At 69.7% G+C, this 52110-nt stretch carries 48 protein-coding genes and 1 tRNA gene; 24 read left to right on the top strand and 25 right to left on the bottom strand.

Going from position 1 to position 52110, the window contains the following annotated elements; all coding sequences use genetic code 11:
• Positions 1-34: 34 nt before the first annotated feature.
• On the bottom strand, positions 35-769 hold the full coding sequence (locus ACFWE2_RS04085; protein WP_377222935.1) for an SDR family NAD(P)-dependent oxidoreductase: 735 nt from the start codon (positions 767-769) through the stop codon (positions 35-37).
• A gap of 92 nt (positions 770-861) precedes the next feature.
• Here ACFWE2_RS04085 and ACFWE2_RS04080 point away from each other — a divergent pair, with 92 nt between their 5' ends.
• Positions 862-1500, top strand: a complete 639-nt coding sequence (locus ACFWE2_RS04080; RefSeq protein WP_377222934.1) for a TetR/AcrR family transcriptional regulator — start codon at positions 862-864, stop codon at positions 1498-1500.
• A gap of 165 nt (positions 1501-1665) precedes the next feature.
• Here ACFWE2_RS04080 and ACFWE2_RS04075 read toward each other — a convergent pair whose 3' ends face one another.
• The 4 genes from ACFWE2_RS04075 to ACFWE2_RS04060 are packed head-to-tail and all read right to left on the bottom strand — an operon-like array spanning position 1666 to position 6488.
• The gene (locus ACFWE2_RS04075) at positions 1666-3309 is read right to left on the bottom strand and encodes a beta-xylosidase (protein WP_377222933.1); all 1644 of its coding nucleotides are present in this window, start codon (positions 3307-3309) and stop codon (positions 1666-1668) included.
• Positions 3310-3354: 45 nt separating this feature from the next.
• Positions 3355-4278 (bottom strand): carbohydrate ABC transporter permease, encoded by a 924-nt coding sequence (locus ACFWE2_RS04070; protein WP_377222932.1) that lies wholly within the window; start codon positions 4276-4278, stop codon positions 3355-3357.
• A 16-nt stretch (positions 4279-4294) separates the two neighbouring features.
• Positions 4295-5170, bottom strand: coding sequence for a carbohydrate ABC transporter permease (locus ACFWE2_RS04065; RefSeq protein ID WP_377222931.1), 876 nt, complete (start codon positions 5168-5170; stop codon positions 4295-4297).
• Entirely contained in the window at positions 5163-6488 is a 1326-nt protein-coding gene (locus tag ACFWE2_RS04060; RefSeq protein ID WP_377222930.1) for an ABC transporter substrate-binding protein, read from the bottom strand. Before ACFWE2_RS04060 ends, ACFWE2_RS04065 begins: the two co-directional genes overlap by 8 nt.
• 180 nt (positions 6489-6668) lie before the next feature.
• Between ACFWE2_RS04060 and ACFWE2_RS04055 the strand changes: the two genes are divergently transcribed.
• Positions 6669-7724, top strand: coding sequence for a LacI family DNA-binding transcriptional regulator (locus ACFWE2_RS04055; RefSeq protein WP_377222929.1), 1056 nt, complete (start codon positions 6669-6671; stop codon positions 7722-7724).
• Positions 7725-7747: 23 nt separating this feature from the next.
• On the opposite strand, the gene ACFWE2_RS04050 is transcribed toward ACFWE2_RS04055, so the two are convergent.
• On the bottom strand, positions 7748-8692 hold the full coding sequence (locus ACFWE2_RS04050; protein WP_377222928.1) for an expansin EXLX1 family cellulose-binding protein: 945 nt from the start codon (positions 8690-8692) through the stop codon (positions 7748-7750).
• A 243-nt stretch (positions 8693-8935) separates the two neighbouring features.
• Here ACFWE2_RS04050 and ACFWE2_RS04045 point away from each other — a divergent pair, with 243 nt between their 5' ends.
• Positions 8936-9874, top strand: coding sequence for a cold-shock protein (locus ACFWE2_RS04045; RefSeq protein WP_377222927.1), 939 nt, complete (start codon positions 8936-8938; stop codon positions 9872-9874).
• A gap of 173 nt (positions 9875-10047) precedes the next feature.
• A complete protein-coding gene (locus tag ACFWE2_RS04040) occupies positions 10048-10707 on the top strand; it encodes a LysE family translocator (RefSeq protein WP_377222926.1) in 660 nt (219 codons plus the stop codon).
• Between the two features lie 56 nt (positions 10708-10763).
• Here the strand turns inward: ACFWE2_RS04040 and ACFWE2_RS04035 are convergent, their stop codons facing one another.
• On the bottom strand, positions 10764-11108 hold the full coding sequence (locus ACFWE2_RS04035) for a hypothetical protein (protein ID WP_377222925.1): 345 nt from the start codon (positions 11106-11108) through the stop codon (positions 10764-10766).
• Positions 11109-11302: 194 nt separating this feature from the next.
• Here ACFWE2_RS04035 and ACFWE2_RS04030 point away from each other — a divergent pair, with 194 nt between their 5' ends.
• The 3 genes from ACFWE2_RS04030 (at position 11303) to ACFWE2_RS04020 (ending at position 14117) form a co-directional block, all read left to right on the top strand.
• A complete protein-coding gene (locus ACFWE2_RS04030) occupies positions 11303-12154 on the top strand; it encodes an arylamine N-acetyltransferase (RefSeq protein WP_377222924.1) in 852 nt (283 codons plus the stop codon).
• A gap of 209 nt (positions 12155-12363) precedes the next feature.
• Positions 12364-12978, top strand: coding sequence for an RNA polymerase sigma factor (locus ACFWE2_RS04025; RefSeq protein WP_377222923.1), 615 nt, complete (start codon positions 12364-12366; stop codon positions 12976-12978).
• Positions 12975-14117, top strand: coding sequence for a CU044_5270 family protein (locus ACFWE2_RS04020; protein WP_377222922.1), 1143 nt, complete (start codon positions 12975-12977; stop codon positions 14115-14117). Before ACFWE2_RS04025 ends, ACFWE2_RS04020 begins: the two co-directional genes overlap by 4 nt.
• 49 nt (positions 14118-14166) lie before the next feature.
• Here the strand turns inward: ACFWE2_RS04020 and ACFWE2_RS04015 are convergent, their stop codons facing one another.
• Positions 14167-14637 carry a DUF6326 family protein gene (locus ACFWE2_RS04015; protein ID WP_377222921.1) on the bottom strand — a complete coding sequence of 157 codons (471 nt, stop codon included), beginning with the start codon at positions 14635-14637 and terminating at the stop codon, positions 14167-14169.
• A 160-nt stretch (positions 14638-14797) separates the two neighbouring features.
• On the opposite strand from ACFWE2_RS04015, the gene ACFWE2_RS04010 reads away from it, so the two are divergent.
• Positions 14798-15937 (top strand): sensor histidine kinase, encoded by a 1140-nt coding sequence (locus tag ACFWE2_RS04010; protein ID WP_377222920.1) that lies wholly within the window; start codon positions 14798-14800, stop codon positions 15935-15937.
• Entirely contained in the window at positions 15934-16590 is a 657-nt protein-coding gene (locus tag ACFWE2_RS04005) for a response regulator (protein WP_377222919.1), read from the top strand. Before ACFWE2_RS04010 ends, ACFWE2_RS04005 begins: the two co-directional genes overlap by 4 nt.
• A 49-nt stretch (positions 16591-16639) precedes the next feature.
• Here the strand turns inward: ACFWE2_RS04005 and ACFWE2_RS04000 are convergent, their stop codons facing one another.
• From ACFWE2_RS04000 to ACFWE2_RS03980, 5 genes are all read right to left on the bottom strand, one after another.
• On the bottom strand, positions 16640-17314 hold the full coding sequence (locus tag ACFWE2_RS04000; RefSeq protein ID WP_377222918.1) for a response regulator: 675 nt from the start codon (positions 17312-17314) through the stop codon (positions 16640-16642).
• Positions 17311-18687, bottom strand: coding sequence for a sensor histidine kinase (locus ACFWE2_RS03995; RefSeq protein ID WP_377222917.1), 1377 nt, complete (start codon positions 18685-18687; stop codon positions 17311-17313). The genes ACFWE2_RS04000 and ACFWE2_RS03995 overlap by 4 nt, the downstream gene beginning before the upstream one ends.
• Positions 18688-18888: 201 nt before the next feature.
• Positions 18889-20139, bottom strand: coding sequence for an FAD-dependent monooxygenase (locus tag ACFWE2_RS03990; RefSeq protein WP_377222916.1), 1251 nt, complete (start codon positions 20137-20139; stop codon positions 18889-18891).
• Complete coding sequence (locus ACFWE2_RS03985) at positions 20136-21554, bottom strand: MFS transporter (protein ID WP_377222915.1); 1419 nt, start codon at positions 21552-21554, stop codon at positions 20136-20138. Before ACFWE2_RS03985 ends, ACFWE2_RS03990 begins: the two co-directional genes overlap by 4 nt.
• 386 nt (positions 21555-21940) lie before the next feature.
• Positions 21941-22966, bottom strand: coding sequence for a LacI family DNA-binding transcriptional regulator (locus ACFWE2_RS03980; protein ID WP_377222914.1), 1026 nt, complete (start codon positions 22964-22966; stop codon positions 21941-21943).
• 98 nt (positions 22967-23064) lie between these two features.
• Here ACFWE2_RS03980 and ACFWE2_RS03975 point away from each other — a divergent pair, with 98 nt between their 5' ends.
• The 7 genes from ACFWE2_RS03975 (at position 23065) to ACFWE2_RS03945 (ending at position 32070) form a co-directional block, all read left to right on the top strand.
• Positions 23065-23964, top strand: coding sequence for a carbohydrate ABC transporter permease (locus ACFWE2_RS03975; RefSeq protein WP_377222913.1), 900 nt, complete (start codon positions 23065-23067; stop codon positions 23962-23964).
• Positions 23961-24854, top strand: coding sequence for a carbohydrate ABC transporter permease (locus ACFWE2_RS03970; RefSeq protein WP_377222912.1), 894 nt, complete (start codon positions 23961-23963; stop codon positions 24852-24854). Before ACFWE2_RS03975 ends, ACFWE2_RS03970 begins: the two co-directional genes overlap by 4 nt.
• A gap of 60 nt (positions 24855-24914) precedes the next feature.
• Positions 24915-26225 (top strand): ABC transporter substrate-binding protein, encoded by a 1311-nt coding sequence (locus ACFWE2_RS03965; RefSeq protein WP_377222911.1) that lies wholly within the window; start codon positions 24915-24917, stop codon positions 26223-26225.
• 148 nt (positions 26226-26373) lie between these two features.
• The gene (locus ACFWE2_RS03960) at positions 26374-27885 is read left to right on the top strand and encodes an alpha-N-arabinofuranosidase (protein ID WP_377222910.1); all 1512 of its coding nucleotides are present in this window, start codon (positions 26374-26376) and stop codon (positions 27883-27885) included.
• Positions 27886-28058: 173 nt separating this feature from the next.
• Complete coding sequence (locus tag ACFWE2_RS03955; RefSeq protein WP_377222909.1) at positions 28059-30293, top strand: alpha/beta hydrolase-fold protein; 2235 nt, start codon at positions 28059-28061, stop codon at positions 30291-30293.
• Between the two features lie 252 nt (positions 30294-30545).
• Positions 30546-30619 (top strand) — tRNA-Pro (locus ACFWE2_RS03950).
• A 437-nt stretch (positions 30620-31056) separates the two neighbouring features.
• Positions 31057-32070: a tyrosine-type recombinase/integrase gene (locus ACFWE2_RS03945; RefSeq protein ID WP_377222908.1), complete on the top strand. Its 1014-nt coding sequence runs from the start codon at positions 31057-31059 to the stop codon at positions 32068-32070.
• 258 nt (positions 32071-32328) lie between these two features.
• Here the strand turns inward: ACFWE2_RS03945 and ACFWE2_RS03940 are convergent, their stop codons facing one another.
• The 3 genes from ACFWE2_RS03940 to ACFWE2_RS03930 all read right to left on the bottom strand — a co-directional run bounded on the left by ACFWE2_RS03940 (position 32329) and on the right by ACFWE2_RS03930 (position 37499).
• Entirely contained in the window at positions 32329-35508 is a 3180-nt protein-coding gene (locus ACFWE2_RS03940) for a DEAD/DEAH box helicase (RefSeq protein ID WP_377222907.1), read from the bottom strand.
• 224 nt (positions 35509-35732) lie between these two features.
• The gene (locus tag ACFWE2_RS03935; RefSeq protein WP_377222906.1) at positions 35733-36701 is read right to left on the bottom strand and encodes an endonuclease/exonuclease/phosphatase family protein; all 969 of its coding nucleotides are present in this window, start codon (positions 36699-36701) and stop codon (positions 35733-35735) included.
• A 114-nt stretch (positions 36702-36815) separates the two neighbouring features.
• Positions 36816-37499 carry a DsbA family protein gene (locus tag ACFWE2_RS03930; protein WP_377222905.1) on the bottom strand — a complete coding sequence of 228 codons (684 nt, stop codon included), beginning with the start codon at positions 37497-37499 and terminating at the stop codon, positions 36816-36818.
• Positions 37500-37602: 103 nt separating this feature from the next.
• Here ACFWE2_RS03930 and ACFWE2_RS03925 point away from each other — a divergent pair, with 103 nt between their 5' ends.
• Complete coding sequence (locus tag ACFWE2_RS03925) at positions 37603-38025, top strand: winged helix-turn-helix transcriptional regulator (protein WP_377222904.1); 423 nt, start codon at positions 37603-37605, stop codon at positions 38023-38025.
• Positions 38026-38332: 307 nt separating this feature from the next.
• Here ACFWE2_RS03925 and ACFWE2_RS03920 read toward each other — a convergent pair whose 3' ends face one another.
• The 3 genes from ACFWE2_RS03920 to ACFWE2_RS03910 are packed head-to-tail and all read right to left on the bottom strand — an operon-like array spanning position 38333 to position 40118.
• Positions 38333-38857 carry a MarR family winged helix-turn-helix transcriptional regulator gene (locus ACFWE2_RS03920; protein ID WP_377222903.1) on the bottom strand — a complete coding sequence of 175 codons (525 nt, stop codon included), beginning with the start codon at positions 38855-38857 and terminating at the stop codon, positions 38333-38335.
• Positions 38854-39834, bottom strand: a complete 981-nt coding sequence (locus ACFWE2_RS03915) for an NADPH:quinone reductase (RefSeq protein ID WP_377222902.1) — start codon at positions 39832-39834, stop codon at positions 38854-38856. The genes ACFWE2_RS03920 and ACFWE2_RS03915 overlap by 4 nt, the downstream gene beginning before the upstream one ends.
• Positions 39831-40118 carry an antibiotic biosynthesis monooxygenase gene (locus ACFWE2_RS03910; protein WP_377222901.1) on the bottom strand — a complete coding sequence of 96 codons (288 nt, stop codon included), beginning with the start codon at positions 40116-40118 and terminating at the stop codon, positions 39831-39833. Before ACFWE2_RS03910 ends, ACFWE2_RS03915 begins: the two co-directional genes overlap by 4 nt.
• 624 nt (positions 40119-40742) lie before the next feature.
• Here ACFWE2_RS03910 and ACFWE2_RS03905 point away from each other — a divergent pair.
• Both ACFWE2_RS03905 and ACFWE2_RS03900 read left to right on the top strand, forming a co-directional pair.
• Positions 40743-41756, top strand: coding sequence for a transporter (locus ACFWE2_RS03905; RefSeq protein ID WP_377222900.1), 1014 nt, complete (start codon positions 40743-40745; stop codon positions 41754-41756).
• A gap of 45 nt (positions 41757-41801) precedes the next feature.
• Positions 41802-42020, top strand: coding sequence for a hypothetical protein (locus ACFWE2_RS03900; protein ID WP_377222899.1), 219 nt, complete (start codon positions 41802-41804; stop codon positions 42018-42020).
• A 97-nt stretch (positions 42021-42117) separates the two neighbouring features.
• Here ACFWE2_RS03900 and ACFWE2_RS03895 read toward each other — a convergent pair whose 3' ends face one another.
• From ACFWE2_RS03895 to ACFWE2_RS03875, 5 genes are all read right to left on the bottom strand, one after another.
• On the bottom strand, positions 42118-42606 hold the full coding sequence (locus tag ACFWE2_RS03895) for a MarR family winged helix-turn-helix transcriptional regulator (protein WP_377222898.1): 489 nt from the start codon (positions 42604-42606) through the stop codon (positions 42118-42120).
• 217 nt (positions 42607-42823) lie between these two features.
• Positions 42824-44068, bottom strand: a complete 1245-nt coding sequence (locus ACFWE2_RS03890; RefSeq protein WP_377222897.1) for an alpha/beta hydrolase family protein — start codon at positions 44066-44068, stop codon at positions 42824-42826.
• 51 nt (positions 44069-44119) lie between these two features.
• Positions 44120-45088 carry an NmrA/HSCARG family protein gene (locus ACFWE2_RS03885; RefSeq protein ID WP_377222896.1) on the bottom strand — a complete coding sequence of 323 codons (969 nt, stop codon included), beginning with the start codon at positions 45086-45088 and terminating at the stop codon, positions 44120-44122.
• A gap of 421 nt (positions 45089-45509) precedes the next feature.
• Positions 45510-45686: a hypothetical protein gene (locus tag ACFWE2_RS03880; RefSeq protein ID WP_377222895.1), complete on the bottom strand. Its 177-nt coding sequence runs from the start codon at positions 45684-45686 to the stop codon at positions 45510-45512.
• A 234-nt stretch (positions 45687-45920) separates the two neighbouring features.
• Entirely contained in the window at positions 45921-46376 is a 456-nt protein-coding gene (locus tag ACFWE2_RS03875; RefSeq protein ID WP_377222894.1) for a hypothetical protein, read from the bottom strand.
• 164 nt (positions 46377-46540) lie between these two features.
• Here ACFWE2_RS03875 and ACFWE2_RS03870 point away from each other — a divergent pair, with 164 nt between their 5' ends.
• The 3 genes from ACFWE2_RS03870 to ACFWE2_RS03860 all read left to right on the top strand — a co-directional run bounded on the left by ACFWE2_RS03870 (position 46541) and on the right by ACFWE2_RS03860 (position 49352).
• Positions 46541-47230, top strand: a complete 690-nt coding sequence (locus ACFWE2_RS03870) for a helix-turn-helix domain-containing protein (RefSeq protein WP_377222893.1) — start codon at positions 46541-46543, stop codon at positions 47228-47230.
• Positions 47231-47312: 82 nt separating this feature from the next.
• Positions 47313-48056, top strand: coding sequence for an alpha/beta fold hydrolase (locus ACFWE2_RS03865; RefSeq protein ID WP_377222892.1), 744 nt, complete (start codon positions 47313-47315; stop codon positions 48054-48056).
• 105 nt (positions 48057-48161) lie between these two features.
• The gene (locus ACFWE2_RS03860; protein ID WP_377222891.1) at positions 48162-49352 is read left to right on the top strand and encodes a hypothetical protein; all 1191 of its coding nucleotides are present in this window, start codon (positions 48162-48164) and stop codon (positions 49350-49352) included.
• A 54-nt stretch (positions 49353-49406) separates the two neighbouring features.
• Here ACFWE2_RS03860 and ACFWE2_RS03855 read toward each other — a convergent pair whose 3' ends face one another.
• Positions 49407-50045 carry a maleylpyruvate isomerase family mycothiol-dependent enzyme gene (locus ACFWE2_RS03855; protein ID WP_377222890.1) on the bottom strand — a complete coding sequence of 213 codons (639 nt, stop codon included), beginning with the start codon at positions 50043-50045 and terminating at the stop codon, positions 49407-49409.
• A gap of 410 nt (positions 50046-50455) precedes the next feature.
• Here ACFWE2_RS03855 and ACFWE2_RS03850 point away from each other — a divergent pair, with 410 nt between their 5' ends.
• Both ACFWE2_RS03850 and ACFWE2_RS03845 read left to right on the top strand, forming a co-directional pair.
• The gene (locus tag ACFWE2_RS03850) at positions 50456-51061 is read left to right on the top strand and encodes a TetR/AcrR family transcriptional regulator (protein ID WP_377222889.1); all 606 of its coding nucleotides are present in this window, start codon (positions 50456-50458) and stop codon (positions 51059-51061) included.
• Positions 51058-52083 carry an NAD-dependent epimerase/dehydratase family protein gene (locus tag ACFWE2_RS03845; protein ID WP_377222888.1) on the top strand — a complete coding sequence of 342 codons (1026 nt, stop codon included), beginning with the start codon at positions 51058-51060 and terminating at the stop codon, positions 52081-52083. The genes ACFWE2_RS03850 and ACFWE2_RS03845 overlap by 4 nt, the downstream gene beginning before the upstream one ends.
• Positions 52084-52110 lie beyond the last annotated feature (27 nt).

Below are 52110 nucleotides of genomic sequence, written 5' to 3'. Positions count from 1 at the left end.
GTCCGGCGCCCGCCGGCGCCGGACCGAGCGCGGCTCAGGCCGCCCCGCCGAGCGCAGCCGGGTCCAGCGCCCGGGGCGGCCCGGCCAGCGCGGCCTTCGCGTCCACCGCGAACCCGTGCACCACCTCGACCTCCCCCGACTCCAGCCCGTCCAGGCCGCGGGCGACGACGTGCGCCGGGTCGTCGAGCGCACCCTCGGGCAGGTCGTAACCATGCGCCGCGGCGAACTCCCGCATCGGCTCGGTGTCGATCATCCCCGGAACCAGTCCGGTGACGAGCGTGCCCTGGCCGGCGAGCTCCAGCCGGACGCCGTTGGTCAGGCTCCACTGCGCGGCCTTCGCGGCGGCGTACGCGGTGTTGCCGTCGACCGTCTGCCAGGCCGCCCCGGACAGGACGTTCAGCACGGCGCCACCACCGTTGCGGGCGAGCACCGGGGCGAACGCCCGGATCATCGCGAGCGTGCCGAAGTAGCTCGACTCCATCGCGAGCCGGATCGACTCCAGGTCACCGGTCACGAGGTTGCCGCCCGCCATGAACGCGGCGTTGTTGACGAGCACGTCCACGTCCCCCGCCGCGGCAGCGGCCGCGGTGACCGACGCCGGGTCGGTGATGTCCAGGCGGAGCACCTCCGCCCCCGGCACGTCGACGAGCTCCGGACGGCGCGCGGTCGCGTACACCTTCGCCCCGCGCCGGAGCAGCTCGACCGCGAACTGCCGTCCCAGGCCGCGGTTGCTTCCGGTGACCAGTGCCGTGGCGCCCTGTAGTTCCATGCGTCCTCCTCGTAAGATGACCACTCGGTCATGTTGGCCCACCGACCGTAGCCACAACATGACCGAGCGGTCAACTTGGTAGGATCGACGGCGTGACCCCCGCCGACGCCGTGATCACCGGCACCGCGATCACCGATGCCGCCCGTCCCCTGCGCGCCGACGCGGCCCGCAACCGCGAGGCGCTGCTGAACGCGGCCGAGGAGGAGTTCGCCGCGCGGGGCCTCGACGCCTCGATCGCCGACATCGCGCGGCGCGCAGGCGTGGCGAAGGGCACCGTGTTCCGCCATTTCGCGACCAAGGAGGCGCTCGCCACGGCGATCGCCGCGCGCCATGCGGAAGAGCTGACGGCGCTCGCCCGGCGGCTGCGCGCCGCACCCGACCCGGAGGCCGCGCTCCTGGAGTTCCTGACCGAGGCGGCGGGCCGCCTGCAGCGCCGCCGGGTGGCCGTGCTCATGACGGTCCCGGCCCCCGGTTCCGAGCTGGCACGCCTGCAGCGCCAGGTGCACGACGAGGTCGTCCTGCTGGTCGACAGGGCGCGTGATGCCGGCGCCGTCCGGCCGGACATCACAGGGACGGACGTGTTCCTGCTGATGTGCGCGCCGGTGCACACCGTCGACTACCTCGCCGACCCGCCCCCGGAGCTCTGGCGGCGGTACGTCGGCGTCCTCTTCGACGGCCTCCGGCCCGACGGCGCCCACCCCCTGGCCCATCCGGCACCGAGCTGGCCGTGACCGGCCGGCCCGGCCGGCCCCGGCCGTCGTCGGGCCCGGTCCCACCCAGCCGCAGCACTCTGCCGAAGTAGAGCGCCTGTCCGGACCCACGCTCTACTTCGCCGATCGGTGGTCGGCGAAGTAGAGGGTGCGTCCGAACAGGCGCTCTACTTCGGCAGCAGGGGTCTAGCTGGTGGCCTGGGTGATCGACAGGACCGCCCAGGGCGGGAGGTCGACGTCGATGTCCAGGACACCGGCCTCGGAGACCGTCAGCGTCGTCGTGCGCAGGGCGTCGGCGACCTCGCGCAGCTCCGTCGTCTGGGCCGGAGTCAGGTTGAGCGGTTCGCCCATCTGGTGCCAGGCCTCCGCGACGTTGCCGTGCTCCCAGTCGACCGACTCGACGCGGAAGACCGTGCCGGGGGCGAGGCCCTCGACGGTATGGCGGATCCTGCGGCTCGGCCCGACGTCGGCGAGCCTGCGCGTGGCCTCGTAGGTCGCCTCGGAGCCGACGGCCCTGGTACCCATGTCGTCGGGGTAGTTGAGGAAGACAGCGGAGAGCTCACCAGTCGTCGTGTCCCGCGTGATCACCCCGTGCGGGGTGGACGCCAGCACCGTGTCACCGAGCCGGGACAGCATGGAGAAGGCGTGGAACGTCGGCTTGTGCAGGCCCTGCTCGTTGACCAGGCCGAACCCGCCGTGGAACGGGCCGATGCCGGCTCCGCCCTCCTCGAAGACGTCGGTGAAGGTCCAGTAGGCGATCGAGTCGGCCAGGGCGGCGCACCGCAGGTAGGCCCGGGTGATGTAGGTGGCGGCGAACACCGTGTCGTGGATGGTGTCGCGGCTCGACGGCGAGCTCGACCACTCGGTGATGTGCAGCTCGGCGTCAGGGAACGGGCTGCCCGCGATGAGCTTGCGGAGCGCGACCAGGTCGTCGTACGTCGCATCCACGTGACGCCGGATGTGGCGCGCCTGCCCGGAGGCGCCGAACGCCACGTCGGTCGGGTAAAGGTGGGTGGACAGGAAGTCCACCGGGACGTCGCGGCGGGCGCACCAGTCGATGAACTCCTCGATCCACACGGGACGCCAGTCGAGCGCGTCGACGTCGTCCGCCTCCGCCGCCGCCTGCTCGAGCGAACGGTCCTCCCACTCCCCCTTGTAACGGTCGTCGGGCACGAACACGCTTGTCGACGGCCCGCCCACCTTGAGCTCCCCGTCGACCGCCTTGATCGCGAGCGCCGTGGCCTCGTACAGCTCGAAGTACTGCGTCCGGGTGCCGGTCCAGAAGTAGGGCACCAGGTTCGGTTCGTTCCACACCTCGAACCGCCACTGGCGCACCTCGTCCAGGCCGTACCGCTCGATCCAGTGCGTCACCGTCGAGCTGACCAGCCAGGTCCAGCGCGCCATGTCGTTGGGCGGGCTGCAGTGCGCCTTCCACCAGAACAGCGTCTCGGTCTCGGTGGCCAGCTCGCGGGGCATGAAGCCGAGCTCGACGAACGGGCGCGCGCCCGTCTCGAGGATGAAGTCGAACACCTTGTCGACGTAGGCGAAGGTCAGCACCGGCTCGTCGAGCGGGGTCTGGGGGCCGAAGCCCCCGCCGTCGCTGGCGCGGTAGACGAACATGTCGTCGTGGAACAGCCCGTGGAAGCGCACGAACCGCGCCCCGAGCTCCGTGACGGCCTCGCGGAAGTGTCCCTGCCAGTCCGCTCGGAGCGCCTCGTTCGCGCGGCCGGCGCCGACGCACTCGTTCCAGACGTGCCGCAGCGGTGCCTCGGTCGGCGCTGCTCCGTCGATCGTCAGTGCCGTCGATCCTGTCAGTTCCGGCAGGGTCATCTCGGTCTCCACCACGCTCTCTTTGTTCTCTCTCATGGATCGGGGTCAGCCCTTGACGGCGCCGAGGCTCAGGCCGGACTGCCAGAAGCGCTGCAGGCAGATGAACGCCACGATCAGCGGGATGATCGTGAGCAGCGACGACGTCAGGACGAGGTTCTGCAGCAGCTCGCCGTTGCCCGCCGTGGAGGCGAGCTTGTTCCACTGGTTGATGCCGACGGTCAGCGGGTACCAGTCGGGGTCCTTGAGCATGATCAGCGGCAGGAAGTAGTTGTTCCAGATCGACACGAACGAGAAGAGCAGCACCGTCACCGTCGCCGGGACGAGCATCGGAAGGGCGATCTGCCAGAACGTCCGGAACTCGCCCGCGCCGTCGATCTTGGCCGCCTCCAGCAGGCCGGTGGGTACGGCCTCCGCCGCGAACACCCACATGAGGTAGAGCCCGAAGGGGTTGAGGAACGACGGGATCAGCACGGCCCACGGGGTGTTCGTCAGGCCGAGCTGCGCGAAGAGCAGGAACTGCGGGATGGCCAGCGCGATGCCGGGGACCGAGATGGCGCCCAGCACGACGAACAGGAAGACCCGCTTGCCCGTGAACTCCAGCTTCGCGAGCGCGTAGCCGCCGAGTGCCGCGAGGAACGTCGAGACCACTGCCCCGGCGACCACGTACAGGAGGGTGTTGAGCAACCAGCGCCCGAAGATGCCGCCGTCGTAGGTGAAGACCTCGGCGATGTTGTCGAACAGCGCGAACCGCGTGCCGAACGAGAAGCCGAAGCTGGTGACGAAGTCCTCCTGGGACTTCGTGGAGTTGATGGCCAGCCAGACCAGCGGCACCAGGCAGTAGAGCGTGAACAGCCCCGTGAGGAAGGTCAGCGTGCCGCTCTTGCGCGGGTTGGTGAGGGTGTACAGGTGTCGGCGTGCCGTGCGGCCGGGACGCCGGACGTCAGCGATGACATCATCGGTAGTGGTCATGAGGGGTCTCCGGCGGCTACTGGTCGAGGGCATTTCGCATGCCTCGGATCTGGACCACGTACGCGATGGCGATGGTGAACGCGGCCATCACGAGCGCGAGAGCTGCGGCGTAACCCTGCTGCGAGCCCGTGAACGCGAGGTTGAACGCGTAGAGGTTGGGCGTGTAGTAGGTGGTGATGCCGCTGTTGGCGACCATCGACGGCAGGATCTGGGGCTCGTTGAAGATCTGGAAGGTCCCGATGATCGAGAAGATGATCGTGATCACGAGCGAGCCGCGCAGCGCGGGGAGCTTGATCGCCCGGATCACCCGGAACTCCCCCGCCCCGTCGATCGCCGCCGCCTCGTACAGCTCGTGCGGGACCGCCTTGAGCACGCTGTCGAAGATCAGCATGTTGTACCCGGTGAAGGCCCAGGTCACCATGATCCCGATGGCGATGAGCGTGGTGCTCGGCCGGAACGGGTCGAGGTCGGTGCCGAGCCAGCCGTTGACGCTGCCGAACAGCCCGTAGCGGACCCCGAGCATGAAGCCCCACATCAGCGTCGAGACGATGGCCGGCACCGCGTAGGGCAGGAAGATCGCCACCCGCATGAACTTCATGCCGCGCAGCCGCATCGAGTCCATCGCCAGCGCCAGCAGCAGGGCGAGCACCAGCATGATCGGCACCTGGATCAGCGTGAACCAGACGACGCGGGTGACGCCGTCCCAGAACTGCGGGTCCACGAACAGCTTGCTGTAGTTGTCCAGGCCGACGAAGGACCGGCCGCCCACCATCTGGTCCTGGAAGAGGCTGAGATATGCGGCGTAGGTGATCGGCACGATGAACACCAGGGCGAACAGGATGCCGAACGGGGCGACGAACGCCCAGCCGATCTGCCGCCTGCGCCTAGTCAACGGTGAACCCCTGCTCGTTGCCGTACTCGATGGATCGCTCCTGCCAGGTCTGCAGGACCTCGGCGAGCGAGCCCTTGCCCGAGGTGTAGAACGGCGTGGCGATGTCGGCGTAGGTGCTGCGCGCCCACTCGAAGAACGGCGGGTACTGCCAGCCGACGGCGGCGATGTTCGAGGCCTCGGCGAGGACCTCGCCCGTCTTCTGGTCACCGAAGTAGGGGTTCTTCACGTCCCTGAACTCGGGGCTGTCCAGCACCGACGTGTTCGGCACGAACGCACCGGCGTCGACTCGCGGCTGCAGGCCCTCGCCGTGCGTGAAGTACTCGAGGAACTTGAAGGCCGCCTCCTTGTTGGCCGCGGCCTCCGGGATGCCGAAAGCCGAGCCGCCGTTCTCGGCGCCGACCTTCTCGCCCTCCTCCCACTGGGGCATGAGGGAGACGCGGAAGTCGCCCTTGGCGTCCGGGGCCCGCTCGGGCAGCGTCGAGGTGAGCCAGCCGCCCATGTTCTGCGAGGCGAGGGTGCCGTCGTTGAGCGCGCGGTTCCAGTCGTCGGACCAGGCGCTGATCTTGGTGTTGACCAGGTCCTCGTCGAGCATCTTCTGCCAGAAGGCGACCGCCTTCTGGGTGCCCTCGTCGGAGAAGTCGATGTGCACGTTCGTGCCGTCGACCTCGAACGGGCGCCCGCCGGCCTGCCAGATCAGGGAGAGCAGGAAGAAGAGGTCGTTCGTGTCCTGGGTGATGTAGTAGTCGTCGCCCAGCGCGCGGATCTTCTTGGCGGCCTCGTAGTACTCGTCCCAGGTCGCGGGCGCCTCCTTGATCCCCGCCTTGGCGAAGGTCGCCTCGTTCCAGAACATGACGGCGGGGCCGTAGTCCGACGGCAGGGCGTAGACGCCGTCGTCGATCGTGACGTTGTTCCAGGCCGAGGGAACGTAGTCGTCCTCCAGCTCGGCGGCGCCCAGCGGGGCCAGGTCGGCGAGCTTGCCGGGGATCGCGAAGTACGGGACCGCGAAGTACTCGAACATCACCAGGTCGGGCACACCGGATCCGGCCTGGATCGCATTGTCGAGCGCCTGGTACTCGTCGGAGGACGAGCCGGCGTTGACGACCTCGACCTTGATGCCGGGGTTGGCCTTCTCGAACCCCGGTACCGCGAGCTCGACCGTGCCGTCCCAGCTCCACACCGTCAGCGTCACCGGGTCGTCGGCGGTACCACCATCACCGCCGGCGCCGTTCGACGCACCTCCGGCGCCCGAGCACGCGGCGAGCGCACCGGCCGTCACGAGCGCGACGCCGACCGTCCACGCCTTGGTAAGAAGCCTCATCACCTTGTCCCTCCTCGTTGAGAGCGTCACGAAACTCTTTCGCAACTTTATCGATCAAGCAGGGACCATAGCGACGACCCTCTTGGTGCGTCAACAGCCGAGGACCGGGTCTTGACGAACAGATTGACGGTGCCCACTGTGATCGGTAGGGTTCGAAACAATTTCGAGGAAGGGAATCGTATGGTCGGCAGGCCTTCGACCGGGCGCGCGACGCTCGCCGATGTCGCACGAGAGGCGGGGGTCTCCCCCGGCACCGCCTCCAAGGCGCTCAACGGTCGCCTCGACATCGCCGAGGACACGCGCAAGCGGGTGCTGGAGGCGGTCGCGGTGCTCGGCTACCGGCCCACCACCGCGCAGTGGGAGCCGCCGCGCACCCGCACCATCGCGGCGGTGACCGACGTGGTGGACTCGCCGTACATCGCGAACGTGCTGCAGGGCCTCCTCGCCGCGGCCACGGGTGCCGGCACCAACGTGCTGGTGCGGCTGGCGCCGGACCGTGCGGTGCGTGCCACCAAGGCCGCCGCACGGGCGTGGGTGGCCGAGCAGAAGGAGTCCGGGGTCGTCGGCATCGTCGGCATCACGCTGGCGGAGCCGAACGCGGTGCTCCAGGCCGCGAAGGAGGTGTACGTGCCGTTCGTGATGATCGACCCGGTCGGCCTGGACGACCCGCGAACCGTCAGCGTCGGGTCGGCCAACTGGGCCGGCGCGCGCACCGCGACGGAGCATCTCCTGGAGCTGGGCCACCGGCGCATCGGATGGATCGGCGGACCCACCGCCTCCGCGGCCGCCCGCGAACGATTCCACGGCTACCGGGCGGCGCTGGACTCCGCGGGGATCAGCCTGGACCGGGCCCTGGTACGCAGCGACCCCTTCTCGATCGAGACAGGACTCGTGCACGGCCGCGAGCTGCTCTCGCTGCTCGAGCCGCCGACGGCGGTCGTCACCGGTGACGACGAGATCGCCGTCGGCGTGCTAGCGGCGGCGCGCGAGCTCCAGGTCTCCGTGCCCGAGCAGCTCAGTGTCGTCGGCTTCGACGACACGCCACAGGCGAGCTGGACGACGCCGCAGCTCACGTCGGTGCAACAGCCGCTGGCGGGGATGGGGCAGATGGCCGTCGAGACGGTGCTCGCCATGGCGGACGGCCTCCAGCCCGCGTCACGCCACATCCAGCTCGCCACCAGCCTCACCGTCCGTGACTCGACCGCGCCGCCGCCGGGGACGACCAAGGCACGCTGAACGGACTCAGTGCTCGGCAAACGTCAGTGCCGGGCGAACTGGACCCCGGTGGGCTGCACGACGTCCGCGCGCACCCGGAGACCTCTGACGGTCAGGCGTTCGCCGTAGATGTCCGTGATCCTGATCTCGCCGCCGCACCCGCTGCCGTTCTCGGAGAGGAAGTAGTTGTACTCGGCACGGGGCAACGCCCGCCAGCCGTCCCCGGCGTCGACCTCCAGCTTCGCGACCGGGTTCCGGTGGTCGATCACCTGGATGCCGCACCACCACTGGCTGGAGCCTTCCTTGTACCGGATCGAGATCGTGCCGGCAGAACCAGGGCTCAGCAGGCTCCAGGTGACCGGGATCCGGCCGAGCTGCGGGTCGGCGAGCTCGGCGAAGGCCTGCTTGCTGAGGTCGAGCTGCCCGGGTCCGCAGGGCAGGGGGCACAGGTTGGTGACGCGCACCGTGACGGAGTTGCCGTTCGCCGCGCGGACGAGCAGGGTGGCGCCGCACGCCTTGGCGGTCTCGTAGTCGGTCTCGTTCATCGCCGCGATCATCATGTCGTCGCTCGGGCCGAAGCCGCAGGCGCCGTTGCCGTCCGCGGCCTCGTAGTGGGTGGCGTCGCCCTCGTAGGTGGTCCCGGGGCTGATCCGTCCTGCGGACGCGGCGGTGGTGGACGGCGGCGGGGTCGCGGTGGGCGACGGCCGCGGCTTCCGGGCGGAAGGGCTGGGCTTCGGGGTCGGGGAGGCCGTGGGGGTCGGGGAGGCCGACGGCGTCGGGCTGCCCGTGGCGGTGGCGGTCGGGGTGCTCACCTGCGAGCTGCCGGGGGCCGCGACCGCCGCGGTCCGCGCGACGTCGGCCGCGCCGCCGGAGAGCGCCCCGATGACCGGGTAGGCGAGAACCGCCACGACGGCCACCGCGACCACGGCACCCCACATGACCCAGGATCCGCGCCCGCCCTGCCGCGCGATGTGCCTCGCTGTCTTCATGGGTGTCCGTTCGAACGATCAGGCCGGTGATGCGCGGTCGGGACCGCAAGCCGCGCAAAGGTTACCAACGCCACAACCCGTCCGGAAGGCCCGATGTGAGCGTTAACGCGGCGCCGCCTCGGTCGACGTAGTGGGGGCTCGGCGCCGACCGAGTCCTGTCCGGGAGACACTGGACGACAGCAACACCTTCCGAGTTGCCTACCGAGTTGTCCACGAGTTGTCTGCCAAGTTGAGGAGTCTTAGGTGCCCCAGGGAACTGTCCGATGGTTCGACGCCGACCGAGGGTTCGGCTTCATCGACCTCGGGAACGAGGCCGAGGACCTGTTCGTCCACGCGTCCGAGATCGTCGGCGACGACGGACCGAAGCTTCTCCGTGAGGGGCAGGCCGTCGAGTTCGAGGTGGGCGAGGGCGAGCGTGGCCCGCAGGCGCGCCGCGTCCGTGTGACGGGCGACCGGGCGGCCGACGCGCCCGTCGGCGTGCTGGGCACCGTCAACTGGTACGAGCCGGCCAAGGGGTACGGCTTCGTCACGCCCGACGACGGCCGCGGCGAGATCTTCGTGCACAGCTCGGCCATCGTCGGGGGCGGCGTCGTCTCGGAGGGGCAGCGGGTGGCGTTCCTCGTCGTCGACGGCGAGAAGGGGCCGCAGGCGGACCACCTGCTACCGCTCGGGGCGCAGGCCGCACGGGCTGCGCAGTCGGCACCCGACGGCGCGGACGGCACGGTGTCCTGGTACGACGACGCCAAGGGCTTCGGGTTCATCGCCCCCGACTCGGGTGGCGCGGACGTCTTCGTCCACGTCCGCGCCCTAGGCCCCGGCCTGACCGAGCTCTCCGAGGGTGCGCGCGTGACGTTCGACGTGGTCGACGGCGACAAGGGGCCGAACGCCCGCAACGTGCGGCTCGTGCGCGGCTCCGGCGGCGCACGTGCGGCCACGGACCGCGGCCGGCCGGGCCGCCCCGCGGCGTCGGGCGGCCCTGTGCGCGGCGGTGAGGGCACCGTCGCGCGCTACGACGCGGACCGCGGCTTCGGCTTCATCACCCCCGACGCCGGGGGCGCCGACCTGTTCGTGCACGTGTCGGTCGTGCGGGGGGACGAGTACCTGGAAGAGGGTGACCGGGTCCGGTTCAAGGTGCGGCAGAGCGACCGGGGGCCGCAGGCCGACAGCGTCGAGCTGCTGTGAGCGTCACGTTCTGACGGCGGCCGTGCGGGTCGTTAATGGGGTTGCCCGCGCGTCAGGGCATCCATAAGGTCTGGGACCATGACCACGATCCACGCCCCTTCGTCCCTGTCCCGGCGACCGCATGTCGCCGGCCAGCAGGTGCGTGGCTCGGGGAGGTGCCACCAGGCACAGCGATGACCGCCGCCGCGTCGGTGGCGACGCTGTGGCCGGTCGTGACCGCCGGCGTCCTGGCCGGCTACGCGGTCGCCCTCCCCGTCGGGCCCGTCGCGTCCTACCTCGTGGGACTGGCCGCCCGACATCCGTGGCGGGTCGGCGCGGCAGGCGCGCTCGGGATCGCGGTGGTCGACGGCGGCTACGCCCTCGTGACCGGCCTGTTCGGCACGCTCGTCGCCGGCCTGGTGCGACCGGTCGAGGAACCGCTGCGGATCGCGTCCGCCGTCGTTCTCGTGGTGCTGGCCGCCCGCGGCGCGCTGGCGGCCTGGCGGCAGCGGACGGCGTCGGGCGGCGACGTACCGGCCGACCCGCTCACCGCGCCGCGGGCCTTCTGGCGGTTCGTCGCGATCACGGCGATCAACCCGGGAACCGTGCTGTTCTTCGCGGTGGTCGTCACCGGTGGCGCGCTGCTGCCCGACGCCGCAGGAACCGGCCGGGCCCTGGTCGCCGCCGCGTTCGGGACCGCCGCGTTCCTGGCCTCCGCGTCCTGGCAGCTCGCGCTGGCGCTCGGCGGAACGCTGCTGGGCCGGGTCCTGTCGGGCCGGCGCGGGCGGCTGGGCACGGCCCTGGCGTCGTCCGGCCTGATGGTGGCGCTCGCCGTCGTGATGCTGCTGGGCTGAGCCCGGCCGGCCCGCCTGACTGCTCGCTTGCTTGCCTGCTTGCGGTGTGAGCCGGTCTACCCCGCCGGCCAGAGCGCCGGGCACAGCTCGGCGTGGTCGCGGAAGACGACCTCCCAGTGGTCGAGGTACTCCACCACCCACTCGTCGTCGTCGACGCGCGCGGTGATCATGCCGACGCCCCACTGACCTGGCCGCCAGCGTGCGGCGAACACGGCGGTACCGACCGGGTACGGGTCCTTGTTCCGCAGGAAGTCCTGCACGAGTTCCTCCGGGGGTCGCGGACCGCCGGGTGCGGCGTCGACCCACCGTTGCGTGGGCTCGAGCAGGGCCCATGCCCGCGCGAGCTCGACGACGTAGTTCACGCCGGCACTCTCGGAGGCCGACGGGGGTGTGAGCGTCATGGTGCAACGGTTCCACCGCGCGGGCCGGCTTGCCTCTTATCTGCCCAGGATGAGCGGGTGAACCCGCCGGCCGCCGGATAACGGCTGTCCACACGGCCTCGCGACCCCCGATACTCGAACGTCGCACCGACCTCGCGAACCCCGCACCCAGGCGCGGGAGACCAGGCCGGTCAACCGTTCCGGACAGGGGGAGCATGATCGACGTTGACGGGTACCTGGCTGTGCTGGGTATGGAACGACCGGACGCGCCGACCGCCGAGGTGCTGCACGCGCTGCACCGGGCGCAGGTGGAACGGGTCGCCTACGAGACCATCGACAACCAGCTCGGTCGGCTGACGGGCATCGGCGCCGCGGAGTCCGTGGCCCGGATCCTGCGGGGGCGCGGCGGCTACTGCTTCCACCTCAACGGCGCCTTCGCGGCGCTCCTGACGGCCCTCGGTTACGACGTGACCCTGCACAAGGCCGGGATCCAGGACGAGGTGGAGGATCCCGACGGGCCGGGCGGCGACCACCTGGCCCTCACCGTGGAGCTCGACGGCGAACGCTGGCTGGTCGACACCGGGCTCGCCGGCGGCATGTACGAACCGCTGCCCCTACGCCAGGGCACCTACACCCAGGGGCCGTTCACCTACACGATGGCCCCGTCGGTGGTGGTGCCCGGCGGCTGGCGGTTCACCCACGACCCCCGCGGTGCCTTCACGGCGATGGTCTTCGCGCCGCAGCCGGTGGAGCTGTCCTCCTTCGCCGCGAAGCACCACCGGCTGTCCACCTCCCCCGAGTCCGGATTCGTGCGGGTGCTCCAGGCCCAGCTCCGCGACGCCACGGGCGTGGACATGCTGCGCGGCTGTGTGCTGCGCCGGATCGACGCCGCGGGCACCCACGAGCGCACCCTCGACTCGGCCGACGAGTGGTACGACGTGCTGGCCGACGTGTTCCACCTGGACCTGGCAGACGTCGAAGCCTCCGAACGGGCGGCGTTGTGGCACCGCGTCCACCTCGCACACCAGGAGTGGGCAGCCGCGGCGCAGCGCACGACGGCGCTCTGAGCTCCTCGGGAAAGAGCAGGGGCCGCCGCTCGTCGGCATCCGGCCGTACCTCGGTGACTCCTGGGGCTCCACGGTGCTGCCCTGAGCCGTCCTGCCACCACCGTGAACCGGTTCGGTCCCCCGCGCGGATACCTGGGTGACAGCGGTTCCGACAGGCAGGGAGACACGATGCGAACGAGACACCGCAAGATCCGGTGCGGGACGGCGCCATGACGGCGGCCGCCGAGCTCGTCAGTACCGACGCCGCACCCGAGGTGGGCCGGTCCGACGCCCAGCTCATCGCGTCGTCCTTGCACGACCCGGAGGACTTCGCGGCGATCTACGGCCGACATGCCAGGACGGTCCACCGGTACGCGTACCGGCGAGTGGGCCCGGAGCACGCCGAGGACGTGGTGGCCGAGACGTTCGTGGCGGCGTTTCGTCGCCGGGCCTCCTACGACTTGGACCGGCCTGACGCCCGTCCGTGGCTGCTCGGGATAGCGACGAGGGAGGTCGCACAGCTCCGCCGGGCGGAGGAGACCCGCTACCGCGCCATGGCACGGGTCGGGACGACGCTCCCTGAGGACGGTCTTGCCGACCTGGCGACGACGAACGTCGCTGCCCGGGCTGCCGGGCGGGCGCTCGGCGAGGCGCTCTACGGCCTCAGGTCCGGCGACCGGGACGTCCTGCTGCTCTGGGCGTGGGGCGATCTCAGCTACGAGGAGATCGCGACGACCCTCGACATCAAGAAGGGCACGGTGCGCTCCAGGCTGCACCGGGCACGCAAGCTGGTCCGCGCGGCACTTCCGGGTGGGCTCTGGGACGAACAGGAGGACGCGCGATGAGCACGAGCACCACGAGGACCGGGCAGGAGCCCGGTGGGACCGACCTGGACGCACTGCACCTGACGGGGACGCTGCTGGACCCGTCGGAGGCCGAGCGGGAAACCACGCTCCGGGCGGCGCGGGCACGGCTGACCGCCGAGCTGGTGTCGCCCGCCGCCGTGGCGGACGGGCAGCACGAGCACACGGCCGGAGGCAGCCTGCTCCGGGCCGTCCGGGGTCCGGGCAGCCGGCGCGGGTCGGCCGACGGACGCCGGCCGGGCGGGCGCCGACCGGCCGGAGGAACACGCAGACCCGCGGTGCGGGCAGCCGTCGGGCTGGGCCTCGCGGCCACGGTCGCGGGGGGCCTGCTCTTCGCGCCGACGGCCACGCTGTCGATGCCGTGGGAGAACGACGGCGGCGGGGCCACGGTGCCGCCCGCCGCGGCGTCGGCGGCGGAGATCCTGCAGGCCGCCGCCACCCGGACCGCCGCAGCCGCGGACGACTCGTGGGACGAGGTCCGGGGCGACCAGTTCGTCTACTACCGCTCGACGGGAACCAACCGCTACCAGGTCATGGGCGGGGACGAGAACGAGGGCGTCACGAAGATCTCCGAGGACTACACGGGCTGGTTCTCCGTCGACGGGACCAAGGACGGACGAGCCACGGCGACGTACTCGGTCGGGGATCCGCTCGACACGCCGCTGTACACCTGTGAGAACGGCGGGCTGGAGCGGGCCCTCGCGGACGGTGGCGGCGACTGCAGCTCGGAGCCGGCGCTCAAGCTGGACGCGCCCACCGACCCCGACGCGATGTACGAGTACCTGCGGGACCAGCCGCCGGTCGAGGACGAAGGACCGGCGGCGTCGATGTTCATCCGGGCCGATGAGCTGCTGCGCTCCCTGACGCCGCGGTCGCAGGCGGCGGTCTTCGAGGCGCTGAGCCGGGTGGACGGGCTGATCGTGACGCCGGGGGTCACCGACGCGATCGGGCGGCCCGGCATCGCCGTCGGCGTCGAGCTGCGGTACTACCGGCAGGACCTGATCTTCGACCCGGAGACCAAGGACCTGCTCGGTGTCGCGAACTCCTACCCCGACGGGATGACGGACGCGCAGGCGATCGTCGAGCGGACCATCGTGGACGAGGTGGGTCAGAAGCCCTGACCGGGGGCGGGCGGCAAGGGTCGACCCCACCTGGCGACCGGCCCGGGGCTCACGTGAGCCCCGGGCTGGTCGCGAGGGTCGCCGTCGCCGCCGGTACGGTGCGGGGCCAGGTCCAGGCGTACCGCACGATGAGGGCGAGGACGATCAGCTCCAGCACGACCCCGAGGCCGTAGAAGTACAGCCAGAACCCGCCGGCCACGTTGAACACCGTGACGGGGACGTAGAGCGCGGCCACGACGAGGTTCGCGATGCGGCTCGCGCGGGCGGGCAGCGTCATCGACAGCACCACCATGAAGATCGGGACGGCCATGAGGGTCAGCGCCGAGGTCGAGAAGGTCTGGGAGAGGTCGAACTCGAAGACCTTGCCGTCAAGGATGTCCTGGACGATGCCGGGCGTGAAGAAGCCCAGGATGTCCACGTAGGCGTACAGGAACATGAAGCTCGTCCACGCTGCGGCGAGCTTTGCTCGCACCGGGATCCGCTGGTCCTCCAGCGTGGTGGCGGGTTGACGTGTGCTCATCGTGTGCTCCGTTCGTCGTGGTGAGGATGCGTCCACGATCGCCGAGCCCGGGTGGCGGGCGCATCGGCCCGGAGGCCGGAGCATCCCTGGCCGATGTGCTGGTCCCTCTCTCGTTCTTTCGGCGGGTACGCCGAGGCGTGCCGATCCCTAGGCTGGGGCCGTGCACACCGTCGGGCGTTCCATCTGGCATGAGCCGCGGCCTGCTGACGCCCCGCCCATCGGTCGTCTCGACTGGCTGCTGGTGGGCGTGCTCGCGGCCGCCGCGTCGGTCGAGGGCATCGCCCGGCCGGACGTGGCCTGGCGACCCCTGGTGACGGTGCTCGCCCTGGCGCTGGTGCCTGCCCTGCTCTGGCGGCGGAGCCGCCCCCTGGTCGCCGCCCTGGCCGGGTGGGGCGGCGCCGGGCTGCTCTCGGTCCTCCAGCTCGTCACGCACGCAGGGGACCTCGGCCTCTACTCGATGATGGGCGTCCTGATCCTGCTCTACTCCCTGGTCCGGTGGGGCTCGGGCCGGGAGATCGTCCTGGGTACGGCGTTCGTGACGGTCGTCGTCACGCTGGGGATGTACGCCTCCTCCGGGGGCTGGACCGACGTCTTCGGCGGCAGCGTCCTCCTGCTGTCGCTCGTCGCCCTCGCGGCGGTGTTCCGCTACCGCGCGGACCTCTGGCACCGCCGGCAGCACGAGATCCGCAACCAGGAGCGGGTCGCGCTGGCGCGCGAGCTGCACGACACCGTGGCCCACCACGTCTCGGCCATCGCGGTCCAGGCGCAGGCCGGCGGGGTGGTCGCCGGCCTCCAGCCCGAGAAGGCCGCCGAGGTCCTGGCCGCCATCGAGTCCGAGGCGTCGCGCACCCTGGCGGAGATGAGGTCCATGGTGCGAGTGCTGCGCGAGGAGGAGGCCGTCGCCTACGCACCGCAGCCGGGTGTCGCGGACCTGCCGGCCCTGGCGCGCCCCGACGCGACACCCACCGTCGAGGTCTCCCTGGACGGTTCGTCGGTCCGGCTGGCGGGACCGGTGGACGCCGCGCTCTTCCGGCTCGCGCAGGAGTCGCTGACCAACGCCCTGCGGCACGCCCGGGGCGCGACCCGCGTCGGGATCGACCTACGCCGCGACGGCGACGCCGTCAGGCTCCGGGTCAGCGACGACGGACGGACCGAGAAGGGGCCGACCCCTGAGCCCGGGTTCGGCCTGCTTGGCATGGCCGAACGCGTCCATCTCCTCGGCGGATCGCTCTCCGCGGGGCCCGCTCCGACCGGCGGCTGGGTCGTCGAGGCCGTGCTGCCGGTGGAGGCGCTGCCATGAGCATCCGAGTGGTCGTGGCCGACGACCAGGACCTGGTCCGGGCCGGGCTCGTGATGATCCTCGGCGCGCAACCCGACCTCGAGGTCGTGGGGGAAGCGGCGGACGGGCTCGCGGCGCTCGACCTGGCGACCCGGCTGCGTCCCGACGTGGTCCTCGTCGACATCCGGATGCCCGGGCTCGACGGCGTCGAGGTGACGCGGCGCCTGGCCGGGCCGGAGGTGCCTGACCCGCTGGCGGTCGTCGTGATCACCACGTTCGACCTCGACGAGTACGTCCTCGGCGCCCTGCGCGCCGGCGCCCGCGGCTTCCTGCTCAAGGACGCCGGGCCGGAGCTCCTCGTGCAGGCCGTCCACGCGGCGGCGAACGGGGACGCGCTGATCGCCCCCAACGTCACCCGCCGGCTGCTGGCGACCCTCGCCGACCAGGCACCGGTGAGGCCGGTCCAGCCCACCGACCCCCTCACCGGACGCGAGGAGGAGGTGCTCGCGCTCGTGGCACGCGGACGGACCAACGCGGAGATCGCCACCGAGCTCTTCGTCGGCCTCAGCACGGTCAAGAGCCACGTCGCGTCGCTGCTGACCAAGCTCGGCGCCCGCAACCGCGTCGAGATCGCGATCTGGGCCTACGACACCAGACGCATGAGAGCCGGCTAGCTGTACTGACGTGGCTCCCGGCCTGGCTCACGACCCGGCCGGCGCGGCCTCAGGCCCCCAGGTAGCGCAGCACGGCGAGCACCCGGCGGTTGTCCGCCGCGTCGTACGGCAGGTCGAGCTTCTGGAAGATCGCGGCGACGTTCTTCTCCACGGCGCCCTGGGAGAGGAACAGCCGCTCGGCGATACCGCCGTTCGACCGGCCCTGCGCGATGAGGTCGAGCACCTCGCGTTCCCTGTCGGTCAGCCGCACCCGGCCGGCGTCCCGGTCGGCGGCGCCCATGAGCTGGGAGACCACCTCCGGGTCGAGCACCGTCTCGCCACGGGCGACCCGCGCGAGGGCCTGGGCGAACTCCCCCACGTCGAGCACGCGGTCCTTCAGGAGGTATCCAACGGCGCGCGCGTCGCCCTGGAGCAGCTCACCGGCGTACCTCGTCTCCACGTACTGGGAGAAGAGCAGCACCGGCAGCCCGGGGAACCGCTCCCGCAGCGCGACCACCGTGCGCAGGCCCTCGTCGGTGAACGTCGGTGGCATGCGGATGTCCGCGACCACGACGTCGGGCAGGGACGACTCGCCCGCGAGGCGAAGGACCTCGCGCTCCAGGCTCTCGCCGTCCGGCACGGCCGTCACCTCGTGCCCCCGGCGCGTCAGCAGGGCGACGAGCCCGTCGCGCAGGATCCCGGAGTCCTCGGCGAGCACGACCCGCAGCCCGTCCGGCCCGGTCATGCGCGACCACCGGCGCCCGTGCGGCGCGCACCCGCCGTGCCGGCGCGCACGGCAGGAAGCGTCATGGTCACGACGGTCGGCCCACCGACGGGGCTGGACAGGTCGAACGTGCCGTCGACCGAACCGACCCGCTCGGCGAGCCCCGCGAGACCCGACCGCAGCCCGGACCCGTCCGGGGCGACGACGGCCGCTCCCCCGCCGCCGTCGTCCCGCACCTGGATGCGCAGGATGCCGCTCCCGCCGCCGGCGACCGCCTCGACCCGCACGTCGACCCGCGACGCGCGTGCGTGCTTGGCCGCGTTGGTGACCAGCTCGGCGATCGAGAAGTAGACGATCGACTCGATCGCCGGTGCGAGGCGTCCGCCCGCCTCGACCGCCGGGTCGATGTCCGCCGTGACCGGGAGCGGCGCGCGTGCCGCGAGCGTCTCGAGGGCGACCGCGAGCCCGCTGTCCAGGGCCGGCGGGTGGATGCCGCGAGCCAGCTCGCGGAGCTCGGCCAGGGCGTCCTTGGTCGACGCGTGCGCCACCTCGAGGAGCTCGCCCACCGCGTCGGTCTCGCCGGAGACGAGCTGCTCGCGTGCCTCGCCGAGCTGCATGCCGACGGCGACCAGGCGCGCCTGGGTCCCGTCGTGCAGGTCACGCTCGATGCGCCGCAGCCGGGCGTCGGCGTCCTGCACCGTGCCCGCCCGGGAACGCTCGAGCTCGGCGACCCGCAGGCTGGCGGCCGTCGGTCCGAGCAGCGCCCTGGTCAGCAGCTTCAGCAGGGCGACGAAACCCGACTGGACCAGCGGCCACAGGACGAGCAGCACCAGGCCGCCCAGGGCGACGACGGCGAGGCCCGCCGGGTTGTGCCACGAGCTGTCCATGGCCAGCTCGGGAGGCAGCGACCAGAACCAGGACCAGTACGTCACGCCGCCGAACCCGAGCACGAGGAACGCGGTGCTCACGATGAACCCGGCGAGCGTCACCGGCAGAGCCGCGAGCATGAACAGCAGCGCTCGCCAGCCCGCCGGGTCGCCGAGCGCTCCCCCGAGCCGGGGCCAGAACCCCCTGCCCGCCCGTCGGGGCACCGGCGCGGCGACGTGCGTGTCGAGCAGGTGGCCCGCCAGGCGGCGGTAGGCGGCGCCCCACCACCTACCGCCCACCACGAGCCCGCCCGCGACGAACAGCCCGACGACCGTCACGGCGGCCCCGGCCGTGACCGCCACGGTGACCAGCACGTAGGCGAGTGCGAACGGTCCGAGGAGCAGCATGAACCACAGGTAGCCGTACGAACGCCAGGCGACGGTGGACGACGGCGTGCCGAGCAGGTGCCTCCAGTCCGGTCTCCGCCCGGACCGCCGCGCTCGCGGGTCGAGGGTCATGGTCTTCATACTGCCAGCCTGCCGTGGGGCCGCCCGGCCGGGACAGGGTGCGTTCCCCCGTCAGCGGTAGGGATTTCCTCCGCGTCCCGGTTCACGACCCGCCTCGACCTGGCCCGCCTGGGGGACCATGCACTTGCTGCCAGGATCCGAGCGAACCTGGCAGCAGGTGCATGGTCATCTTTCAGCGCCGGCCGGCGACGTCGGCCTCGCTCATGCCGTCGCCGCGGGTTCGGGGAGCGCCAGGGCCGAGTGGGCAGGCTGCGGCGTCGTGGCCGGCATGGCGACCAGGTCACGGAGCATGGTGTTGCGCCGTTCCAACGCCTCGGCGGTGGTGGGGAACAGCCGGGCGCCGCCCTTGTCGACCAGCGCCTGGTTCATCGTGACGAACCCGCGGGTGTCCCGTTCGTAGGCGGCGAAGGCCTCGACCGGGTCTCCGTGCACGGCCAGCGACCTCGCGAGCATGTAGGCGCCCACCAGCGCGAGGCTGGAACCCTGTCCGGTCAGGAACGACGGCGCGTAGGCGGCGTCCCCGACGAGCGCCACCCGGCCGCTCGACCAGCGGGGCATGCGGATCTGGCCCGCCGTGTCGAAGAACAGGTCGTCCGCCCGGTGCATGGCGTCGACGATGCTCGGGACCGCCCAGCCCGCACCGGCGTAGGTCCTGGCGACCAGGTCCCGCTGGGCGTCCGGGTCCCGCAGGCCCTCTCGCACGACATGGAGCGGCTGTTCCGGCTGGTGGAAGTTCAGGAAGGCGTGCAGGTCGTCGGTGGCGTCCCCCGTGGCGTAGAGGGCGGCGGACCTGCCAGGGGTGTTCCACATCATGAGCTCGCGCGACAGCCCGAGAACGTTGGGCATGGTGAACACGGCGAAGCCGTAGCCGAGGTACCGGTGGAACTGTTCCTCCGGCCCGAACAGGACCTTCCGCGTACCGGAGTGCATGCCGTCGGCGCCGACCACCACCTCGAACGTGCGCTGCTCGCCGCTGCGGAAGGTGACGTCGACCCCGTGCCCGTGCTGGTCGAGCCGGTCGACGGAGTCGTCGAACATGAGCTCCACGTCGTCCCGGACCGTCCCGTACAGCGCGGCGGTCAGGTCCCCGCGCGCCACCTCGAGATCCTGCCCCTCGACGCTCCCGGCGACCGCATGGGGGCGGAGGGTGGCCACCTCGGCGCCGTCGGCGTCGAGGAAGGTGAACCGTCCGGTGTCGATGTGCGCGGCCCGCAGCCGGGGCAGGATGCCCATGCGCCGGACCACCTCGACCGCGGTGCCGCGGACGTCGATCGGGTAGCCGCCCCCACGTGGCGCGTGCGCCTTCTCGACCACCGTGACCGAGAACCCGTACCGGTGCAGCCAGTACGCGAGCGTCGGGCCGGCGAGGCTTGCTCCGGCGATCAGGACCGTGCGCCGGGCCGTGTGGGAGCGGGAGATGTGGGAGCGGGAGATGTCGGACCGAGCTGTCATGACTGGACTTCCTTCTTCAGATGGCGGACGACGAGCAGGGACGACGCGGCCACGAGGGCGGCGACGAGGAACCCGGTGACGAAGGCCGACTCGGCGGGCACCCCGGACGCCGGGTCGTTGCCGGCGTCGAGGACCGAGCCGGCGAGCTGGCCGCCCGCGACGGCGCCGATCAGGCGGATCACGACGAGGAGGCTGGTGGCGATGCCGGTGTCCTTGGCGGCGACGGCGGTGGCGGTGCTGGCGAGCAGCGCGGTGGTGATCAGGCCACCGACGAAGGCGGCGAGCGCCCGGGCGACGACGAGCTGCCACACCGTGTCGTGCAGCGCGGCCACGGTCACGAGGATGGCGGCGGTCGCCACGGCGCCCGTTGTCGCTACGGCACGTGCGCCGTACCGCTGGACGGCGAGGCCGCCGACCGAGCCCGCCAGCACGCCGGCGATGGAGGCGGGCATCATGAACAGCCCGATGTCGGTGGTGTCGAGCCCCAGGCCGTAGCCGTCGCCGGACACCTCGAAGAGCTTGGGGACGTAGGTCTGCAGCATCGCGGAGACGGCGGCGATGGCGACGGTGAGCACGGCCGCGCTCCACAGGGCGGGCGCCGTCAGCATGCGCAGCTCCACCATCGGGGAGATCGCCCGGCGTTCGACGGCCACCCAGGCCACTGCGAGCGCGGCGACGACGAGGACGATGGCACCCACCGCGAGCGGTGGGACGCCGCCGCCGGTCACCACGAGGAGTCCCAGCATGAGGGCGACCAGCGTGGCGCTCAGCAGTGCCACACCCGCCCAGTCGATGGTGGTGCCCTGTTCGCCCGGCGGATCGTCCGGCATGAGCCGGAGCACGACCGCCGTCGCCGCGACGATCACGATCGTCGGCGCCGCGAAGATCCAGTGCCAGGACAGCCCCTCCGCCAGCGGCCCGGCGACGAGCGTCCCGACGATGCCCCCGGCGGTGAACAGCGCGCTGACGACCCCGACGGCCACCTGCGTCTGCCCCTTCGGGAAGTTCTTGCGCACCAGGATGAACGACAACGGCAGCGCGCCCACCATCGCACCCTGCAGCGTCTGACCGATCAGCAGCACCGGCAGGTTCGGCGCGAGGCTCGACACCACGCCGCCTGCCGAGACGAGCGCCATCAGCACGAGGAGCACCCGCTTCCCGCCGTAGCGGTCGCCGAGCTTGCCCGCGATGGGCGCCACGATCGCGCCGGTGATCAGCAGGGTGCTGGCGATCAGCGCGGCCGCTGCCGAGTCGACACCCAGCTCGCGCTCCAGCAGGGGACGGGCCGGGTCCACCACCGTCTGCAGGGTGCCGAGCGCGAGCGCGAGGACGCCCAGTGCCCCGATCGCGGGCCTTCCCATCCGTGCGGGGGCCGGCCCCTCGACGGGGGCCGGAGAGTCGAGAGCGATGGTCATCTCAGTCCCTTCCCGGGCTGGTCACGGGCTGGGCCGGACGCGGGCGGGGACACGAACGAGCTGGTCTGATCTCCATGTCCTCGAACCTAGGGTTCGGGCTCCGGGCCCCGACATGGTGGGAACCGCCGTGGGCACGGGAGATTTCCTCCGCACCGACCGGGGTGCGCCGCCCGGCTCGGGCGTCGACGTCCGGTCGCGCGAGGCGGCTACTTTACTAGTAAATAGGCGGCTTCCGAAGGCGCACCCAGAGGGTGCCGCCCGCCGATCTCACCCGCACCAATCCGGGCGACAGGCGTTGACACCTTCCGAGATGCCCTCTACTTTATCGATAAACGTCATGCCAGTGACGGGCTACTCGAGGAAGAGAAGCTGTGACCGATCCACGTCTACCGGGGTACGTGAGCGAGCGTCGACTCGCGAACCACGATCCGAGCCGACATCACCGACTCCACCACGTCCTGAGTCTCCCCCGCGTCCGACGCGGCGGCCTCGACACGGCGCAGGAGCAGCTCCATGACGCGCTCGGCCATCGAGTCGTTGCCCGGGTCCATGGTGGTCAGCCGTGGGACGAAGTACTCGCCCTCCGCGTCGTTGTCGAAGCCGACGACCTGGACGTCGCCCGGGACGCGCAGTCCGATGTCGGCCAGCGCGCGCAGGGCGCCCATCGCCGCGGCGTCGGTCAGCGCGAAGGCGCCGTCGAACGAGACGCCGTCGCGATGCAGCCGCATGACCGCCTCGTAGCCGTCCTTCGTGGTGAACGACGCGCCGTCGACGACGAGCCGTTCGTCGACCGGCACGCCGGCCTTCGCGTGCGCACTGCGGTAGCCGCGGGTGCGCAGGGTCGGCATGCTGTCGACACCCGTCTCCGGTCGACCACCGATCAGGGCGATGCGCCGCGCGCCACGCTCGAGCATGTACGACGTCGCGAGCTCGGCGCCGCCCACGTTGTCCATCATCACGTGGTCGAACTCGCCGCCGATCCGCCGCTCGCCGAGCAGGACCACTGGGACCTCGATGCCCGCGCGGCGCACGTCCGCCGCATCGATCTGGACCGGGCTGAACACCACGCCGCTGTACGGCCGTACCCGCTCGGCGGAGATGGCCGCGAGCTCGCCCTCCCTGGTGGCGCCGGTGCGCTCGATGATGACGTGGTAGCCCCTCGACTGCGCGAGGGTGTCCAGGCGCGCCGCGAGGTGGGGGTAGTAGGGGCCGTCGAGGTGCGGGACCAGCAGGCCGATCGCGCCGCTGCGGCCGGCCCGGAGCTGGCGCGCCGTCGTGTTCACCCGGTAGCCCAGCCGGGCCACCGCCTCGAGCACGCGGGCACGGGTGTCCTCGCTCGCTCCCGGTCGACCGTTGATGACGTTCGAGACCGTCATCTTCGAGACACCGGCTTCGAGTGCCACGTCGCTCATCTTCACCACGTTGCCCATCATGACACCCCTCGACCGACGGCCTGGCTCCGTCGCGCGGGTATCACCCAAGGCTCTGATCAAGGAGGATCCAGAACGCCGTGAAGCAGCTCCTCTACTCGAAGAAACTTGCGCCCTACCTGTTCATCCTGCCGTTCCTCGTGACCCTCGCGGTCTTCTGGGTCGTTCCACTGGGCCGGTCGTTCGTGATGAGCACCCAGGAGGTGCTCTACGGGCAGGCGACATTCATCGGGCTCGACAACTACGACCGGCTCTGGCGGGACCGCATCTTCTGGCAGGCACTGTTCAACAGCCTGCGTTACATGGTCCTGACGCTGGTGCTCCTCATCCCGATCCCGCTGGCCCTGGCGGCACTGATCAACTCGAACATCGGCAGCGCCCGGATCAAGGCGTTCTTCAAGGCGTCGATGTTCGTGCCGGCACTGACCTCCGTCGTGGTGGCGGGAATCGTCTTCCGCCTCATCTTCGCGGAGTCCGACGCCGCGATCATGAACCAGGTCGCGGACTTCTTCGGGTTCGGCCCGGTCCGCTGGCTGCGCGGCGACGTCACCGGGCTCGTGGCCCTGCTCGCCATCGCCCTGTGGCGCTGGACCGGCGTCAACATGATGTATTTCCTCGCCGGCATGCAGGCGATCCCGACCGAGTACTACGAGGCGGCCTCGATCGACGGCGCGAGCAAGTTCCGCCAGTTCATCCACATCACCATCCCGAACATCCGGCCGACCATCGTCTACGTCGTCACGATCAGCGTCTACGGCGGCCTGTCGATGTTCCTCGAGAGCTTCATGCTCTACGCCGGCAACAACTCCCCCAACAACCAGGGCCTCACCGTCGTGGGCTACCTGTACCGCAAGGGCATCGAGGAGAACGACCTCGGCTTCGCGTCGGCCGTCGGCGTGGTGCTGCTCGCCGTCATCATGGCGATCAACATCTCCTACCTCGTCGCCAGCGGCACCTTCAAGAAGGAGGCTGCGGCATGACCGCCCTGCACGAAGCAGACCGCGCGACGACCGCTCGTCCCGCCCCAGCCCGCCGACGCAACGGGCCGTCCACGGCGGCCTGGATCCAGGGCGCCTTCCTCATCGTGATGGCGCTCATCTCCCTGGTGCCGCTCCTGGCGATCTTCGTGGGCACGTTCCAGGACGGCAACGAGGTGATCCGGCGCGGCATGACGTTCGACGTCGACCTCGGCTCGCTCAGCCTGGACAACTACGTCCTGCTGTTCACGGACTCCGGGCCGTACTTCCGGTGGTTCGCCAACACGCTGGTCCTCACCGTGGCGCAGGTGGCGGGCACGCTCCTGGTGAGCTCCTTCGTCGCCTACGGCTTCGCGATGTACGAGTTCCGGACCAAGACCCTGTGGTTCATCATGGTGCTCCTCGTCATGACCGTGCCGTTCGAGATGCTCATGCTGCCCCTGTACGTCCAGGTCAACGACATGGGCCTGGCCGACACGTACACGGTGATCGCACTCCCCTTCCTGGCGGCGGCCGTGACCATCTTCTTCTTCCGCCAGTACTTCCTGGGGATACCGAAGGAGATCATCGAGGCCGGCCGGATGGACGGCGTGAGCGAGTTCGGCATCTTCTTCCGCCTGGTGCTGCCCATCACCAAGCCGGCGATGGCCGCCATGGCGATCCTCAACGGGATGCTCTGCTGGAACAACTTCCTCTGGCCGCTGCTGGTGCTGCGCAGCCCCGAGAAGTTCACGCTCCCGATCGGCCTCAACACGCTGCTGACGCCGTACGGCAACAACTACGAGCTGCTCATCATCGGGGCCTTCTTCTCGCTGATCCCGATCCTCATTCTTTTCCTCGCATTCCAGCGGTTCTTCATCGAAGGAATCACCGCGGGAGCGGTCAAAGGCTGACCCTTCCCAGATCGACCCCTTTCCAGATCGAACGGAGAAATGATGACAAGGCTACGGACGATGGCGTCCACACTGGTCGCCGCACTCGCGGTGACGGCGCTGACCGCCTGCGGCGGTGGTCAGCCGGAGGCACCCGTGAAGAACGCCGACGGCTCCACGACGCTGAACATGTGGACGTTCGCCGACGTGCACGCGACGTACTACGAGGAGATGGCCGAGCGGTGGAACGAGGCCAACCCCGACAAGGAGATCCAGCTCGAGGTCACCGTCTACCCCTACGACGACATGCACAACAAGCTGCAGCTCGCCGTGAACTCCGGTGAGGGCCTGCCGGACGTCGTCGACATCGAGGTCAACAAGTTCGCCAACTTCGTCAAGGGCGAGAACCCCCCGCTGCTCGACCTGACCGAGTACGCGGCCCCGTACAAGGACGACGTCGTCCAGGCGCGCCTCGACCTGTACAGCAAGGACGGCACGATCTACGGGTTCCCGACCCACGTGGGCGCGTTCACCACGTTCTACAACACCGAGGCGCTCGAGGGCGCGGGCATCGACTACACGACCATCAAGACCTGGGACGACTTCAAGGAGGCCGGGACCAAGTACAACGAGGAGACCGGCAAGGCGTTCGGCGTCGCCAGCACCAGCGTCATGTTCCTGGAGCCGCTCATCACGGCCCAGCTCGGCGGCCAGTTCTTCGACGACGCCGGCAACGTCCAGGTGAACAGCCCTGAGGTCGTCGAGACCCTCTCGATGATGAAGGACATGCAGGACGCCGGTGCGATCTCCACCATCCCCGGCGGGAGCCCCGACTCCGAGGAGGCGTACGGCGCCATCAACGACGGCGACTACGCCGCGATCGTCTACCCGGCCTGGTACACGTCCCGGTTCGTCGACTACATGCCCGACCTCGCCGGCAAGGTGGCCATCGCCCCGGCGCCGGTCACCGACGACGCCGTCGTGCAGACCATCGGTGGTGGCGGAACCGGTGCGGCGGTCCCCGTCGTCTCGCCGAACAAGGACCTGGCCGCCGAGTGGCTGGCGTTCGCCAAGCTCTCCCCCGAGGCGAACGTCGCCGTCTGGGAGGTGCTGGGCTTCGACCCCGTGAACATGGCGGTCTGGGAGGACGAGGAAGTCACCAAGAACCCGGAGAACAAGTTCAACAAGTACTTCCAGACCAACCTGTTCGACGTGCTGAACGAGGTCAAGGACGGCATCGGGCACTTCCAGTCGTTCAGCGACCCGAACTGGCCCACCGTCGACGACACGTTCCGCACGGTCACGCTCAACGAGATCTACGAGAACGGCACGTCGGCCCAGGAGGCGCTGGACCAGACGCAGGCCGACCTGCAGAACCAGCTCGGACAGTAGGGCCTGACCCGCTGAGCCTGACCCATCGAGTCTGACCCACCGAACGCACAGGCGGGGCGGTCGCGGCATCCACTGCCACGGCGGCCGCCCCGCCTGCGTGCGCCCCCACGGCTGCACCACGAACCAACCATCGAGGAGTACATCGCTCATGCTGTCCGCATCCGTCACCATCGACCCGGCGTTCGTCGTCGGTCCGGTGCGCCCCCGCACGTTCGGCTCGTTCGTCGAGCACCTGGGCCGCAGCGTGTACACGGGTCTGCACGATCCCGGCCATCCGACCGCCGACGCCGACGGCTTCCGGGGCGACGTCGTCGAGCTCACCCGCGAGCTCGGCGTCTCGACGGTGCGCTACCCCGGTGGCAACTTCGTCTCGGGGTACCGCTGGGAGGACGGCATCGGCCCGGTCGAGCAGCGCCCCCGGCGTCTGGACCTCGCGTGGCACTCGACCGACCCGAACCTCGTGGGCGTCGACGAGTTCATGCGCTGGTGCGCCCGGACCGGCGTCGAGCCCATGATGGCCGTCAACCTCGGCACGCGCGGCGTGCAGGAGGCCCTTGATCTCCTCGAGTACTGCAACGTGCCTGGCGGCACCAGGTGGAGCGACCTCCGCAGGGCGAACGGCGCCGAGGAGCCGTACCGCATCAAGATGTGGTGCCTGGGCAACGAGATGGACGGCCCGTGGCAGATCGGCCACAAGACCGCGCACGAGTACGGGCGGCTCGCGGCCGAGACCGCCCGCGCCATGCGGATGATCGACCCGGACATCGAGCTCGTGGCGTGCGGCTCGTCGGGTTCCCAGATGCCCACGTTCGGCGAGTGGGAGCACACGGTCCTGACCGAGGCCTACGAGCACGTGGACCACATCTCGGCGCACGCCTACTACTGGGAGGAGGACGGCGACCTCGCGTCGTTCCTGGCCTCCGCGGTGAACATGGACCACTTCGTCGACTCGGTGGCCGCGACGGCCGACGCCGTGCGCGCGGCGGGCAAGCACACCAAGCGGATCCATGTCTCGTTCGACGAGTGGAACGTCTGGTACCAGAAGCGCGCCGAGTCCCGGCCGCCGTCGGGCGACGACTGGCCCGTCGCGCCGGTGCTGCTGGAGGACCGCTACAACGTGGCCGACGCCGTCGTGGTCGGCAACCTGCTGATCTCGCTGCTGCGCCACACCGACCGGGTGCACGCGGCGTCGCTCGCCCAGCTCGTCAACGTCATCGCGCCGATCATGACCGAGCCGGGCGGCCGGTCCTGGCGGCAGACGACCTTCCACCCCTTCGCGCTCACGGCGCGGCACGCCGCCGGCGAGGTGCTGCGCCTCGCGGTGGACGCGCCCGCGCAGGAGACGGCCAAGTTCGGCCCGGTCCCGGTGCTCGACGCCGTCGCGACGCACGACCCCGAGACAGGTGGCGTCGTGGTGTTCGCGGTGAACCGGTCGCTCGCCGACGACGTGGCGCTCGGGGTGGACCTGCGCGGCTTCCCGGGGCTCCGGGTGGCCGAGGCGCTCACGCTGTCGAACCCCGACCACACGTGGTCGGCCACGGCCGACGACGCGACCTCCGTGCTGCCGCGCACCAACACCTCCGCGAAGGTGGCCGACGACCACGCCCACGTGGACCTGCCGCCCGTGTCCTGGTCGATGCTCCGGCTGGAACGCGTCTGACCCCTTCGACGACGGCGCCGTGCCCAGACCGATCGGTCGGTCGGGACATGGTCCCGGACTCGACACCAACGTGACAGCGGTACCCGCACGGGTGCCGGTCATGCGCGAGGCACGGCACGGAGCCGTTCCTCGTGTGCCGATATCGATTTCGAACGAGAGGCAAGTCAATGGCGATGGAATCTCACGCAAGACCCGCCCAGGCGGTCCGACGCGGACGGCAGACGCTCGCTGCCGCGGCCGCGAGCGCGGTGGCGGCCGGTGCGCTGCTCGTGGCGCCGTCCGCGGCCGCGCAGGCGGTGGGCGCGGACCCGTGGGTGAGCGAGGTGCCGAACAACCCGATCTCGGACGTCTACCGCTTCACGGTGCCCCGTGCGGTGGTGACCGAGGCGACCGGGATCGAGAGCGGCCCCGTCGCGGTGCAGGGCAACTTCGGCCCGGGCAGGGCGTGGACCGACCTCAACATGGGGGCCAGCGGGTCGAACCTGACCGCAACGCTCGGCCCGCTGGAGCCCGGCCTGTACTACTACCAGTACGCCGCGCGTCCCGCCGCGAACCAGGACGCGGTCGCGTTCCGTAACCCCGACGCACCCCAGGAGGTGACGTCGAAGCCCACGTACAGCACCCTGTTCGTCCCCGGGCCGGGTGCGGAGTGGCTCGACGACGTGGAAGGCGGCGGCGAGCTCGAGACCCTCGAGTACGGCAAGGGCCCGATCCGCGACAAGGAAGCGCTCGTGTGGACGCCCCCGGGCTACGACGCGGACCGCGCGCGAGAGTACCCGGTGCTGTACCTGCTGCAGGACGAGGGGCAGAGCTACCGCGAGTGGGTGGAGCTGGGCCGGCTCGGCCAGATCATGGACAACCTCACGCTCGACGGCGACGCCGAGCCGATGGTGGTCGTCATGGGCGACGCAGGCACACCCGGCCCCGCCGGCGTGACGAAGGAGCTGCTGCCCGCCGTCGAGCGTGCGTTCAACGTCTCCGACGAGGGATCGGACCGCGCGATCGCCGGGATCGGCCGCGGCGGGGAGGCGGCCCTGAGCGCCGTGGTGGACAAGCCGCGAGAGTTCGGAGGCGTCGCCTCGTTCTCGGCCGGTTACGACAAGCCGATCTCGCGGGGCAAGGCCAAGCAGATCAACCACGCGACCGACGTCGTCCGCGTGTACGCGGGCAACGTCACCGACCCCGCCTACAACGACACCGTCGCGCTGGCCGACAGGCTGACGAAGGCCGGCGTGGAGTTCCAGTCCGACGGGTCGGACCCTGAGACCGGCGGCACGTGGGACACGTGGCAGAAGAACCTGCACGACTTCGCCGGGCGACTCTTCCACGAGGTCGACGACGAGGGGCCGAGCGAGGGACACCTGCCGTTCGTGAAGCACGAGCTGCCTGCGGCGGGCACGACCCCGACGCCGTGGGTCGACGAGAACGGTGTCGTCACCTTCGAGGTCGGCCCCGAGTTCGCCGACGCGAACAACATCACCGTCTGGGGCAACTTCGGCCCGGCCGGAAGCTGGCCGCGCACCCACATGGTCAAGCAGGACGACGGTTCGTGGCGGCTCTCGCTGGCCGTCGAGGGCGGCTCCTACTACTACAAGTTCGTGGTGGACGGCGTCGACCACAAGGACGCCGGCAACCCCACGAAGGTCACCTCGGAGCCCACGTGGAGCACCTTCACCGCCGACGGCGACACGGTCCGCGCCCAGTACACGGCACAGGTGCCGGCCGACGCCCGCGGCGAGGTCAGTGTCATGAGCTACCCGAGCACCGCGGGCGGTGGCTCGCAGCGCTCGGCCTACGTGTGGACGCCCCCGGGCTACGACGCCGACCGCGCCGAGGAGTACCCGGTCTTCTACCTGCAGCACGGTGGCGGGCAGACGTGGACCGACTGGGTCGAGGTGGGGTACGTCCAGCGGATCCTCGACAACCACTACCTGCGGGGCAACATCGTGCCGATGGTGGTCGTCATGGCCAACGGCAACGGCGTGGACTTCCCCACGGAGGTCACGACGCGCATCGTGCCGGCCGCCGAGGAGCAGTTCAACATCAGCTCCGAGGGCGACCAGCGCGCTCTGGCGGGCCTCTCGATGGGCTCGGGCCACACGCTCAGCACGCTCTGGGCGCACCCGGGCAAGTTCGGGTACATCGGCGCCATGTCGGCGTTCGGCGCGCCGCCTGCCACGGCGGACGTCGAGGCCATCAACGAGGGCACCAAGCTGCTGCGCGTCTACTCGGGTGACGTGCAGGACTTCACCTACGGCGCGACGCTGCAGCTCATCGCCGCCATGGAGAGCCGCGGGGTGAACCACGAGTTCGCACCGATCGTCCCGGGCCCGCACAGCTGGGACGTCTGGCAGAAGTCGCTCATCGACTTCCTCCCCCGGCTGTTCACCGAGGACGCCGGCGCGTAACAACGCGCAGGCGCGGAACACGGTGCGGTCGGCGGGTCCATCCCGTCGGCCGCACCGCCGTCCCTGCGGCCGCACCGCCGTCCCGGCCGGGGCCGAGCACGCGGGCGAAGCATGGCGCCCGTCGTGGGCTGATCTGCGCGTTGGGCGGTGGCACCTCCCACTCTGGTCGGGCACAGGGCTGGAGTTGGGGTAGTATTTCCGTCGGCCCCAAGGGGCCAAAACCGGTAGTGTCGAGCATGCTCGAAACGACCGCGGGCTGTGGCGCAGCTTGGTAGCGCACTTGACTGGGGGTCAAGGGGTCGCAGGTTCAAATCCTGTCAGCCCGACAGATCAGGCCCGGGATTCCAACGAATCCCGGGCCTGAGAGGTCTCCGAGACTTGAACCACTCTCCGCTTTCCCTCCACCTTGAGCACTCCGACGCAGGTGGACCCTCCCCCACACCCAGGTTGATTCGGGTTCCGTCGCGTCCTGTCGGGTTCTACAGCCTGCGAGCACCGAGCTCACGCGAATCTCTCCCCCACTCGTCCAGGCGACCTGCCCTCACCGCGAGCTTTGGTGGGGCGGTGATGTGTGGTGGCTAGGTCGCGGATTCCGGTCGGGACGTTCGGCAGCATCAACACCACTCAGAACGGCCCGCGGTCCTGGACCGCATGGGCGAGGTTCCGGGACCCAGACGGTGTCCTACGACCCGTAGAAGCCACCAGCACCAGCTCCGAGACCGCGGAGCAAGGACTGAAGATCAAGCTCGCCCACCGCACACGCATGGCCGGTCTCAGCGAGCTCCACCCACACAGCCCGTTCCCCGATCTGGTCCGCGTGTGGCTCGAAGACCTGGAGCTCGACCCCGACCTTGCCCAGGGCACGAAGGACCTCTACGAGCGGGACATGCGCACACTCGTGCTGCCAGTGTTCGAGCACTTCGTGCTGCGGGAGATCACGATCAGCAAGGTCGACCGGTTCCTGCGCACCCTCGCGAAACAGTCCTACTCCCGCGCCAAGCACGCCAAGGTCGTCCTGAACCTCGCGTCGGGCATGGCACACCGATACGAAGCGATCGAGAAGAACCCCGTAACCGGCACCAAACACCTCAAGCGACCCGCCACCCAGCCCACCGCCCTGACCCTGGAGCAGATCCAGGCCATCCGGGCCGCGGCCCGCACCTGGCGCCGCGGCACCAGGGCGCCCGGCCCCAAGCCAGACGGGCAGCTGGAGGTAATCATCGAGGTCATGCTCGGCACCTCCCTGCGCATCGGGGAAGCCCTCGCGCTACGCAAGTGCGACATCGACCTGACCACCACACCCGCCACCGTCAACGTCTCAGGCACGATCGTGTCCCCGAAGGGCAAGCCGACCTACCGGCAGCCACACCCGAAGACCCGCACATCGGTACGCCGGATCGCGATCCCGTCCTACACCGCCACAGCCCTTCCAGACCGCATGGTCGACCTCGCCGGCCACCCTGCCGACACCCTCCTGTTCCGGACCCGGAACGGGACACCACTGACGACGAACAACATCCGACGCCGCCTGCGCGACGTCCTCGCCTCTGTGGGCATCACCGGAGTGACACCACACACCTTCCGGCGCACCGTGGCCACGACGATCAACCGCGCCGCCGGCGCAGACCTCGCCGCCCAGCTCCTGGGCCACACCAGCTCGGAGATCACGAAGAAGCACTACATCGAGACCGACACCACCATCGACACCCGCACCGCCACCATCCTCGAAACACTCACGCCCACCGCTCCCGCGTCGCAACACTCTCCCACGCCATAAGCCTCTGAGGTGTCCGGCGACCCACACGGGTCAACGCAGCCCGGCGTGGCGCGGCAAAGATGGGTGATGTCGATCGACCGCTTATCGTTAGCGCCGGGTGGTGGGCGCAACCGCGCCAGATGATTTTCCGGGTGGCCACCCACGAAAAGCCGTCTCCGTCCCCGGAGACGGCCTTTCACGTGCACTCCGGCTACGGTCCAGGCGCCAACGCCCAAACGGGCACCACTCAGACGTTCAACTGTGCACCGCGTACCGCTTTCAATCTGAGCAGTAGACGTGGAGTCCACCTTTGGTGACCGCGTTCACGTAGGACGCTGCTCCCGCGATCAGCCGGAGCTGTTCATCCGTCGATCGGTCGATGCTCAGTCCGGGCTGGACGATGAGTGTCTCAAGCCGCGGGAAGAGTCGCTGGCTTCTCGACTGAAGGTCGTGAAGCTTTTCACGGTTGCCGACCTCGAACACGTCGCGGCCAACTCGGTAGCGCATGCCAGCTCGCCTCTGCAGGTGTGCGAGGAGGGCGGCGGCGCCCTTGTCGCGCCATCGGGCGCTCCGCACGGCCTGTCCGCACACCTCGTAGAGGTCTGACAAACGGCCACCGGGCGTGTCGCTGCCGGAGTACTTGCAGTGCACGAGAGTGATGACGAGGTCCTTGCCGTCGACCCGGAGGCCGACGAGGTCTGCGGCCTCGCCCGATCCATCGTCGTCGATGAGGACGTCGAAGGTCTGGTTCCGAAGGAGGTACTTCACCATGAAGGCTTGGATCGAGCGGGGGTCCCTCGCCGCACCTTGGGACTCGACGCGAATGTTGACGCCTGCGGTTACCCAGTCAACTGCCTTCAGCTTGTCGCGGGGGTAAGGGGGCAGGTCGTCGCGCGGCCCCAGGAGTCGGTCGCCTCCGTCTATCATTCGGTCGCCTGCGAGGAAGAGTGTGGGCTTGTTGTCGTTCAGCCAGGCCGAGAGCGGCGTGCTCTGCCCTCTTCCGCCCACGACGTCGAGGTCGCGGGCGCCCTTCGTCCTGTAGTGCACGCCGGTCTGGTTGAACGTCGCCTCGTAAGACACCGCCGTCTCGTCGGGAAGGACCACCGAGAACTGGAGATCGCCGGCCTCGGAGTTGTCGTCGACGCGCAGCTCGGTGTTGGTGATCGCGAAGAGCTGCGTGCCGCTGCGGATCTGGAGGCTGGAACCGAGGTACACGCGCCATGGCCATTCCATGGCGATGAACGAGTGCGGAGGCCGTTCGGTGACGGCGATGGGGACGATCATCGTGCGGAACAGCGAGTGAACGTCGATGCTCCCATCTCGCAGCTTCTTGCCCTGCGCCCGGCACCACGCGACCCACTCCGCGAGGTTCTCCGCCGATCGCATGGACCAGAACCGGCCCCCCACCGACGCGCAGATCGTGACGTCCTTCCCGTTGTCGACCGCCTTCGTCGCTATGTGGGTGTTGGTCTTGTGGTGGGCCTCGGCGTCGTGGAGCGCTTCCTCGACGTTGGACCCGACGAGCATGGTGAACCGCCGGTCACGGTCCCGAGAGTCGAGCAGCCCGATGTTGGTCGGGATGATGCGCTCCAGGTCGTCGAAGACCCGGAACGTGTCGTAGTTCTTGATCGGCTGCGCAGCCTCTTGCCCGAGGACGGCCGAGGCGAGGTCATCGTACTTTCGCTTCGTGTCTGACCCGTGAATATAGAGCAGCCCGTTCGTACGGTCGAGGTGCATGACGACGAGGCTGTAGGTGGCGGACTGGAGCGTGGGGACGTCGCCCCATCGGAGGTCAGTCACGGACTCGATCACGAACCACGCGACGTCACCGTCCGCGCTCGTGGCGATCAGTTCGTCGAAAATGGCCCCACTCTTGAAGAGACGTCGCGCCGCCTGCGGGTCCCACTCCTCGACGGGCGCCTCGAACGCTATCGCGCTCATCTTGGGTTCGAGCAGGCTGACCGGGACGTCGAACGGGACGCCTGTGAACGAGCCCTCGAACTCCTTGATCCGTTCGGCCTCCTCGGTTGCCCGCTCAGTGATGTCACTCAGGAGCGTGTTCCAGTCCGGGTCCTCGCGCAGGAGATCACGCAGCGGCGACAGCTTCCCGTCAGCCCGCTCTCGGACGAAAATGCTAGCTGTTCCGATGGGCACGTCTGCGCTCGTGCGGGCCAGCCTGCCGATGAGCTGGATCATCGGGCTCAAGGACTTGTGGGGATCGTGGAACGCTCCGACCTTTAGAGTCGGCAGGTCGAACCCTTCGCCCAGCATGTCGACGCAGACGATCACGCGGCTCTCGCCGCTGCGGATCGCCCTCAGCGCGGCCTTGCGCTCACGCCCAGACAGGCCAGTGTGCAAGACGGTGGGCTTCAAATCGGGAGCAAGGTTCAAGTAGAGCTCGTGGACGTCCTTGGCACGAGCCCGTGACTTGACCCGTGCAAGCAGGACATGGCTCCAGCCGTCGGTCAGATCGGATCGCAGGCGCCGTAGCGCAGCCCGGGCGATCGGTTCATCATCGTCGTCGAAGTCGAGGATCGACCTGAAGTCGATCCGGCTGAAGTACTCGTCCCTCTGCGCTTCACGCAGCGGGAACCGGAAGACCGTACGGCCGGGCACCGGTCGACCGTCGTTCCGGAAAGGAGTAGCCGTGAAGAGGACGACCGGCCGCCCATCGAAGCCGCGGACGATTTCGGCCCAGGTCGTAGCGGGAGCGTGATGCGCCTCGTCGACGATCAGGTGCGTGAACTGCTCGTAGAAGAACTCGCGGACCCTCTCCGGGATCGCGTGCACTGCGTCGACGGTCGCGACGACGACGTTCGTCGCCTCCACGAACAGGCTCACCGCTCCCTTGTCATCGAGGCGACCACCAAGTCTCCCCACGCAAGGCCGCAACGCTGAGCGGGAAACGATCCCAAGGTGCTGCAGGACCCCGAGCGTCTCGAACTTCGAGGCGAGCTGGTCACGCAGGGCGGTCGACGGCACGACTACCAGGAGTCGAACCGGCTGCTCGGCAACCATCCAAGCCAGCATCGTCTCGGTCTTGCCCGTGCCCGTCGGCATCACGACGGTCGCAGGTTCGGCCAGCCCAGACATCTGATGACCGATGACCGCGTGGAGCGCCCCGAGCTGCGGGCGCCGAAGGCTGTTCTCGCGGTCGAACCGGGTGAACACGATCGCTTCGTCGAACGATGCGCGAACCGCTTCGGGCGCCAGCAGGTCTTGACTGCCAGTCCACGTGACCGAGTCTCGGCTTGTAAGCACAGCAGTCAAGCGCGTGTCGTCGCCACCGTCGGCGCGGGCCGTTCTCGCGGGCCAGGTCCCGAAGGCCGAATGGATCTCCATGCCACCGTCATCCGCCGTCCGCAACTCCAGGTCGGTAGCGGCTCGGACGAGCAGCTGCCTCACCTTGTTCTTGCCGACCCGGAGTTCGTGCGCCCAGACGTCCTCAGTCGTTGCCAAGGAACCTCCCTCTTCGGACCCTCAGGCTCGCACGAGACGGGCGCGCCATGCCGACTAACTTGTGATATGCGCGGAAATCAGCCCGGGCCATTCACCATTCACTGTGCCTGAATGCAATCAGCGTGAACCCGCCAGTAGGTGAGAGTAAGGAAGACCCTCGCCTACCGGTTCAGGCGAGATTGAGGCTACGTTCACGATTGCCGAGACTCAGGACTCAAGACGCACTACTCGGTGGCGAACTCGAGCCACAGCGGGTAGTGGTCGCTGATGCGCCAGGATGCCTGGGCCTTGGTCAGGTTGCGTAATACGTGTGGGAGGAAGTTGAAGTTGCCCCCGTGCCCGGTGTAGGTCAGACCCTCCAGGAGCGAGGGGGTCTCGGGCTGGGTGGGGTCGCTGAACCAGGCGATCTGGTCGTACTGGTGATGGTCCTTGTCGTTGTCGAAGATGGTGCGCGGAACGTCGTTGAGCTCGGCCGGCGGCCAGAGCCCGGTGGAGAGAAACGCGTCGAACAGGGGGTCGTCGATGCGGTCGAGGTTGAAGTCGCCCAGAACCAGCAGGTTGTGGTTCCAGTCCTCGGGCCGGTCAGCCCAACCCCGCATCCACGCGGCGAAGGCGCTCAGCTCACCGATCCGGTCGGCAGGCTTCTTGCCCCACAGCACGTGGACGGTGGTCAGGATGAACTCGGTGGAGTCACGGACGAAGCCGGCGGCGTAGGGGGTGCGGGCGAACTGATCCACGTCACTGCTAGCACCAGCGGGAAGAACGAGCTCACCCACCAGGCCGGACGGCTGGACGCGCTCGGCGTCGTACACGTAGGCCAGACGCTCGCCGTTACCGGGACCGCCCTCGGTGACGTCGGAGGCGATGACCCTGTATCGCGGACCGAGCAGGTGCAGGAGGGCGAACAGTGCAGTGGTGTTGCGCCGGGTTTCCTGGACGGCGGTCACGTCGAACCGCTGGACCACCTCGGCGATGCAGGCCAGGGCGTGCCAGTCCCGCTTGGGACTGTCGTCCTGAGTCGACCGCCACTTGTGGGTGAGGTCGCCGAATGCGCGCAGGTTCCACGTCCCGATCAACAGGTTCTTGCTCGCCTTGGCCGGAACCTGCACTGCCAGGGCTGCGCGTATCCGGCCGACGTCGTCCGTGACCACACCGGGAACCGGCCCCGATGGCGGAGCAGTGATCGCGGTCATGCCGGCCTCCGACAGCTGGGAACTACCGATACCTACAATGAGCGCCACCTCAACGGGCAGATACGGCCGACCAGTCAGTTCACCCTCTCCCCAGGTCACAAGCCCGGATCAGGGTCACATCCGGCTGCAGGCCATCGTCCCGATGTCCCTCTTCTCGGACGGGTGCTCCTCGGCCCAGGCGCGCGTGATGACCTGGAGGAACGTGTCGATCTCCTGGGCACCGGCCAGACCGTACCGGCCGTTCACGACGGTGAACGGGACCCCCTGAGCTCCCAGTAGCAGCGCCGCATCATGGTCTGCCCGCACGCGGTCACGGTAGGTGCCGGTCTCCAGCGCGCTGCGCACGTCCTGCGCCTCGAAACCGAGCTCGCCGGCGAAGGCGACCACGGTGTCGACGTCGAAGAGGTTCCGCCCCACACCGCAGTGGTCTCGGAACGCCTTGTGCCACGCTTCGGCGTTCATGCCGCGGTCGCTCGCGTAGGCGAAGAACTCGTGGACCACCTGCGTGTTGCCCATGATGCGATCCATCACGACGTAGGGCTGCAGCCCGTCGCGCTTCGCGAGACGCTCGATCGGACGGATGTAGTCCTCGGCCGCCTGCCCGACCTTGCCCACCTGACGCAGCAGATCGCGCTGGGAGATGCCTTCGCCTCCGGGCAGACCCGGCGACATGATGAACGAGCGATGCACGAGCTCGATCTCGTCCGCATGCTCGAAGCGTTCAAGTGCCGCGTCAAGTCGGTGGTTCGCCAGGCCGCACCACGGGCAGACGAGGTCCGACCAGATCTCGACCTTCATCTCGATCTCCAATTCCTACTGTTTGTGTGTAACCACATGATGCGTCAGCATTGAGGGGTCTACAAAAGGCACATTGATGTGCGCACCGCAAGGAGGACCGAGCATGCCGACAGTCGAGGAGTTCCGCGCCGCCAACCTCACGCTGCCTGGGCCGTGCGCAAGATGGGAGGACGACGCCGACCTCATCCGGGAGATCGTCGATCGGGTCGGTAACAAGTGGACCGTGCTCGTGATCGGCACCCTCGGCGACGGGGCGCTGCGTTACACCGACCTCCATCGGGCGATCCCGAATATCTCGCAGCGCATGCTCACCCTCACCCTCAAGCAGCTGATCCGCGACGGGCTGATCACCCGCACGGCCTACGCCGAGGTCCCTCCCCGCGTCGAGTACGCCCTCACCGAGCTCGGGCGCACCCTGCTCAGCGCCGTCCTCGCCCTGGCCACATGGGCCTACGACCACCGCATGGACATCTACGCCAACCGCGAGCGGTTCGACCGAGTCGAGTCTGGCCGCGTCGATCTGTAGAGCTTGCGCGCCCGGCCGGAGTAGAGGGCTCCGCCGTCCGCGACCGTCGTCCTACGGATGCACACCCAGGCGGCACCTCAAGCTTCGTCGGCACCGATTCTTCATGCGGGCACCTTGGATGAGTGAGCCCCCGGGTGTGCGACATGAACGACCTTTGGGCCACAGCACCGGCTGGATCCGGGACGCCGTCACCGTCCCGCATGCGGTCAGACACGGCAACGAGCACCCATGAGAGCCATCGCCCTGTCCGCATGTACGAGGGCGCGGTCTCATCGTCCGCGGACGACAAGAGCACTCCTCACGACGACTATTCCCGCGTGCTGTCCCCCCGCGCAGCCCGGACCGCACGCGCGGCCCGGACCAGGTGGTCCACGAGCGTCGCCAGGCCGTCCTCGCCCAGTTCGTCGGCCACTCGCGCCTCCAGGTCGGCGATGATGTTCCGCGAGGCCTCCAGCTCGGCGAGCCCTCGTTTGGTCGGTGCCAGGAGCTTGGCCCGGCCGTCGGAGGGGTCCGGCCGCCGCGTGACGTAGCCCGCCTCCTCCAGCTCGTCGGCGATGGTGCCGATGATCTGCTTGGGCTGACCGGACAGCTCGGCGTACTCGGACAGACGCCGCCCCTCGGGCGTGAGGTAGGCCAGAACGGCGCCCTGGCGCGGCCGGACGTCCGTGAACCCCTCCTCGGCGATGCGGCGGAACATCTCACCCTGCAGCAGGAGCAGCAGCCGCGTCGTCGCCATCGGCAGGTCGGTCCGCGGCCGGACCGGCCGGCCAGTACTGTCGGTCCCGGTAGCGGCAGTGGTGTCGGCAGCGGCAGCGTCCGGTCGTCGGTTCATGGCTCCAGGATGACGCGTGTCGCGCCCGATCCGTGCTCGACATCCTCGTGCGCCTCGACGATCCGGTCCAGCGGGTAGCGCGCCCGAACCGGGTAGTGCAACGTGCCGTCCGCGAGGGCCGCGGTGAGGTCCCGTGCGGCGTGCTGGTTGGCCTCCTCAGGGAAGTCGTCGTTGCTGAGGAAGCGCACGGTGACGTTCTTGAAGCCGAGCGGCCAGAACGGCACGCGCGGTTCGGCGTCGACCGAGGCGTAGGTGGCGATCTCGCCGCCGTACCGCAGTACCTCATGGATCTCCCTGACGTCAGCGTCGAACGCGACGTCTGCCGCCAGGTCGAGCCGTTCCCTACCGATCGCCTGGGCAATCCGGCCGGCCATCCCCGGCCCCGCGAGCACGGCATGCTGAGCCCCGAGAGCGCGCGCCTGCTCGAGCTGGGTCTCCGAGCGGACGGCTGCCACGACCGTGGCCCCGCCGCGTAGCGCCGAGGCGACGGCGGCTCGCCCGACGGCGCCTACCGCGCCGGTCACCAGCACGTTCCGGCCCACGACGGAGCCGCCCGCGAAGACCGCCCGGTGTCCGGTGATGCCCGGGATGCCGAGACCTGCGGCCTGCTCGAACGGGATGCCGTCGGGCAACGGCACGGCATGCTCGGCCGGCACTGTCGTGTACTCGGCCGCCGTCCCGCCCGGCCGGTAGGACTGGGCGAGGAAGACCCACACCCGCTCCCCTATCCGGGCCTCGTCGACGCCCGGTCCGACGGCGTCCACGACGCCCGCACCGTCGCCGTGCGGGACGACGCGAGGAAACGCCATCGTGGAGCCCCAGTGGCCCTGCCGCTTGCCGGTGTCACCGACATGGATCCCGGACGCGACCACACGCACCCGGACCTCACCCGGCCCCGGCTCGGGCACGGGTAGCTCGCCCACCTGCAGCACGGCCCGGGCCGGTCCCTGACGCTCGTACCAAGCGGCACGCATCATGCCTCCCACAGCTGCCCCTCCTCCCCCGCGACGACGGCCTCGATCGCGGCGAAGAACGTCGCCACCGCCGGAGAGTCCGCGCCACGGCGCCGCGACTCCGCGAAGTCCGCCGAGCTCTCCCACACGATCAGGTCGAGCCACTCGTTCTCCGACAGCCGCACCAGGTCCGCACGGACGAACCCGGGCCGCTCGCTGAACGCCGCCAGCATCGCGGGCCGCGCCTCGCTCAGCGCGGCCGCCTTGTCCGACGCGACCCGCAGTCGCGTCACCTCCATCACCGGCATGACTCCTCCTCGAAATTAGTCAACGATCTTGACCAGTTGAGGATAGTCAAGAATCTTGACCAATGGCAAGGGCCCACGGGCGGCGCTCTGTGCGGCTCTTCCGCTGCCGTGGCGCACCGCTGGGGCGCCACGGCCATCAGCGAACGCCGGGTCAGGATCCCGGCCGCCTCGGCAGCCAAGTACAACGCTACGAAGGGCGATGCCATCGCCTGGTTCGACGCCGGCTCGCGCTCGGTCCGCACTAGGTCCTGACGATCGTCGGATGGATGGCCGCCGACCCTGCCACTCGACCGTGACAGCGAGCCATCCAGTTACGAGCCGCCCCGATTCACCACTCGATGCCATGCCGCCCGGCCGCCCCTGCTCGCCAAAAGGCTGGATCAGCCCGCCCGGGCGCAGCGCCTGGGCGGCGGCGTGCCCGACTCGCGGATCGCGTTCTGCGCGCACTGGCACTCGGGCAGGAGCCGCTGAGCAGCGGTGGGCAGCCGCGATCAGAACACCGCCCACAGCGCGCAGCCGGAATGTCGAGGCGTTGACGTCGCAGCGCCGCTGCTTGTGGAAGTAATAGAAGGTGACTATCTTCCTTGATGACTAACTTGTTTCCCTGTCTCCGGAGGTCGTGGCATGTCGACGAGCGCAGCAGGTTACCCGGATGCCGCAGTCTCGCCGGCGCCGCTCACCGGGGTACGCCCTTCCGCGCCGACGCGGACCGGAGTGCCGCTCAACTACTTCGGCATGTCGTTCGGCCTCGCGGGGTTGGCGGGAACATGGACCGAGGCAGCCACATTGCTCGGTTCTCCGCCCCTGCTCGGCGAGTTGCTGTGGGCGTTGGCCATGCTGGTGTGGATCGGCACGATCGGCACCTACGCCGTTGGTGCACGCACCCTGAGCCATGTCGTCCAGGACCTGCGACACCCGGTCCTGGGGCCGTTCGCGGCTCTGGTCCCGCTACCGCCGATGTTGCTGGGTGCGCACCTGGCCGGCCTCGCGCCGGTGGTGAGCGACGTGCTGGTCTGGGTGGCGGTCGGCGGCAGCGCCTTGTTCGGGGGCTGGTTCCTGGCGCGAATCGTCACCGCGCCTCCGGGATTCAGTGCTGTGCACGGCGGGTACCTGCTTCCGACCGTCGCTGCGGGCCTGGTCGCCGCGCAGACCCTGGCGACCATCGGGGCTCACGACGTCGCACTGGCCGCCTTCGGCTCGGGCGCCCTGTTCTGGGCGCTCTTCGGCGCCGCCCTCCTGGCGCGGGTGCTGTCCGGCCCGGAGCTGCCGGGCGGGCTGCTACCCACCTTCGCGATCTTCGCCGCACCGCCCGCGGTCGCGGGTAACGCGTGGTGGGTCCTCTCCGGACAGGACGTGGGGTACGTCGGGCTCGCCCTCGCCGGTGCCATGGTGGCAGTGGTCCTGCCGCACCTGTTCCTCCTCCCGCGATACCTTGCTCAGCCGTTTACACCCGGGTTCTGGGCCTTCACGTTCACCGCCGCGGCGAGCGCGACGTTCGGCGTCCGGATGCTGTCGAACGCGTCCACGGTCTGGTCGACGGCGGGCGCCTGGTTGCTCGTCGCGGCAGCCACGGTGGTGATCGGCGTGATCGGGGTGCTCACCGTGGTCGCGCTGGCGCCTCGACGAAAAGAAGAGTGATGAGAGCAGCGTGGGACGACGAGCGGGGGCCGCCGGCGATGGTGGGTGACGCTACTGCGGTACGGCGGCTCGATCTCGCCGTATGTGACGGCTGACCCTAGGCCGGACGTGCCGTTCTGGGAGCTGGTCGTCAAGGGCGTGACGGTCCACTTCCTGAGCAACTACGTCTTCCCCGAGTCGCCGAACCAGCGGGCCACCCCTGACCTCCCGGCGGCTCTCGCCGTCGGCGATCTGCGGTATGACGTCCGTGCCACCTATCCGTAGGAGCGGATCGTGCAGGCCATGGAGGCCATGGAACACGGGTCAGGCGCTTCACGCGTGCTGTTCGAGACCTGACTGAGCTGGCCGGGACCGCGAGCGTTCAGCTCGAGCCGGCCGACTCCTCGGCCTCACGCTGGTGCTCCACCACCGACCGCAGGTTCTCGAGAAAACGTGCGTAAGCCTCTGGTCCGAGCCGGCGTCGGTGCCGCTCACCGATCTCTGCCATGATCGCGTCGGCCCTGCGCATCTCCCGCAGACCGCGCTCGGTGGGGACCAGGAGCTTCGCACGCCGATCGACCGGGTCGGGCCGGCGTTCGACATAGCCCAACGCCTCCAGCTCGTCGACGTTCTTGCCCACGACCTGCTTGTGCTGCCCGGACAAGCGAGCCAGCTCGGTGGCACGGATACCGTCCGCGCGCAGGTAGGCGAGCACCGCACCGTGCCGCGGTGCGATGTCGTCGAACCCTTCTCGGTGCAGACGGCGGAACAGTTCGCCCTGCACTGAGAACAGCAGTCTTCCCGCGAGCACGCCCAGGTCGGTCGACTCGTCCCGACGTTGCCCGCCTGCCGACGTCCTGCCTTCCGCCACCGATGCCTCCCACCCCATGGATTGAAAGCACCCTATAAGAGAGAGGCGGTGGCCGGTCTGGACGGGGCCCGGGACCAGGTCCGGCGCACGGGACACGAGGGCACCGTTATGTCCGCTCGTCGACCCGGAGAGCGATACCGCGCGTGGGGGCCGCACGTGCCCCGGCCGTGTCTGGGCGTCCTGCGCGTAGGATCTTCGTCCTTCGCCACTGACAACCTCACCGGTGTAGTAGTGGGCTGATCGGTCCAGGCACGGTCGAGGAACTCTGCGCGGTCGCGGGCCATCTTTGCTGCTGGCGGCGCGCAGCGAGCACTTGGTCGATCCAGCCGGTGACGGTCGTCCAGACGGGGTGCTCGGGGTGGACGACGTCGAAGTGCGTGCCGCCCTCGACCTCGACGTAGCGGGCGGTGCCGCCGTCGGCGGTGACCTTGTCGACGTAGCGGCGGCTCCACGCGGCGGGGACTGCTTCGTCCGCGGTGCCGTGGACGGCCAGGACTGGGACACCGGCAGGGGCGAGCTCGGTCGGTGATGTCCAGGTGTAGCGGTCGGGTCGCTCGTCTGCGCGAGCGCCGACCAGGAGCGGCACGATCCCCGCCCCGACCAGCCCGGCCACGACGGGCCAGGCCCCGGGCCGGGCGGCGTCAGGGGCGTCCTTCGGCGGGGCGGCGTCCGGGTCGGCGAGGGCGGCGCCGAAGGCTTCGGCATCGGCAGCCCGCAGGTCGAGCGGTGCGCCGAGCGAGACCAGGCCGACGGGGTCGATCCGGGGGCGGCTGCCGGGTGCCTGGGGCGGGAGGGCGGCCCGGTGCGCGGCCCACGTGGCCAGGTGTCCGCCGGCGGAGTGTCCGAGGAGCACGACACGACCGGTGTCGAGCGCCGGGTCCAGGCCGTCGAGGGCGTCGACCGCGGCGGCGACGTCGAGGAAGGTGCCGGGCCAGCCTCCGCCAGGCTCGCCGATCCGACGGTACTCGATGTTCCAGACGGCGTACCCGTGGCCCACCAGGTCGTCGACGACGTCGGTGATCTGCCGGCGGTCCCACATCGCGGCCCAGTAGCCCCCGTGGACCACGACCACGACGGGGAACGGGCCCTCGCCGTCCGGCAGGTAGAGCTCGCCGACCTGTGACGGCTCCGGGCCGTATGCAACCGTCCGCACGCTGCGCGGGCCGTCCGCGCCGTCGTCGTAGCGCAGGCCGCGATCGGAGGCGGTGACCGCGTCGATCGTCGCGAAGAACGTGGCAATCTCCGGGCGGTTGGCGCCCTTGGCCCGCGACTCGTCCCAGGCTGCGTCGTCTGTCCACTCGACCAGGTCGAGCCAGGTGGTCTCGTCGATGCGAGTCAGCCGGGCGGAGACGAACCCGCGTCGGTCCGCGCGGAATGCCTCCAGCATCGCGGGCCGGGCCGCCAGCATGGCGGGCGTGTTCTGCGGGGTCACGGTGAAGGTGGTCATCTCAAGGACGGACATCGTCAGCTCCTGGGGTATGCGGCAGGTCAGATATCGGGCGGAGGGATAAGGTCAGAAGCGGAGTTCGGCCCGGTGCGCCTCGAGCCAGTCGCTCAGGGTCTGCAGTCGGGGGTTGAGCTCCCGCACGACGTCGAGCTCGCGATCGCCGGTGAACTGCTCGGAGTTCTCGGCGTAGAACTGGAACATGTTTCCGAACTCAACGGCCCCGGCGAATCCGAGCGCACGGAAGTCGCCCCAGCTCAGCGGCCGGTAGTGCACCGGCTCGCCGATCGCGCTGGCCATCGCGTGGGCGATCTCTTCTCCGGTGAGGTGATCCCCCGCAATCGAGACGGTGCGCCCGGCGTACTCCTGTGGTCCGCGTCGAAAGATGCCGAGGGCCGTCCGGCCGATGTCCTCGGCGGCGATGGCGGCGATCCGCTTGTCGGCCATGGGCAGCGTCAGGACGAGCGTGCCGTCCGCCTCTCGTACCGGTGCCAGCGGCCCCGCCAGGCTCTCGTAGTAGAAGGTGGTCCGCAGGTAGGTGGTCGGCACGCCAGCCGTGCGGAACAGCTCGTCGGCCTCACTCTTCGCGTCGAAGTGGGGCACCGTGTAGCGCCCGTCGTCCAGGAGAGGCACCCGGCCGCTGTCGCCGAAGTGCGGTCTGGTGTCGTCCAGCGTCGACCAGATCACGTGCTGGACTTTCGCAGCGCGAGCCGCGCGCGCCGCGTTGCCCGCCTGCTCCAGCTCCATGTCCGCCGCGGACCTGGCGGCCACCTCCTCGGCGCTGCGCTCAGCGAAGTAGTTGGTCACGACGTACACGCCGTGCACCCCCTCGAAAGCCCCGCGCAGGCTGTCCTCGTCGTCCAGGTCCGCCGCCACGACCTCGGCGCCGGCCGCCGCCAGTGCCCGGGCGCTCGTGCTGCTGACGTCCCGTGTCAGCGCGCGGACCCGGAACTCGCCAGCGGAATCGGCGAGGATCGCCCTAGCCAGCCCGCCACCTTGCGACCCCGTCGCCCCGGTCACCGCAATGATCTTCTGCATGCCATCCCCCACATAGTCACCGATTCTTACTACCGGGACAGTAGGACACGCGCACCACTTAGTCAACATAATTGACGATCACCAATACTTACTACCATCCGCCCCGGTCCGGCGGCACGTCCGCGGCGTTGTGCGGCACAGTGCCCCGACGTGCGGGATCTGCTCGACAGCCCGCACCAAGGTCACCTGGACCAGCACCGCCACCCCGTTGGCGAACACCTACCCGAACACGGCGTCCTTCAGGTAGAGATCGACGTTCCCCTCGGAAGCACCGGGGCTGGCGACCACGTCGAACAACTGGGTCGGGCCTACCGGCCCCTGTCCGCCGAGCAATCCGTCAAGCCCTCGCCCACGTCAGGCACGAACGCGTCGATGTAGACCAGGGCCCTGACGTCCGGGTCGCTCAGCGCGGCGCCGTGGTTCAGCGCTTGTCGAGATCTGCACCGATCATTGCTTGGAGGGCATCGCGCCCCTTGGCACCGAGGGCTGCGCCGAGTGCGGCTTCGAGCTTGTCGAACGGGTCGTCGAGCGGGAGAGCGCCCAGTTCCCGGGCCAGCTCGGGCACAGCCCACACGCCGCCCTCTGCGGTGATGGACACGCCGTGGGTCCAGCCCCGGGCGACGGTCACGGTGCCGCCGCGGACCGACAGGCATGAATACGCGGTGAGCCATGCAAGCCGTGCGCGGCCTCAGACACTTTGGCGAGCGCGGCGTCGACCTAGAACCGTCGCTGCTCGCTGGGCGTCGGCTGTTGTGGACGATGGCGCCACTTATAGAACCACGACTCTGATGAAAGCATTCTTGGTCGCCAGCTGACGCCAACCGCCAGCAGGTCAGCAGACGGTGGCGCTCACATGCACCCAGCCGGTCTCCACAGAACCACCCGACTTGGGCTTCCACTGGAGCTTCGCACTGCCGACCACGTCCGTGCCGCAGGACAGGTCGAACGCGGGCGTCGCCAGGGCGTCCGAGACGTCTTCGTAGGGAAAGTTCCGCTTCACCGGGTAGAACGTGACGCTGGGCGGATTCGTCCAGTCCTTGGTCATCGTGATGTCGGTCTCCACGATCCGCACGACGTAGTCGCCGGGACGACTGGAGTCGTCCGACACCGATCCGCGCACGTAGACGGTCCCGGTGGAGTTCTGCCGGATCGACACGCAGCGGTCGACCCTGTCCCCCACGCAGTGCCCGGCCACACGCGTCCACGCGCTGGCAGGTGCCGCCGTCAGCACCGTCGCCAGCATCGTCAGGCCGGCAACCGCTGCCAGCGTCCTCTTGATCCGGTTCACGCGAGCCCTCCCTGTCCGCGGGACGCTTGACCAGCGTCCCGTCGCCATCAAGCGTCCCCTCTCCGGCGGTTCTCCGCACGCGAAGTGCTGGCGCAGGACGCGCCGACGACATACCTGGACGCGAAGCTCGGCGGACGCGGAAGCCACGTATAAGATCGCGCCGCGTGGGGCTGATCTTCAACGCTGTCGTCGGTGACGTCCCGCTGGTGCAGCGGGTCTGGTCGTCGAGCTGCGACGCTACGACCTCGTTCGCTTCGGCGGCCAAGGCCTCATCCATGATCGCGTTCGCTCGGTACCGTGGCCGATTGACCGTGCACCTCCGCGGACCGGAGACACGGGGTACCTCGTTGCCCTGCCCAGAGGGCGCGGAATTCTTCGGTGTCGAGTTCCGGCTCGGCGCCCATCTCCCGCTCTACCCGCCCGCCGGTCTGACGGACCTGAGGGACGCGCTCCTGCCAACCCTGTCAGACGGCCGGATCTTGCTCGACAACCGGGACTGGGAGATGCCGACCGCGCATAACGTCGACGTCTTCGTCAACCGGCTGGTGCGCGCAGGCTTGCTGATCTTCGACCCGGTCGTCGACGAGATCCGGCACGGCGAACGACCACACGGCATGTCGGAACGGACCGCGCAGCTCCGGTTCCAGCGAGCCGTCGGGATCTCGCACCGCAGGCTCGCCCGCATCGAGCAGGCCCAGCACGCCGCTCGACTCCTCACGGCAGGGAGACCCATCGCCGACGTGGTCGCCGACGGCGGCTACTACGATCACCCGGAGCTCTCCCGGGCGATGCGTTGGGCGACCGGTCACACCCCGAGCGAGCTGCGGGCAGGCATCGGGTTTCTGGCGTTGTGATCCGCCCGTTCGGTTCGGTACAAGACGGACCGACCAACCGGATGATTGACTCGCCGCCATGACTCAAGGTGCATACGCCTCGGTGAACGGCATCGACCTGTACTACGAGATCCTCGGCGCCGACAGGCCCGGTCTGCCACTGGTCATGCTGCACGGCGGCGCGCTGACCTTCCATCTGAGCTTCGACTCGTTGCTGCCGGCGCTGACCGCCGAACGGAAAGTGATCGGGATCGAATTGCAGGGGCACGGGCACACGGCCGACGGCGACCGGCCGTTCTCCATCCGGCAGAGCGCCCAGGACGTGATCGCACTGCTCGATCAGCTCGGCATCGAGCGGGCCGACTTCCTCGGCTACAGCCTGGGCGGGCTGGTCTCCACCGACGTTGCCGTCATGGCCCCGGACCGGGTCAGCCGGCTCGTGCTGGCCGCCTCGCACTTCGGGCCGACCCGATCCAAGGCCTACTACCCCGAGATCACCGGACTGGACCTGGAATCGCCGCGGATGCCGACCGAGGAGGAGGGCACGGCCATGATCCGCGCCTACGAGGAGGTGGCGCAAGATCCTGAGGGCTTCTACCCGTCCGTGCAGAAATACCAGGCGGCGGTGCACGACCACGAAGGGTGGACCGACGAACAACTGGCGCGGCTCACCATGCCGGTCTTGATCATCATCGGCGACACAGACTTCGTCCGACTCGAGCACGCGGTCGAGATGAAGCAGCTGCTGCCGAACGCGCAGCTGGCGATCCTGCCAGGCACGAAGCACATGCAGGTCATCCGACCCGACCTGGTGCTACCGATGGTGACCGCGTTCATGCGGCAGTGATCACGGCAGTCAGGTCAGATGTGACTCCGATGTGAAGGTCCGCTCGGGGTGATCTCCTGTGGCTCACGGCAAAACGGTTCCATCAGCGCTGTAGGGTCCGTGGCCATGAGTTCGACGAAGACGCTGCTGGTTGACGAGGTGGACTGGTCTCGGTTGTTCCATGCCTACGGCGTCACGTCGGATACCCCGCGGCATCTGCATGCTCTTGTGTCCGACGACGAGGCCGCGTTCGGCAACGCTCTCGACCATCTCCACGGCGCCGTGCTGCACCAGGGGACCGTCTACCCGGCGACGGTGCCCGCCCTGCGGGTCGTGGCCGGGACGCTGCACGACCAGACGCACCACCAGGTTCTGCGTCGGCGAGACGAGCACGGGCGGTCGCGCCTGACCTCGCTGCTGGAATGGATCGACGCGGTCGGGGACAGCGCGTCCTGGTACGAGGACACTGACCCGTCGGACGCCGCCGAACCCACGGACGAGGACATCGACGCCTTCTACCGTGCGATGGCGGCGGACGACGAGTCGGTATGGGGCTCCGAGCTGAACCACTACCTGTGGGCCCGGTCGATCGCCGAGCTGCCGGCGGCGTGCGGCGAAGCACTGACAACGGTCTCGACGTTCTTGACCGACAAGGACGAGACCGTGCGCTCCGCGGCCCTCGATGCCTACGTCCGGCTTGCAGCGGTCCAGCCGGACAGGGCGGAGCTGACCGGGCCGCTGCTCAGCGCTGTAGAGGCCGCGTCCGGGCGGGACGAGCGCGCGGTGGTCGTCCTGGGTCTGGGTGACCTCGGCGTGGATACCACGCCGTGGCTGTCCGACGACGACCCCGCGATCCGTGCCTGCGCCGCCCTGTCCCTCACCGGCTCCGCCGCGGCGACCGCCGTGCTCGTCGGCGCTCTGCAGGACCCGTTGGCGGTGGACGAGTGGTTCACCCGCCGTCCGTCGAGATTCGACATGCGAGTCCACTTCGGCCTGATGGCCAACGTCCTGGCCCGCGACGTCGCACTCGCCGAGATCCTGCCCGCGTGCCTGTCCGTGGTCCGGGTCGCGCAGGGCGGTCTGTGGTCAAACATGACCTGGGGCCCAGTCCTGCTCAGGGTGTTTCCCGACGTGGAGTTCCAGCCTGGCGTTCGGCCCGACCCGCCGCAGAACCTGGACGACGCCCAGAAGGCAGTGCTGCGCGCGCTCGTTGCCAACGATGACCTCTGGGACCGGCGTGACGGCAACGCGAACCTGGCACGGATGCGCGTCGGACTACCCGACGATCGCGACGCGGTGGCCCGCCTCGCCTCCTGACCGAAGGGGGAGCACAGATCACGGATGCCCGACGCCGGTCAGGAACGTGGCCTGTCAGCCTCCGACAAGCCGGACGCGCAACGTCTGGACTCCTGGCCCGGTGAGGTCGTCGAGCGCGACGGCCCGGCCGCTGACCGCCATGGCCAACGCTTCGCTCGAGCCTTCGACGGCGGCGCCCGAACCCCAGGCCCAGTCCTGATCGGTGCTCCGCAGCGCCAGGCCGTCCAGCCTGCCCTTCGGTACGACTCCTCGTGATGCCTGCCTGGTCGGCAACCAGTCGAGCACCATCCGCCAGTCGGCCACGCTCACGTCGTCGGCGAGGCCGAGTGGCCGAGCACAGTCGCGAAGGTGAAGGCACCCGTCCGCCATCTGCCCCATCGGACCTACCCCCGGCGCCGGCACACGTTCCTCCGCGTGATCGCGAAGCACCTTCGTGAGTTCCCCGACCGGCCTGGTCGCCAGTTCCGCCGCGATCGACTCGCTGGCTCGGTCCAGCGAGCCACGGGCGCGGACGGCCCGCCAGATCAGACCCTTGAGGTCGACCAGGAATGGCATCGTCAGATGGGCAAGCACTTCCCGCACCGTCCATGCGTCGCAAAGGCTCGGGGAATCGAGCCCGCTGTCGTCGAGAGAGTCGAAGAAGTCGGCGAGCATTCGCCGGTTGGCTGCGGTTCGTACCAGCACGTCAGGCATGCGGGAATCCTCGCCACAGGCAGGTGGCGACGCAAGGGTCCGTCTGACGTCCTCGATGAACCCCGGGTGGGTCAGGATCGGTAGTACGGGCGACCTGGCCACGCATCGACCGCGACTACGAAACCCTCCCCGTGGGGATGCAAACTCCTCCTCGGTGCCGCTGAGGTCGCCAGGCAACGATGTCGTGGTAGCGGGGTTCGGTTGGCGGGCGGCGAGTGCTTGGCCGGATGGTCAGCGGCTGGTTTCACGCGCGAACTGGAGCCGCTTGGATCTTGGTCAGCCAGGCAGTTACGGGCTGCACTGAGTAGCTGCAGCGCTGACATGAACGGTGACGGGCGCCCGCGTCAGCCCGTCGTACTATAAATGACTGACTACTCAGTCGTTTATGGGAGACATGGATGCCACGAACTTTGAGCGACCAGCGCCGCACGGCGCTGCTGGAAGCCGCTACACGAGCGATCGCACGCGACGGGCTCGCGGCACCGACCGCGTCGATCGCAACAGAGGCGGGGGTCTCGGCCGGCTCGTTGTTCAACTACTTCCCGACCAAGACCACGCTGCTCAACGCGCTCTACCTCCACCTGAAACGGGACCTCGCCGCGGCAGTGGTCGAGCCGCCCATTCCTCCGGGACCCTTGCGCGAGCGCGCCCGGGAGGGTTGGCGGCGGTGGATCCGGTGGGGCGCCGCCGATCCCGACAAGCAGCGCGTGCTGATGCTGATCGAGGCATCCCACGAGCTGACCGCCCAGACCCGCGAAGACGGCATCGAGGCCATGCAGGGAGCGGACTCGCTCTTCGCGGAAGCGCAACCGGCGGGGCCCTTCGCGGACCAGCCGCTCGAGTTCCTCGTGGCCACGGTGGCCGCCATGGCGGCCACCACCATGGAGGCCGTCGCGCACGAACCCGCAGAGTTCGAGAGCCGCAGCAACGCGGGCTTCACCGCGACGTGGGGGGCGATCGGAACGAGCGGACGACCTTCCGATACCGGCACGGACGAAAGAAGGAATCAGTCATGACGAACCGCGTGCTCGTGACAGGGGGCAGCGGCTTCCTCGCCGCGCACTGCATCCTGCGCCTGCAGGAGGACGGCTTCACCGTCCGGACCACGGTGCGCTCCGAGCGCGGCGCGGACCGCATGCGCTCCATGGTGGCAACAGGTGGCGGCGCGGACGCAGCAGCCGGTGTCGAGGTCGTGCAGGCGGACCTCACCGCGGACGACGGGTGGGACGCCGCCGTCGGCGGCTGCGAGTACGTGCTGCACGTCGCCTCTCCCTTCCCCGCCGCACCACCCGCGCGTGAGGACGACCTGATCGTGCCCGCACGCGACGGCGCGCTGCGCGTTCTGCGCGCCGCACGGCGCGGCGGCGTCAGGCGAGTCGTACTGACCTCGTCGTTGGCAGCCATCGACTACGGGCACCCCCCGAGGATCACCCCCTACGAGGAGACCACATGGACGGACCTCGAGGGTCCCGGCGTGTCTGCGTACGCCAAGTCCAAGACGCTCGCCGAGCGCACGGCGTGGGACTTCGCGGAGCGTGAAGGCTTGGAGCTCGCGGTGGTGAACCCGACCGGCATACTCGGACCGGTCCTCAGCGACGACTACGGCACCTCCGTCGGGGCGATCGCCTCCCTGCTGGACGGAGCCCCTCCCGTTCTTCCCCGAGCGACGATCGGCATCGTCGACGCCCGCGATGTCGCCGATCTCCACGTGCGCGCGATGACGCACCCCGCCGCTGCAGGCGAGCGGTTCATCGCGACTGCCGGGTTGATGACCCTGCCCCAGATGGCGCGAACGATCCGGGACGAGCTCGGCGATGTGGCGAGCAAGGTACCCACCAGGACCATCCCGGACTGGGTCGTGCGGGTCATCGCCTTGTTCGACGACAACGTCCGGCTGAGCCTGACCATGCTCGGCACGCCGCGTGACACGACGAGTGCCAAGGCACAGCGCGTGCTCGGCTGGGCACCGCGCCCGCCAGAGGTGGCCGTTCTCGCGACGGCGCGGAGCATCCTCGCCTTGAGGGCCCGTCGATCCTGACCGCGACGTCGCCCGCGATTCGAGACG

Source organism: Promicromonospora sp. NPDC060271, assembly GCF_042726755.1.
Lineage (GTDB): Bacteria > Actinomycetota > Actinomycetes > Actinomycetales > Cellulomonadaceae > Promicromonospora.
The sequence above is the reverse complement of the archived record's forward strand: the minus strand, read 5'-3'. Positions and strand labels throughout refer to the sequence as shown.

Coding starts and splice junctions, on each gene's coding strand:
- ACFWE2_RS04085 (WP_377222935.1), bottom strand. CDS start 769: ATGGAACTACAGGGCGCCACGGCACTGGTCACCGGAAGCAACCGCGGC.
- ACFWE2_RS04075 (WP_377222933.1), bottom strand. CDS start 3,309: ATGACCCTGCCGGAACTGACAGGATCGACGGCACTGACGATCGACGGA.
- ACFWE2_RS04070 (WP_377222932.1), bottom strand. CDS start 4,278: ATGACCACTACCGATGATGTCATCGCTGACGTCCGGCGTCCCGGCCGC.
- ACFWE2_RS04060 (WP_377222930.1), bottom strand. CDS start 6,488: ATGAGGCTTCTTACCAAGGCGTGGACGGTCGGCGTCGCGCTCGTGACG.
- ACFWE2_RS04055 (WP_377222929.1), top strand. CDS start 6,669: ATGGTCGGCAGGCCTTCGACCGGGCGCGCGACGCTCGCCGATGTCGCA.
- ACFWE2_RS04050 (WP_377222928.1), bottom strand. CDS start 8,692: ATGAAGACAGCGAGGCACATCGCGCGGCAGGGCGGGCGCGGATCCTGG.
- ACFWE2_RS04040 (WP_377222926.1), top strand. CDS start 10,048: ATGACCGCCGCCGCGTCGGTGGCGACGCTGTGGCCGGTCGTGACCGCC.
- ACFWE2_RS04035 (WP_377222925.1), bottom strand. CDS start 11,108: ATGACGCTCACACCCCCGTCGGCCTCCGAGAGTGCCGGCGTGAACTAC.
- ACFWE2_RS04030 (WP_377222924.1), top strand. CDS start 11,303: ATGATCGACGTTGACGGGTACCTGGCTGTGCTGGGTATGGAACGACCG.
- ACFWE2_RS04025 (WP_377222923.1), top strand. CDS start 12,364: ATGACGGCGGCCGCCGAGCTCGTCAGTACCGACGCCGCACCCGAGGTG.
- ACFWE2_RS04020 (WP_377222922.1), top strand. CDS start 12,975: ATGAGCACGAGCACCACGAGGACCGGGCAGGAGCCCGGTGGGACCGAC.
- ACFWE2_RS04015 (WP_377222921.1), bottom strand. CDS start 14,637: ATGAGCACACGTCAACCCGCCACCACGCTGGAGGACCAGCGGATCCCG.
- ACFWE2_RS04005 (WP_377222919.1), top strand. CDS start 15,934: ATGAGCATCCGAGTGGTCGTGGCCGACGACCAGGACCTGGTCCGGGCC.
- ACFWE2_RS04000 (WP_377222918.1), bottom strand. CDS start 17,314: ATGACCGGGCCGGACGGGCTGCGGGTCGTGCTCGCCGAGGACTCCGGG.
- ACFWE2_RS03995 (WP_377222917.1), bottom strand. CDS start 18,687: ATGAAGACCATGACCCTCGACCCGCGAGCGCGGCGGTCCGGGCGGAGA.
- ACFWE2_RS03990 (WP_377222916.1), bottom strand. CDS start 20,139: ATGACAGCTCGGTCCGACATCTCCCGCTCCCACATCTCCCGCTCCCAC.
- ACFWE2_RS03985 (WP_377222915.1), bottom strand. CDS start 21,554: ATGACCATCGCTCTCGACTCTCCGGCCCCCGTCGAGGGGCCGGCCCCC.
- ACFWE2_RS03980 (WP_377222914.1), bottom strand. CDS start 22,966: ATGAGCGACGTGGCACTCGAAGCCGGTGTCTCGAAGATGACGGTCTCG.
- ACFWE2_RS03970 (WP_377222912.1), top strand. CDS start 23,961: ATGACCGCCCTGCACGAAGCAGACCGCGCGACGACCGCTCGTCCCGCC.
- ACFWE2_RS03965 (WP_377222911.1), top strand. CDS start 24,915: ATGGCGTCCACACTGGTCGCCGCACTCGCGGTGACGGCGCTGACCGCC.
- ACFWE2_RS03960 (WP_377222910.1), top strand. CDS start 26,374: ATGCTGTCCGCATCCGTCACCATCGACCCGGCGTTCGTCGTCGGTCCG.
- ACFWE2_RS03955 (WP_377222909.1), top strand. CDS start 28,059: ATGGAATCTCACGCAAGACCCGCCCAGGCGGTCCGACGCGGACGGCAG.
- ACFWE2_RS03945 (WP_377222908.1), top strand. CDS start 31,057: ATGGCCGGTCTCAGCGAGCTCCACCCACACAGCCCGTTCCCCGATCTG.
- ACFWE2_RS03935 (WP_377222906.1), bottom strand. CDS start 36,701: ATGACCGCGATCACTGCTCCGCCATCGGGGCCGGTTCCCGGTGTGGTC.
- ACFWE2_RS03930 (WP_377222905.1), bottom strand. CDS start 37,499: ATGAAGGTCGAGATCTGGTCGGACCTCGTCTGCCCGTGGTGCGGCCTG.
- ACFWE2_RS03925 (WP_377222904.1), top strand. CDS start 37,603: ATGCCGACAGTCGAGGAGTTCCGCGCCGCCAACCTCACGCTGCCTGGG.
- ACFWE2_RS03920 (WP_377222903.1), bottom strand. CDS start 38,857: ATGAACCGACGACCGGACGCTGCCGCTGCCGACACCACTGCCGCTACC.
- ACFWE2_RS03915 (WP_377222902.1), bottom strand. CDS start 39,834: ATGATGCGTGCCGCTTGGTACGAGCGTCAGGGACCGGCCCGGGCCGTG.
- ACFWE2_RS03910 (WP_377222901.1), bottom strand. CDS start 40,118: ATGCCGGTGATGGAGGTGACGCGACTGCGGGTCGCGTCGGACAAGGCG.
- ACFWE2_RS03905 (WP_377222900.1), top strand. CDS start 40,743: ATGTCGACGAGCGCAGCAGGTTACCCGGATGCCGCAGTCTCGCCGGCG.
- ACFWE2_RS03890 (WP_377222897.1), bottom strand. CDS start 44,068: ATGTCCGTCCTTGAGATGACCACCTTCACCGTGACCCCGCAGAACACG.
- ACFWE2_RS03885 (WP_377222896.1), bottom strand. CDS start 45,088: ATGCAGAAGATCATTGCGGTGACCGGGGCGACGGGGTCGCAAGGTGGC.
- ACFWE2_RS03860 (WP_377222891.1), top strand. CDS start 48,162: ATGAGTTCGACGAAGACGCTGCTGGTTGACGAGGTGGACTGGTCTCGG.
- ACFWE2_RS03855 (WP_377222890.1), bottom strand. CDS start 50,045: ATGCCTGACGTGCTGGTACGAACCGCAGCCAACCGGCGAATGCTCGCC.
- ACFWE2_RS03845 (WP_377222888.1), top strand. CDS start 51,058: ATGACGAACCGCGTGCTCGTGACAGGGGGCAGCGGCTTCCTCGCCGCG.